This window comes from Geodermatophilus sp. FMUSA9-8, assembly GCF_037034165.1.
In the GTDB taxonomy this organism is placed as follows: Bacteria; Actinomycetota; Actinomycetes; order Mycobacteriales; family Geodermatophilaceae; genus Geodermatophilus; species Geodermatophilus nigrescens.
Map to the genome: position 1 here is coordinate 115344 of NZ_JBAGKE010000010.1, position 54850 is coordinate 170193.

At 75.5% G+C, this 54850-nt stretch carries 60 protein-coding genes and 1 tRNA gene (2 of these 61 only partly in view); 38 read left to right on the forward strand and 23 right to left on the reverse strand.

All coding sequences use genetic code 11. The annotated features are described in order from the left end of the window. From WA616_RS19510 to WA616_RS19525, 4 genes are all read right to left on the reverse strand, one after another. A protein-coding gene (locus WA616_RS19510; RefSeq protein WP_336032511.1) for an FtsW/RodA/SpoVE family cell cycle protein crosses the window boundary here: on the reverse strand, window positions 1-676 show its beginning. The gene continues 737 nt to the left of window position 1, outside the view; the window shows 676 of its 1413 coding nt (coding positions 1-676); the start codon lies at window positions 674-676; its stop codon lies off the left edge, out of view. Further along, window positions 676-2085, reverse strand: a complete 1410-nt coding sequence (locus tag WA616_RS19515) for a PP2C family protein-serine/threonine phosphatase (RefSeq protein WP_336032512.1) — start codon at window positions 2083-2085, stop codon at window positions 676-678. The genes WA616_RS19510 and WA616_RS19515 overlap by 1 nt, the downstream gene beginning before the upstream one ends. Window positions 2086-2158: 73 nt before the next feature. Then, on the reverse strand, window positions 2159-2617 hold the full coding sequence (locus WA616_RS19520; RefSeq protein WP_336032513.1) for an FHA domain-containing protein FhaB/FipA: 459 nt from the start codon (window positions 2615-2617) through the stop codon (window positions 2159-2161). 43 nt (window positions 2618-2660) lie between these two features. After that, entirely contained in the window at window positions 2661-3473 is an 813-nt protein-coding gene (locus tag WA616_RS19525) for a DUF3662 and FHA domain-containing protein (RefSeq protein ID WP_336032515.1), read from the reverse strand. Between the two features lie 210 nt (window positions 3474-3683). Between WA616_RS19525 and WA616_RS19530 the strand changes: the two genes are divergently transcribed. The 3 genes from WA616_RS19530 (at window position 3684) to WA616_RS19540 (ending at window position 6107) form a co-directional block, all read left to right on the forward strand. Further along, a tRNA-Leu gene (locus WA616_RS19530) sits at window positions 3684-3766 on the forward strand. Between the two features lie 176 nt (window positions 3767-3942). Next, the gene (locus WA616_RS19535) at window positions 3943-4578 is read left to right on the forward strand and encodes a hypothetical protein (protein WP_336032516.1); all 636 of its coding nucleotides are present in this window, start codon (window positions 3943-3945) and stop codon (window positions 4576-4578) included. A 335-nt stretch (window positions 4579-4913) separates the two neighbouring features. After that, a complete protein-coding gene (locus WA616_RS19540; RefSeq protein WP_336032517.1) occupies window positions 4914-6107 on the forward strand; it encodes a hypothetical protein in 1194 nt (397 codons plus the stop codon). Between the two features lie 375 nt (window positions 6108-6482). Here the strand turns inward: WA616_RS19540 and WA616_RS19545 are convergent, their stop codons facing one another. Further along, entirely contained in the window at window positions 6483-6752 is a 270-nt protein-coding gene (locus WA616_RS19545; RefSeq protein WP_336032518.1) for a hypothetical protein, read from the reverse strand. A gap of 6 nt (window positions 6753-6758) precedes the next feature. Here WA616_RS19545 and WA616_RS19550 point away from each other — a divergent pair, with 6 nt between their 5' ends. The 4 genes from WA616_RS19550 to WA616_RS19565 all read left to right on the forward strand — a co-directional run bounded on the left by WA616_RS19550 (window position 6759) and on the right by WA616_RS19565 (window position 11045). Beyond that, a complete protein-coding gene (locus WA616_RS19550; protein WP_336032660.1) occupies window positions 6759-8780 on the forward strand; it encodes a heavy metal translocating P-type ATPase in 2022 nt (673 codons plus the stop codon). A gap of 78 nt (window positions 8781-8858) precedes the next feature. Further along, window positions 8859-9353: a hypothetical protein gene (locus WA616_RS19555; protein WP_139206243.1), complete on the forward strand. Its 495-nt coding sequence runs from the start codon at window positions 8859-8861 to the stop codon at window positions 9351-9353. 103 nt (window positions 9354-9456) lie between these two features. After that, on the forward strand, window positions 9457-10098 hold the full coding sequence (locus WA616_RS19560) for a DUF305 domain-containing protein (protein WP_091930903.1): 642 nt from the start codon (window positions 9457-9459) through the stop codon (window positions 10096-10098). Window positions 10099-10181: 83 nt separating this feature from the next. Next, window positions 10182-11045 (forward strand): F510_1955 family glycosylhydrolase, encoded by an 864-nt coding sequence (locus WA616_RS19565; protein ID WP_336032521.1) that lies wholly within the window; start codon window positions 10182-10184, stop codon window positions 11043-11045. A gap of 39 nt (window positions 11046-11084) precedes the next feature. Here the strand turns inward: WA616_RS19565 and WA616_RS19570 are convergent, their stop codons facing one another. Then, window positions 11085-11723 carry a DUF305 domain-containing protein gene (locus WA616_RS19570; protein WP_236831308.1) on the reverse strand — a complete coding sequence of 213 codons (639 nt, stop codon included), beginning with the start codon at window positions 11721-11723 and terminating at the stop codon, window positions 11085-11087. Window positions 11724-11852: 129 nt separating this feature from the next. Continuing rightward, window positions 11853-12260, reverse strand: a complete 408-nt coding sequence (locus tag WA616_RS19575; protein WP_336032523.1) for a four-helix bundle copper-binding protein — start codon at window positions 12258-12260, stop codon at window positions 11853-11855. 117 nt (window positions 12261-12377) lie between these two features. Here WA616_RS19575 and WA616_RS19580 point away from each other — a divergent pair, with 117 nt between their 5' ends. Together WA616_RS19580 and WA616_RS19585 are read left to right on the forward strand one after the other, a co-directional pair. After that, on the forward strand, window positions 12378-12758 hold the full coding sequence (locus tag WA616_RS19580; RefSeq protein WP_336032524.1) for an ArsR/SmtB family transcription factor: 381 nt from the start codon (window positions 12378-12380) through the stop codon (window positions 12756-12758). Between the two features lie 37 nt (window positions 12759-12795). Further along, window positions 12796-12951, forward strand: coding sequence for a hypothetical protein (locus tag WA616_RS19585; protein ID WP_336032525.1), 156 nt, complete (start codon window positions 12796-12798; stop codon window positions 12949-12951). Window positions 12952-13527: 576 nt separating this feature from the next. Here WA616_RS19585 and WA616_RS19590 read toward each other — a convergent pair. The 3 genes from WA616_RS19590 to WA616_RS19600 form a co-directional block, all read right to left on the reverse strand. Continuing rightward, window positions 13528-14841 carry a hypothetical protein gene (locus tag WA616_RS19590; protein ID WP_091930909.1) on the reverse strand — a complete coding sequence of 438 codons (1314 nt, stop codon included), beginning with the start codon at window positions 14839-14841 and terminating at the stop codon, window positions 13528-13530. Further along, window positions 14838-15215, reverse strand: a complete 378-nt coding sequence (locus tag WA616_RS19595; RefSeq protein WP_091930910.1) for a hypothetical protein — start codon at window positions 15213-15215, stop codon at window positions 14838-14840. The genes WA616_RS19590 and WA616_RS19595 overlap by 4 nt, the downstream gene beginning before the upstream one ends. Window positions 15216-15337: 122 nt before the next feature. Then, on the reverse strand, window positions 15338-15727 hold the full coding sequence (locus tag WA616_RS19600) for a hypothetical protein (RefSeq protein WP_091930911.1): 390 nt from the start codon (window positions 15725-15727) through the stop codon (window positions 15338-15340). Between the two features lie 153 nt (window positions 15728-15880). Between WA616_RS19600 and WA616_RS19605 the strand changes: the two genes are divergently transcribed. The 3 genes from WA616_RS19605 (at window position 15881) to WA616_RS19615 (ending at window position 20206) form a co-directional block, all read left to right on the forward strand. Next, a complete protein-coding gene (locus WA616_RS19605; RefSeq protein WP_091930912.1) occupies window positions 15881-16084 on the forward strand; it encodes a hypothetical protein in 204 nt (67 codons plus the stop codon). A 110-nt stretch (window positions 16085-16194) separates the two neighbouring features. Further along, the gene (locus WA616_RS19610) at window positions 16195-19257 is read left to right on the forward strand and encodes a hypothetical protein (protein ID WP_336032527.1); all 3063 of its coding nucleotides are present in this window, start codon (window positions 16195-16197) and stop codon (window positions 19255-19257) included. Window positions 19258-19396: 139 nt separating this feature from the next. Then, a complete protein-coding gene (locus WA616_RS19615; RefSeq protein ID WP_091930914.1) occupies window positions 19397-20206 on the forward strand; it encodes a hypothetical protein in 810 nt (269 codons plus the stop codon). Window positions 20207-20219: 13 nt separating this feature from the next. Here the strand turns inward: WA616_RS19615 and WA616_RS19620 are convergent, their stop codons facing one another. From WA616_RS19620 to WA616_RS19635, 4 genes are all read right to left on the reverse strand, one after another. Continuing rightward, a complete protein-coding gene (locus WA616_RS19620; RefSeq protein ID WP_091930915.1) occupies window positions 20220-21689 on the reverse strand; it encodes a hypothetical protein in 1470 nt (489 codons plus the stop codon). Then, window positions 21689-22567, reverse strand: a complete 879-nt coding sequence (locus WA616_RS19625; RefSeq protein WP_170852333.1) for a serine/threonine-protein kinase — start codon at window positions 22565-22567, stop codon at window positions 21689-21691. The genes WA616_RS19620 and WA616_RS19625 overlap by 1 nt, the downstream gene beginning before the upstream one ends. A gap of 443 nt (window positions 22568-23010) precedes the next feature. Further along, window positions 23011-23406, reverse strand: a complete 396-nt coding sequence (locus tag WA616_RS19630; protein WP_336032528.1) for a nuclear transport factor 2 family protein — start codon at window positions 23404-23406, stop codon at window positions 23011-23013. A gap of 73 nt (window positions 23407-23479) precedes the next feature. Further along, window positions 23480-23956 carry a DUF1707 SHOCT-like domain-containing protein gene (locus WA616_RS19635; protein WP_336032529.1) on the reverse strand — a complete coding sequence of 159 codons (477 nt, stop codon included), beginning with the start codon at window positions 23954-23956 and terminating at the stop codon, window positions 23480-23482. 129 nt (window positions 23957-24085) lie between these two features. Here WA616_RS19635 and WA616_RS19640 point away from each other — a divergent pair, with 129 nt between their 5' ends. Next, entirely contained in the window at window positions 24086-24571 is a 486-nt protein-coding gene (locus tag WA616_RS19640; protein ID WP_336032530.1) for a GNAT family N-acetyltransferase, read from the forward strand. 13 nt (window positions 24572-24584) lie between these two features. Here WA616_RS19640 and WA616_RS19645 read toward each other — a convergent pair whose 3' ends face one another. Together WA616_RS19645 and WA616_RS19650 are read right to left on the reverse strand one after the other, a co-directional pair. Continuing rightward, entirely contained in the window at window positions 24585-25106 is a 522-nt protein-coding gene (locus WA616_RS19645; RefSeq protein ID WP_336032531.1) for a hypothetical protein, read from the reverse strand. Beyond that, the gene (locus WA616_RS19650; RefSeq protein WP_336032533.1) at window positions 25103-25369 is read right to left on the reverse strand and encodes a helix-turn-helix transcriptional regulator; all 267 of its coding nucleotides are present in this window, start codon (window positions 25367-25369) and stop codon (window positions 25103-25105) included. Before WA616_RS19650 ends, WA616_RS19645 begins: the two co-directional genes overlap by 4 nt. A gap of 127 nt (window positions 25370-25496) precedes the next feature. Here WA616_RS19650 and WA616_RS19655 point away from each other — a divergent pair, with 127 nt between their 5' ends. Continuing rightward, entirely contained in the window at window positions 25497-26066 is a 570-nt protein-coding gene (locus tag WA616_RS19655; RefSeq protein WP_336032662.1) for an RNA polymerase sigma factor, read from the forward strand. Beyond that, complete coding sequence (locus WA616_RS19660) at window positions 26056-27219, forward strand: hypothetical protein (protein WP_336032535.1); 1164 nt, start codon at window positions 26056-26058, stop codon at window positions 27217-27219. The genes WA616_RS19655 and WA616_RS19660 overlap by 11 nt, the downstream gene beginning before the upstream one ends. Before the next feature lie 46 nt (window positions 27220-27265). Here WA616_RS19660 and WA616_RS19665 read toward each other — a convergent pair whose 3' ends face one another. After that, window positions 27266-28441: an HNH endonuclease signature motif containing protein gene (locus WA616_RS19665; protein ID WP_336032537.1), complete on the reverse strand. Its 1176-nt coding sequence runs from the start codon at window positions 28439-28441 to the stop codon at window positions 27266-27268. 108 nt (window positions 28442-28549) lie between these two features. Between WA616_RS19665 and WA616_RS19670 the strand changes: the two genes are divergently transcribed. From WA616_RS19670 to WA616_RS19705, 8 genes are read left to right on the forward strand one after another with little or no spacing between them, the layout of a single operon-like run. Further along, entirely contained in the window at window positions 28550-29182 is a 633-nt protein-coding gene (locus WA616_RS19670; RefSeq protein WP_336032539.1) for an endonuclease, read from the forward strand. A 60-nt stretch (window positions 29183-29242) separates the two neighbouring features. Continuing rightward, on the forward strand, window positions 29243-29665 hold the full coding sequence (locus WA616_RS19675) for a DUF3224 domain-containing protein (RefSeq protein WP_336032540.1): 423 nt from the start codon (window positions 29243-29245) through the stop codon (window positions 29663-29665). 19 nt (window positions 29666-29684) lie between these two features. Continuing rightward, window positions 29685-30590, forward strand: coding sequence for an aldose 1-epimerase family protein (locus WA616_RS19680; RefSeq protein ID WP_336032542.1), 906 nt, complete (start codon window positions 29685-29687; stop codon window positions 30588-30590). Window position 30591: 1 nt separating this feature from the next. Then, window positions 30592-31296 carry an MOSC domain-containing protein gene (locus tag WA616_RS19685; RefSeq protein WP_336032543.1) on the forward strand — a complete coding sequence of 235 codons (705 nt, stop codon included), beginning with the start codon at window positions 30592-30594 and terminating at the stop codon, window positions 31294-31296. Between the two features lie 2 nt (window positions 31297-31298). After that, on the forward strand, window positions 31299-31523 hold the full coding sequence (locus WA616_RS19690) for an RNA-binding S4 domain-containing protein (RefSeq protein WP_336032664.1): 225 nt from the start codon (window positions 31299-31301) through the stop codon (window positions 31521-31523). Further along, window positions 31520-32950, forward strand: coding sequence for an RNB domain-containing ribonuclease (locus WA616_RS19695; RefSeq protein WP_336032544.1), 1431 nt, complete (start codon window positions 31520-31522; stop codon window positions 32948-32950). Before WA616_RS19690 ends, WA616_RS19695 begins: the two co-directional genes overlap by 4 nt. Next, on the forward strand, window positions 32947-34137 hold the full coding sequence (locus WA616_RS19700; RefSeq protein WP_336032546.1) for a pyridoxal phosphate-dependent aminotransferase: 1191 nt from the start codon (window positions 32947-32949) through the stop codon (window positions 34135-34137). The genes WA616_RS19695 and WA616_RS19700 overlap by 4 nt, the downstream gene beginning before the upstream one ends. Next, the gene (locus tag WA616_RS19705; RefSeq protein WP_073422112.1) at window positions 34134-34895 is read left to right on the forward strand and encodes a nitrilase-related carbon-nitrogen hydrolase; all 762 of its coding nucleotides are present in this window, start codon (window positions 34134-34136) and stop codon (window positions 34893-34895) included. Before WA616_RS19700 ends, WA616_RS19705 begins: the two co-directional genes overlap by 4 nt. Here WA616_RS19705 and WA616_RS19710 read toward each other — a convergent pair. Continuing rightward, the gene (locus WA616_RS19710; protein WP_336032549.1) at window positions 34892-36067 is read right to left on the reverse strand and encodes a PRC-barrel domain-containing protein; all 1176 of its coding nucleotides are present in this window, start codon (window positions 36065-36067) and stop codon (window positions 34892-34894) included. The two genes, WA616_RS19705 and WA616_RS19710, sit on opposite strands and share 4 nt — an antisense overlap. A 125-nt stretch (window positions 36068-36192) precedes the next feature. Between WA616_RS19710 and WA616_RS19715 the strand changes: the two genes are divergently transcribed. From WA616_RS19715 to WA616_RS19725, 3 genes are all read left to right on the forward strand, one after another. After that, a complete protein-coding gene (locus WA616_RS19715; RefSeq protein WP_336032551.1) occupies window positions 36193-37842 on the forward strand; it encodes a CYTH and CHAD domain-containing protein in 1650 nt (549 codons plus the stop codon). Between the two features lie 151 nt (window positions 37843-37993). Next, window positions 37994-39196, forward strand: coding sequence for a metallophosphoesterase (locus tag WA616_RS19720; protein ID WP_336032665.1), 1203 nt, complete (start codon window positions 37994-37996; stop codon window positions 39194-39196). Between the two features lie 82 nt (window positions 39197-39278). Then, complete coding sequence (locus WA616_RS19725; protein ID WP_336032553.1) at window positions 39279-40019, forward strand: GntR family transcriptional regulator; 741 nt, start codon at window positions 39279-39281, stop codon at window positions 40017-40019. Here WA616_RS19725 and WA616_RS19730 read toward each other — a convergent pair. Further along, window positions 40006-41172 carry a hypothetical protein gene (locus WA616_RS19730; protein WP_336032555.1) on the reverse strand — a complete coding sequence of 389 codons (1167 nt, stop codon included), beginning with the start codon at window positions 41170-41172 and terminating at the stop codon, window positions 40006-40008. The genes WA616_RS19725 and WA616_RS19730 overlap by 14 nt on opposite strands. A 139-nt stretch (window positions 41173-41311) precedes the next feature. Between WA616_RS19730 and WA616_RS19735 the strand changes: the two genes are divergently transcribed. The 3 genes from WA616_RS19735 to WA616_RS19745 all read left to right on the forward strand — a co-directional run bounded on the left by WA616_RS19735 (window position 41312) and on the right by WA616_RS19745 (window position 42599). After that, window positions 41312-41752, forward strand: a complete 441-nt coding sequence (locus tag WA616_RS19735; protein ID WP_336032556.1) for a MarR family winged helix-turn-helix transcriptional regulator — start codon at window positions 41312-41314, stop codon at window positions 41750-41752. A gap of 19 nt (window positions 41753-41771) precedes the next feature. Next, the gene (locus WA616_RS19740) at window positions 41772-42233 is read left to right on the forward strand and encodes an SRPBCC family protein (RefSeq protein WP_336032557.1); all 462 of its coding nucleotides are present in this window, start codon (window positions 41772-41774) and stop codon (window positions 42231-42233) included. Window positions 42234-42329: 96 nt separating this feature from the next. Further along, window positions 42330-42599: a GlsB/YeaQ/YmgE family stress response membrane protein gene (locus tag WA616_RS19745; RefSeq protein WP_336032559.1), complete on the forward strand. Its 270-nt coding sequence runs from the start codon at window positions 42330-42332 to the stop codon at window positions 42597-42599. 28 nt (window positions 42600-42627) lie between these two features. Here WA616_RS19745 and WA616_RS19750 read toward each other — a convergent pair whose 3' ends face one another. Further along, the gene (locus WA616_RS19750; protein ID WP_336032560.1) at window positions 42628-43266 is read right to left on the reverse strand and encodes an MBL fold metallo-hydrolase; all 639 of its coding nucleotides are present in this window, start codon (window positions 43264-43266) and stop codon (window positions 42628-42630) included. Between the two features lie 84 nt (window positions 43267-43350). Here WA616_RS19750 and WA616_RS19755 point away from each other — a divergent pair, with 84 nt between their 5' ends. Then, window positions 43351-43626 carry a hypothetical protein gene (locus WA616_RS19755; RefSeq protein ID WP_073422120.1) on the forward strand — a complete coding sequence of 92 codons (276 nt, stop codon included), beginning with the start codon at window positions 43351-43353 and terminating at the stop codon, window positions 43624-43626. Between the two features lie 48 nt (window positions 43627-43674). On the opposite strand, the gene WA616_RS19760 is transcribed toward WA616_RS19755, so the two are convergent. Then, window positions 43675-44469: an enoyl-CoA hydratase/isomerase family protein gene (locus WA616_RS19760; RefSeq protein ID WP_336032561.1), complete on the reverse strand. Its 795-nt coding sequence runs from the start codon at window positions 44467-44469 to the stop codon at window positions 43675-43677. A 141-nt stretch (window positions 44470-44610) separates the two neighbouring features. Between WA616_RS19760 and efeU the strand changes: the two genes are divergently transcribed. The 5 genes from efeU (at window position 44611) to WA616_RS19785 (ending at window position 51536) form a co-directional block, all read left to right on the forward strand. Beyond that, window positions 44611-45513, forward strand: coding sequence for an iron uptake transporter permease EfeU (gene efeU, locus WA616_RS19765; protein ID WP_336032563.1), 903 nt, complete (start codon window positions 44611-44613; stop codon window positions 45511-45513). Then, on the forward strand, window positions 45500-46654 hold the full coding sequence (efeO, locus tag WA616_RS19770) for an iron uptake system protein EfeO (RefSeq protein WP_336032564.1): 1155 nt from the start codon (window positions 45500-45502) through the stop codon (window positions 46652-46654). The genes efeU and efeO overlap by 14 nt, the downstream gene beginning before the upstream one ends. Window positions 46655-46735: 81 nt before the next feature. Further along, the gene (gene efeB, locus WA616_RS19775) at window positions 46736-48046 is read left to right on the forward strand and encodes an iron uptake transporter deferrochelatase/peroxidase subunit (protein ID WP_336032565.1); all 1311 of its coding nucleotides are present in this window, start codon (window positions 46736-46738) and stop codon (window positions 48044-48046) included. Between the two features lie 208 nt (window positions 48047-48254). Further along, entirely contained in the window at window positions 48255-49979 is a 1725-nt protein-coding gene (locus WA616_RS19780) for a serine/threonine-protein kinase (RefSeq protein WP_336032567.1), read from the forward strand. Between the two features lie 15 nt (window positions 49980-49994). Next, window positions 49995-51536, forward strand: a complete 1542-nt coding sequence (locus WA616_RS19785) for a serine/threonine-protein kinase (RefSeq protein ID WP_336032568.1) — start codon at window positions 49995-49997, stop codon at window positions 51534-51536. A gap of 33 nt (window positions 51537-51569) precedes the next feature. Here WA616_RS19785 and WA616_RS19790 read toward each other — a convergent pair whose 3' ends face one another. Continuing rightward, window positions 51570-52439 carry a hypothetical protein gene (locus WA616_RS19790; RefSeq protein WP_336032570.1) on the reverse strand — a complete coding sequence of 290 codons (870 nt, stop codon included), beginning with the start codon at window positions 52437-52439 and terminating at the stop codon, window positions 51570-51572. Window positions 52440-52591: 152 nt separating this feature from the next. Between WA616_RS19790 and WA616_RS19795 the strand changes: the two genes are divergently transcribed. Further along, window positions 52592-53875 carry a competence/damage-inducible protein A gene (locus WA616_RS19795; protein WP_336032572.1) on the forward strand — a complete coding sequence of 428 codons (1284 nt, stop codon included), beginning with the start codon at window positions 52592-52594 and terminating at the stop codon, window positions 53873-53875. A gap of 16 nt (window positions 53876-53891) precedes the next feature. Then, a complete protein-coding gene (locus WA616_RS19800) occupies window positions 53892-54287 on the forward strand; it encodes an SRPBCC family protein (RefSeq protein ID WP_336032573.1) in 396 nt (131 codons plus the stop codon). Between the two features lie 171 nt (window positions 54288-54458). On the opposite strand, the gene WA616_RS19805 is transcribed toward WA616_RS19800, so the two are convergent. Continuing rightward, window positions 54459-54629, reverse strand: a complete 171-nt coding sequence (locus WA616_RS19805; RefSeq protein WP_336032574.1) for a hypothetical protein — start codon at window positions 54627-54629, stop codon at window positions 54459-54461. A 141-nt stretch (window positions 54630-54770) separates the two neighbouring features. On the opposite strand from WA616_RS19805, the gene WA616_RS19810 reads away from it, so the two are divergent. Continuing rightward, window positions 54771-54850, forward strand: the start of a protein-coding gene (locus WA616_RS19810) for an acyl-CoA dehydrogenase family protein (RefSeq protein WP_336032575.1). The gene runs 1549 nt beyond the window's last position; 80 of the gene's 1629 nt are visible here — the first part of the coding sequence; the start codon lies at window positions 54771-54773; the stop codon falls past the right edge of the window.

The following is a 54850-nucleotide window of genomic DNA, read 5'->3' on the forward strand; positions in this document are numbered from 1 at the left end:
GGGCCCGCGGGATCTCCAGGCCGGCCACCCGGCGGCTGGCCAGCGCCAGCACGTCGCGCTTGTCGACGAGGTAGGCGGCGAAGAAGACGATCAGGCAGATCTTGGCGAACTCGCCGGGCTGGATGCTGAAGCCCGCGACCCGGATCCAGATCTTGGCGCCGTACACCTCGGAGATCGACGCGGGCAGCACGGCGGGCAGCGCGAGCAGCACCAGGCCGACCAGGCCCAGGGTGTAGGCGAAGCGGGACAGCACCCGGTGGTCGCGCAGCACCACGACGACGGCCACGAACAGGGCGACGCCGATCGTCGCCCACAGCAGCTGCACCGGGGCGTCCTCGCGGGTGGTCTCGCCGTCCTGCAGTCCGGCCAGGTCGAGCCGGTGGATCATCGTCAGGCCGAGGCCGGTGAGCACCGCGACGGCGGGCAGCAGCAGCGGGTCGGCGTAGGGCGCGAAGCGGCGCACGACCAGGTGCACCACGACCCACAGGGCGGCGAACCAGCCGCCGAAGGTCGCCAGCTCCGCGCGCAGCGACCCGGTGATCGTGATGTCGACGATGCTCTGCGCGGCGAGCGTGATGAGGACGGCGAAGCCCAGCAGCGCCAGCTCGGTGTTGCGCCGCTTGGGGGGGACCGTGCCCGGGGCCGCGGCCCGGGGATCGGTGGTGGGCCCGGCCATCACTCCGCCTCCCGGCAGTCCACCCCCGGCTCGGGTGCCGCCGTCGAGGAGCCCGTCGCGGACGGGGACGCCGACGAGGAGCTGCCGGGCGCGGAGGGCACCGGGGCGGGCGCGCCGTCGGTGGGCTGCGGAGTGGGGACGACGGCGGACGGGGAGGCGCTCGCGTCGGTGGCGGGCCGGTCCTCGTCGTCGGCCGGGCACTCGGGGAGCGTGCCCTGCTGCAGGTCGTCGACGATCCGCCGGGCGTCGTCGGAGCCACTGGCCTCGATGCCCTGGCGGACGCTGTTCTGCTGGTAGGAGGAGAGGTCCTCGAGCGGGATGCCGGTGACGTCGTCGACGCGGAAGAGGTCCAGCCCGAGCAACTCGGTGTTGAAGCCGCGGTAGACCGCGACGTGGTCGGTGCCGTCGGCGGCCGCGACCCCGACGAACCAGTGCGTGAGCACCCACAGCCAGGTGGCGATGCCCGCGCCGACGAGGAGCAGCACCGTGCCCCCAGCGACGAACAACCGCCGCCGGGAGCGGCGGCGGTCGGGGAGGGCGGAGGCTGAGGCGGACGTCGGCGCCGGTGGGGGCGCCGGTGGCGGGTCGGCGAGCGCGGCCCGCCCGGCCGCGGAGCGGGGGTCGACGGCGCGCTGGCCGCGGTTGTCGCCCGCGGCGCCGTCGACGACGGGCTCCATGGACGTGCCGGTGCCGGAGTCCTCGACGACGTCGGCGACGATCACGGTGATGTTGTCCGGGCCGCCGCTGCGCAGCGCCAGCTCGACGAGCCGGTCGGCCGTGGACTGCGGGTCCGGGTCCTCCAGCGCGTGGGCGAGGGTCTCCTCGCTCACCACGCCGGACAGGCCGTCGGAGCAGAGCAGGTAGCGGTCGCCGGCGCGCGCCTCGCGCATCGACAGGTCGGGGTCGACGTCCTGGCCGTTGAGGGCCCGCAGCAGCAGCGAGCGCTGCGGGTGGTGGTTGGCCTCCTCGGGTGTGATCCGGCCGTCGTCGATGAGGGTCTGCACGAACGTGTCGTCGTGGGTGATCTGCGTGAAGACGCCGTCGCGGAGCAGGTAGGCGCGGGAGTCGCCCACGTGGCACAGGGCCAGCCGGCCGCCGGCGAACAGGACGGCGGTGAGCGTCGTGCCCATGCCCTCCAGCTGCGGCGACTCGCGGATGACCTCGCGCAGGTGCTCGCTGCCGTCGAAGACCGCCTCGCGCAGCGCCTGCAGCATGTCGCCGCTGGGCGCGTCCTCGTCGAGGTGCTCGAGCGCGGCGATCACGACCTTGCTGGCGACGTCGCCGGCCGCGTGGCCGCCCATCCCGTCGGCGACGGCGAGCAACCGCGGCCCGGCGTACACCGAGTCCTGGTTGTTGCCGCGGACGAGACCGCGGTCGGAGCGGGCGGCGTAGCGCAGCGCGAGACTCATCGGACCCTGCTCACGTCTGCTCTGTCGCTCCCCGTCGTCGTGGGCGTGCTGCTGCCCATCAGCGTGTTGCCCATCAGCGCAGCTCCAGGGCGGTCTGGCCGATGCGGATCGGCTGGCCGGGAGCCACGAGCAGCGGGCCCTGGACCCGCTGCTGGTCGAGGTAGGTGCCGTTGGTCGACCCCAGGTCCTCGACGTACCACTGTCCACCACGGTTGGTCAGCCGCGCGTGCCGGCTGCTGGCGAAGTCGTCGGTGAGGACGAGCGTGGAGTCGTCGGCGCGGCCGATGAGGATCGGCTGCTCGCCGAGGGTGATCTTGGTACCGCTGAGCGGGCCGGCGGTGACGACCAGCGTGCGGGGCCCTCGGCCGCGGCGGCGGCCGGCGACCGCGGCGCGCGGCGGGACCGAGGCGACCCGGCCGGTGCGCCCGCCGAACAGGTCGGCCCGCACCACGCGGAAGGCGGCGAAGATGAACAGCCAGAGCAGCAGCAGGAACCCGAAGCGGAAGACCTGCAGGACGATCTCGGCGGTCACGACCGGCCCCCGGTGCCCCGCCTCGTCGAGCGCACGACGTCGGTCACGCGCCGTCCTGCCGGTACACCAGGACGGAGTGGCCGATGCGGATGACGTCGCCGTCGGCGAGCGCCTGCCGGCTGATCCGGCGGCCGTTGACCAGCGTGCCGTTGGTGGAACCGAGGTCCTCGGCGAAGGCGGTGCCCTCGTCCAGGACGACGTCGACGTGCTTGCGGCTCACCCCGGTGTCGGGGAGCCGGATGTCGGCGTCAGTGCCGCGGCCGATGACGTTGCGGCCGGTCGTCAGCTCGTGCCGGGTGCCGGGCCCGTCGACGACGAGCACGTGCGTGACGCCGGGCCGGGAGCCGGCGCGGCCGACGACGGAGGGGTGCTGGCGGCCGGTGTCGGTGGGCACCCGCCCGCCCAGCGGCGGCAGCGGCGGGACCGCGCCGGAGCCCATCGGCGCGGCGGCCGGGGCGGCGTCGGCCCGCGTGCCCGGCCGGGCCGGGTCGGCGACGTGCGAGCTCACCTCGAACACGCCGGTGGGCAGGTCCTCGTCGCGCTCGAGGCGGACCTGCACGGCGCCGAAGGTCTGCCAGCCCTCGTCGTCGATGTGCTCGGCCACCATGTCGGCGAGCTGCGCGGCCAGCTGGTCGGACCACTCGGCGAGGTTCTCGTAGTCGGTGGGACCGAGCCGCACGTCGTAGACGTTGGGCGCCAGGACCCGGCCCTCGCCGAGCACCGAGCGCTGCTCGTCGGCCTCCCGCTGGAGGGCCTTGGCGATCTCGGCGGGGTGCACCTTGCCCTTGAACAGGCGGGCGAACGTGACGCCGACGATGCCCTCGAGTCGTCGCTCGAAGCGCTGCAGCACGCCCACAGTCGCTCCTCCACGCTCGCTCGGATGGGTGGTCCTCGGTTGATCGTAGCCGGGCGGTCGGCCGCCGACCGGCCAGGAACGCGCAGCGTCACAGCGCGCCGCGCGCCCGGGTCACGGCGCGCCGTGCGGGCGGGCTGCGGCGCGCCGTGTGGGCGGCCCCGACCCCTCCGCCGTCGCCCCGCGCGCGGCTGCTAGTGTCCTTCCTCGCCAGGGCAAGTGGCGGAATGGCAGACGCGCACGGTTCAGGTCCGTGTGTCCGAGAGGACGTGGGGGTTCAACTCCCCCCTTGCCCACTCCGGACTGGGGAATCCCCCAGTCCATCCAGAAGGCCGGGACCCAGTCCCGTGCCGCGGACGGAAGGCCACACCGGCCACCGTCCGCAGCCGGCGGAGACCGGCAAGCATCCGCGGGTGGAGATCCAGCCGCCGGGGCGACTGACAGCGCCGGGCCTCCCGGCACCAGTCCGTCCATGCCTGCTGGACTGGACACCGCTCATCGCACCGCTGCCCGCGTCGCCGCCATCCGCGCGCCGTACCCGGGCACCGACGCGCTGCCCGTGAGGACCGAGCGGCACGGTGCCGACGGCGGTGCCGCCGCCGAGGTCCTGGCCCCGGTGGTGCACATCTCCGACCGCGCTCCGCGGCCGCCGCGCGACGGCGCCGTCCGGCACGCGCACGCGCCGCGCATCGACGCGCAGAACCGGGTCAGCCTCGGCAAGGCGCTCGGCGCACTGGGCTGGACCCCGCAGACCCTGCTCGTCGCCGCCCGGGAGAACGGGCACGTCGTCATCCGCGCCGCCGCCGACAGCCCGCTGCTGACCCGGGTGCCCGTCGACGCCGACCGCCGGCTGACCCTGCCGCCGGCCGTGCTCGTCGCCCTCGACGTCCGCCCCGGTGACCAGGTGCTGGCGAGCGTCGTCGTCGACACCGCCGAGCTGCACCTGTTCGCGGTCGCCGACGCGCTGCAGCTGCTCACCGGCGCGCTGCCCACCGCCGCGCCGAGGTCCGCACCCGTACCGGCACAGCGCACTCCGGGCAGCCGCGTCCGGGGCCGGTGGCAGCCGGCGGACGGCGGCGCGGGCGGGGTGGACGCGAGGCCCAGCTGATCGGCGACCGTGCCGAGCCCCTTCGAAGGCCCCCGCCCGCGCCCGGGAGCTCGTGGGGGCCCTCTGTCGTCCCGAACCGCTCCGAGCCACTCTGAGGCCGCCAGGCCGACGCGGCGCGGGCGGCCGGCCACGGCAGTCCCCGCCCCGGGTGCCGCCGCCAAGTTCCCGTTGTCGTCGGCGTCCGATGACCTCGCGGTCCGGCGCCAAGGCGGAAGGCAGCGCCGATCCTCCCGGCCGAAGTCAGTTCTCCCGGTGACTGCGCAACGGCCGATCGCCCGCACCGTCCGGCTCGCCAACACCCGAGCCGGCGCCGCCGGCCGCACCGAGGAGAACCCATGTCCCACCCCGAGCCGACCTCCGCGACCAACCCCGACACCACCGCTCTGGCCGGCCCCCTCGCCGAGTACGCCGCGGCGATGGCGAAGGTCCGGCAGCTCGTCGACGCCGGACTCGTCACCCCCGAGGCCCTCGGCTTCCAGCCCCCGGTCGCCGACGCAGGTCCGGCCGCGACCCTCGTCCCCGGCGAGCGCATCACCATCGCCGACCTGGCCACCAAGACCCTCGACGGGCTCAAGGGTGGCACCAAGCGGACCTACCGCTCCTACATCCGCTTCCTCGCCGAGGGCTGGCCGCTGGACGTGCCGCCGGAGGAGAAGGTGTACCCGGGACTGGGGGACAAGTGGGCCGACGAGGTCCTGCCCAGCCACCTCGAGGAGGCCCTCCGCCACATCGAGTCCCGCGCGCTGGACAGCGCCGCCACCCGCGCGGCCAACCGTGAGGCCGCCGGGCGGGAGGTCCGCACCAGCACCGCCAGCGGCGCGAAGTACAACGCAGTCGGCGCCTGGCGGCGCATGTTCAAGGTCGCCGTCAAGGACCGCCACCTCGCGAAGGCCTTCGACCCCTCCCAGGAAATCGCCAAGCCCAAGCGCAGCGACGGCACCCGCATGGCCTTCGAGCGGTTCCAGCTCGACGACGTGTGGGCCGTGGCCACCGGGACCGGCGACGACCCGGTGCTCGACGAGCACGTCCTGGAGACCATCCTCATCGCCGGGGCCCGCCAGGAGGGCATCCTCAACCTGACCCTCGGCGGGCTGGACCACGTCGAATGCACCATCCGGCTCGACGAGAAGTTCGGCAAGGTCGTCCACCAGCCGGTGCCCGACTGGTTCGTCGCCAAGCTGCACGCCTTCGCGGTCGGCCGGGGTGCGACCCGGCCCGGCGACGCCGTCTTCCGCTACCACCCGGGCGGCCGCCGCTTCGACTACCTCTTCGAGGACCGCATCCAGGCCCGCCTGCCCTGGGCGGACAAGGAGCAGGTCACCGGCCACACCGTGCGGCACCACGCCATAACGGTGGTCGAGCGCGAGTTCAGCCACGCGGTGTCGGTGGCCTTCGCCAGGCACGAGCCCGAGGGCGTCAACGGCCGGTACACGGTGGCCCGGCCGAAGGAGGTCGCCGCGGCCGTCGTCGCGCTCTACGGCGGCGACCACCCCTGGCTGCACCGCGAGCCGCGGCCGCGCACCGACTGACGCCGTCGCCGCCCGCAGGGGCCCCACCGCCGGGTGGGGCACCTGCGGCGTTTCGGCGGGGGTCTCCGCACCGCCGTCCGGCCGTGTGGAACCCCGGGGTGCTCATCACCCAAGGGCGGTCGGCGGCTGCACCCGGGCGGGTGGGGAGGTCTCGGTGGGGCCCGTCCTCGCCCTCCAGGCGCCGCCGCGTCGGCGCGCGATCGGCTCGCCGGCCGGCGTCACCGGCTGAACCGCAAGCCGAGCAGGGCTGTGGAAATACCCCAGGGGGGTATAAGGTTAGCGTCGGTGCAGGTCCCCCGGCGCTGCCACTCACCCGTCTCCGGCGGGTCCGGCGGCCGGCCGGTGGAGCAGTGCGAGGCAGAGGGGAAGGTCATGTCAGATCCGACGAACGGCCCGGGCCGCCACGCGGGGCAGCCGGACGCGGCGGCGCCCGGCCACCACCACGGCCACGGGCCGACGCACGGACAGGGACTGCCGGTCGCCGCCGGCGACGACCGCGTGGGCGTGGAGGACCCGCTGCGCGCCGCCGCCGGCTCCACCCCCGACGGCCACGCAGTGCACGGCGGGCACGAGGACCACGGTGGCCAGGGAGACCACGGCGGTCACGCGGCGCACGGCGGGCACGCCGGCCACGGCGGTGATCACGTGGCGATGTTCCGTCGGCTGTTCTGGCTGATGCTGACGCTGGCGGTGCCGACGGTGCTGCTCAGCGGCATGTTCGCCGACATCGTCGGCTACACGCTGCCCGACGTCCCCGGCCTGGAGTGGGTGTCCCCGGTGCTGGGGACGGTGATCTACGTCTGGGGTGGGTGGCCGTTCCTCACCGGCGCGATCGGGGAGATCCGGGCCCGCAAGCCCGGGATGATGCTGCTCATCGGCATGGCCATCACCGTGGCCTTCCTCTCCTCCTGGGGCTCGACAGTGGGCCTGCTCTCCCACGAGCTGGACTTCTGGTGGGAGCTCGCGCTGCTGATCGTGATCATGCTGCTCGGCCACTGGCTGGAGATGCGATCGCTGGCCCAGACCTCCTCGGCGCTGGACTCGCTGGCCGCGCTGCTGCCCGATGAGGCGGAGAAGGTCGTCGGCGACCAGGTGGTCACGGTGCCCCCGGCCGAACTCGTCCTCGGCGACGTGGTCATCGTCCGCCCCGGCGGCCGGGTGCCGGCCGACGGCGAGGTCGTCGACGGCACCGCCGACGTGGACGAGTCGATGATCACCGGCGAGTCCAAGCCGGTGCGCCGCGGGGTCGGCGACACCGTGGTGGCCGGCACCGTGGCCACCGACACCGCGATCCGGGTGCGGGTGGCCGCGGTCGGGGAGGACACCGCGCTGGCCGGCATCCAGCGGCTGGTTGCCGAGGCGCAGTCCTCCACCACGCGGGCGCAACTGCTCGCCGACCGGGCCGCCGGCTGGCTGTTCTGGTTCGCCGTGACCGCCGCGGCGATCACCGCCGTCGTGTGGAGCCTCTACGGCGCGCCGGACAGCGCGCTGGTCCGGGTGATCACGGTGCTGGTCATCGCCTGCCCGCACGCCCTGGGGCTGGCGATCCCGCTGGTGGTGTCGATCTCCACCGAGCGGGCGGCCCGCGGCGGGGTGCTGGTCAAGGACCGCGGGGCGATGGAGCGGATGCGCACCGTCGACACCGTGCTGTTCGACAAGACCGGCACACTCACCAAGGGTGAGCCGGCGGTCAACCACATCGCCGGCGTCGACCGCACCGAGGACGAGGTGCTGGCGCTGGCCGCGGCGGCGGAGGCCGACAGCGAGCACCCGCTGGCGCGTGCGATCGTCGCCGCCGCCCGCCAGCGGAACCTGCCCGTGTCCCCGGCGGCGGAGTTCCGTGCGTCGGCCGCGGTCGGGGTGACTGCCACCGTCGACGGGCACACCGTCGCCGTCGGCGGCCCGAACCTGCTGACCGAGCACGGCCTGGCGCCACTGGCCGACACCCGGCCGTGGGCAGCCGAGGGCGCGACGGTGCTGCACGTCCTAGTGGACGGGGACGTCGCCGGAGCGCTGGCCCTGGCCGACGAGATCCGGCCGGAGTCCCGGCAGGCGATCGACGCCCTGCACGCCTTCGGCGTCGACGTCGTCATGATCACCGGCGACGCCGAGCCGGTCGCCCGCGCGGTGGCCGCCGAGCTCGGCATCGACCAGGTGTTCGCTGGGGTCCGTCCGGAGGACAAGGCCGAGAAGGTCGCCGTCCTGCAGTCCCAGGGCCGGGCCGTGGCCTTCACCGGCGATGGCGTCAACGACGCACCAGCCCTCGCCCAGGCCGATGTGGGCATCGCGATCGGCGCCGGCACCGACGTGGCGATCGGCTCCGCCGGGATCATCCTGGCCTCCTCCGACCCGCGCGCGGTGGTGTCGGTGATCCGGCTGTCGAGGGCCAGCTACCGCAAGATGCAGCAGAACCTGTGGGCCGGCGCCGGCTACAACCTGGTCGCGGTGCCGCTGGCCGCCGGGGTGCTGGCCCCGGTCGGGTTCGTCCTGCCGATGGAGGTCGGCGCGCTGCTGATGAGCCTGTCCACCGTCGTCGTGGCGTCCAACGCCCAGCTGCTGCGGCGGCTGGACCTGCGCCCGGAGGCCAGCGTCGCCGAGGTCACCGCCGGCCGGCTGGCTCCGGAACGGCGGTCCGCGGCGGCCGCCGAGCCGACCGCGGCCGGGCGGCGCTGACCGGCTCCGGCCGCCGGGCACCGTCCCGGCGGCCGGGACTGCGGGCGTCGTAGCCTCGCTGAGGAAAGGGGGGTGGGCATGGCGGCACGAGGATGGGCCGCGCTGCTGCTGCTGGCCGCCGTCTTCGCCATGCACGGCCTGCAGTGCACCGCCGTCGGCACCGATCACACGGCCGGACACGGCACTGCAGGGATCGCTGTGGCCCCCGCCGAGCAGCTCGAGGGTGGTCTGCACGCAGGGGCGGTGAGCCCCGGCCCCGACGCGCACAGTGCCGTCCACGACAGGAACCCCGGCAGCGTGCACGCCGCCGCCGCGATGGCTGCCGCCGCCCCTCTGGCCGGCCTGCTGACCGCCGGCCACGACAGCACGGCGCCGGCCGGAGCGGCCGGGCACCTGTGGACGCTGTGCCTGGCGGTGCTCGCCGCCGGGCTGGCGGTGCTGGTCGCCCTGCTGCTGCCCCGCCTGCTGACGCTGCTGCCGGCGGCGTGGGCGCGGCTGCGCGCGCACGCCTCCACCGGCCTGGCGCCCCTGCGCCCGCCGGACCTGCACGCCCTCTGCCTGCTGCGGATCTAGGCCGACCGCCTCCACCGCCCCCGCCTCAGCGCCCGTGCTGGCCCGGCGGCGGTGTACGCGCACGTCCACCGGCCAACTTCTGCAGCTTCAGGAGACATCCACCATGACCCGCACCACCGCACGCCTGACCAGCCTCACCGTTGCCCTGCTCGCCGGCGCACTCGTCCTCGCCGGCTGCGCCGACGACGACAACGACGCCGCCGGGCACGGCTCGATGATGAACGACACCGGCTCCTCGGCCAGCTCCTCGGCCGAGCAGGCCGAGTTCAACGACGCCGACGTCACCTTCGCCCAAGGCATGATCCCGCACCACCGGCAGGCGATCGTCATGGCCGAGCTCGCCGAAGGACGCGCCGCCGACCCGCGCGTGCTCGACCTGGCCGCCCGCATCCAGGCCGCGCAGGACCCCGAGATCGAGACGATGTCCGGCTGGCTGCAGGACTGGGACGCCGACGGCGGCCACATGGACGGCATGGACGACGGCATGGGTGCCATGGATCACGGCGAGGGCGGGATGATGTCCGAGGGCGACATGCACGCGTTGATGTCCGCCACCGGCCCGCAGTTCGACCGCCTCTTCCTCGAGCAGATGATCGTGCACCACCAGGGCGCGGTGGAGATGGCGGCCGAGCACTCCGCGAACGGCCGCAACGCCGAGGCGCTCGCGCTGGCCCAGTCCATCCGCGACAACCAGAACGCCGAGATCGCCGAGATGCAGCAGCTGCTCACCGAGCTGGGCGGCTGACCCGGCCGCGGCGGGGCCGGCGCTCAGGCCCGCCCCGCCGCGCACCGGCCCGGTCCGCCCTCGCACCGCCCTGGAGCATTCGCATGCCCACGAACCGCACCGCTCGCGCCGCCGTCGCCGGCGGCGTCCTGCTCACCCTGCTGACCGGTTGCGCGGCCACCGACGAGTTCGCCACACCCGCGCCGGGCGACACCCCCGGCACGCTGCCGGCCGCGCACGTGCACGCCGTCGCCGTCGATCCCGGTGACGGTGCGCTGCTGCTGGCCACCCACGAGGGGCTGATCACCGTCGCCGACGACGGCCGGCCGGCAGCCGTCGGCCCGGTCATCGACCTCATGGGATTCACCGTCGCCGGGCCCGACCACTACCTGGCGTCGGGGCACCCCGGGCTGCGCACGGACCTGCCCAACCCGGTCGGGCTCATCGAGAGCACCGACGGCGGGGAAACTTGGGCGCCGCTGTCCCGCGCCGGCGAGTCCGACTTCCACGCCCTCACCGCCCTGCCCGGTGGGGGTGCGCTGGGCTACGACGGGGCGGTGCGCCGCACCGCCGACGGCACCACCTGGGAGCAGCTGGCCATCCCGGCCGAGCCGCACACCCTCACCGCCACCCCCGACGGCCACGTGCTGGCCACCACCGGCGCCGGGCTGCTGCGCTCCACCGACGCCGGGGCTACGTGGGCGCCGGTGGAGGACGTGCCGCTGCTGCAGGTGGTGACCTGGTCCGGCGACGGCACCGCCGCGGTCGGCATCACACCGGACGGGGCGGTGTGGACTAGCACCGACGCCGCGGCCAGCTGGACCCAGCGGGGGCAGCTGGACGGGGCGCCGCAGGCGGTGGCCGCGACCACCGCCGACGGCGAGCTTCGCGTCCTCGTGGCGACCGACCACGGCCTGCTGGAGTCCACCGACGGCGGCGCCACGTTCACCACGCTGTTGAGCACCTGAGCCGACGCCGCGACCTGCCCCCGTGGGCTCTGGTGCTGGTCAGCCGGTCGGGCAGTCGCGCAGCGCCGAGCCCTCGAACTCGGGGACGGGTCGGGCCTGCGCCTCCTCGGGCGTCTCGGCCTCCCCGTTCTCCTCGATGTCCTGGATCAGCCACTCCATCTCGGCGATCTCGCGCTCCTGGGCGCGGATGATCTCGACGGCGAGCTCGCAGACGCGGACGTCGGTGATGTCGGCGCGCTCGGAGCGGGTGATGGCCAGCGAGTGGTGCGGGATCATCGCGCTCATCCAGGCGGAGTCCTGCACTGTGGCCTGGGTGCGGTCCAGCGCGATCCCTCCGCCCAGCAGCAGCAGGCTCACGGCCACGATGGCGATGTTGCCCTTCATGTTCTTGTACATGTTGAGCATCCAGGCCAGCATGACCAGCCCCATGGTGCCGCCCATGGTGATCGCCATGAACACGCGGCTCTGGCTGAACTGGACGTGGCTCCACTCCCAGGTGCCGGCGAACATCGTCCAGTACATGACCACCATGGACGTGGTGATCATCGCCGCGAAGCGCAGGTACATCTTCCGCTGCATCTTCTTCTGCATCCCACCGTCGTCGGAGGCGTCGTGGTGGCCGGACTCCTCGCCGCCGTGCCCGCGCGAGTGGTCCTCGTTGCTGCTCTTGGTCGCCATGGGTTGGTGTTCCGTTCTCTCGCCGACCGGTCTCCGGGGGCCGGGCGTGGGTGGTCGTGCCCTGCCGACGTCCCGGCGCCTGGTAGGGGCCTGGTGCGCCGGGACGCCTGCTGGTTCGGGCCAAGTCGGTCAGCCCAGCGAGCTGATGAGGTCGCGGCACGCCTGCTCGCAGCGCCGGCATGCCTCGGCGCAAATGCGGCAGTGCTCCTGCATCTCGGCGTGCTCGGCGCACTCGTCACCGCATGCCTTGCACGCCGCAGCGCAGGCCTCGAGCACCGCCCGGGTCAGGTTGGCGTCGTAGCCGGTGTGCCGGGACAGCACCCGGCCGGTGCTGTCGCACACGTCGGCGCAGTCGAGGTTGGTGCGGATGCACTTGGTGAGTTCGGCGACGGTGTCCTCGGACAGGCACGCGTCGGCGCAGGCGGTGCAGGCCTGGGCACATTCGACGCATGCCTCTACGCACTCGCGGAGCTTGTCCTTGTCCACTCTGCCGAGGTCCTTGGGGTAGGTGTCGAGCATCTGCGCGGCCACGGTCATGGCTACCTCCTCGGATCTCCGGCGCCGGAGGGCTCGGATGCCGCCCGGGGCTGTCGCCGGCGGATCCGTGCTACCCGTAGATCCGTACGGGTATGAGCGCACCGGAGGTGTTTCTCGATGTCCGAACCCACCCACGCCCATCCGGTCGATCCCGAACGGGTCGCCCACGCCCGCAGCCGGCTGCCCAGCCGTGACGAGGCGGCCCAGCTGACCAGCGTGCTGAGCCTGATGGCGGACCCCACGCGTGCCCGCGTGTTGTTCGCCCTGGACATGGTGGAGGAACTGTGCGTCGGCGACCTGGCACTGGCGCTGGAGGTCAATGAGGACGCCGTGGGATACGCGCTACGCCTACTGCGCACTGCTGGGCTGGTGATCAACCGCAAGCAGGGCCGCGTCGTGTACTACCGCCTCGCCGACGGCTTCCCCGAGCCGCTGCGTGAACACTGCCTGCGCCAGTTGATCGCCCTGTCCCAGGCGCCGGCCCCCGAGGAGGGCTGAGGGTCGCGCGGCCCCGGCTCGTCGACTGGTCGCACAAGTGGAGACCGAGCCGGACAACACGAGCGAGGTCGAGGTCCGGTTCGTCGCCGAAGGCTCCGGGTGCACCCGGGTCGAGCTGGAGCACCACCACCTCGACCGGCTCGGCTCCGGCTGGCGTTCCGTAGCAGAGGATGTCGGCCACGACCAGGGCTGACCGCTGTACCTGGACCGGTACGCGGCCCTGTTCGGCGATAGCGGTTGAGGGCCAGCGGCTGCACCGATCCTGCGGGTTCGCGGTTGTGTTCAGCGATCGCCGGTGTCCACCTGACACACCGGGGGCCGCGGTGGCGACGGGCGGCCGCAGCCCGTGGTCGGCCAGGACGGCGAGCATCGCGGCCGGAGGGTGGGCGAAGGTGCGGAAGTCCTGCCGTCGCAGCCGGAACACCGTGATCTGGGTGGCGACGATCGCGCGGGAGACCCGGTTGCGCGGTGGGAAGCTGAACACGAACCGGCGGCGGGTGCGCTCGGCGACCGCACCGAGCAGGCCGGGGTGGTCGGCCGCCACGGCCTCTGCCGGGACGCGCGAGAAGTGACCCGCCGGGCACGGGCGCTGATCCGGACGGTCACTCGACCACGGGCCGCAGCCATCGTGGGCCCTCCACGGCGGCGGCCACGCCTGGATGCGCCACCTGGTGCGGCCGATCGCCCCTGATCGGGTCGACCACGTTCAGCAGGGGCCCACCGGTTCGGTGGGCCCCTGCTGCCGTTCATGCTTCGCCGCGTCGACGTACTAGCCGGCGTGCGATCCGGGTCGGAGCGCGCGTGCTGCCTCCTGCAGGTGTCCGGTCAGGACCCGGCGCAGGGTCTCAGCTGACGTGCGAATGCTCGCCAGCGACTTCTCCCCGCTGGAGATGTGACGAGTCAGTTCGTCCCATCGGGGGAGGAGTTCCAGGGCGTGACCCACTGCAGTCTGCGCTTGACCGACGTCGACGGACGCGCCCGGCTGCTGCCCGGCGGCGATGACCAGACTCAGCTCCCTGAGCACCGACAGCACGAGGGTGAACGCAGTCGGATCGTCCGCCGCGACGACGAAGTCGACAGCACCGACCCGGCAGAACCGGCTCGGACCCGGGACGTGGGTCTCGTCCGGAACCACGAGCAGGCCCACCGTGGCGCGGCGAACACGCCTGGCGTCGGAGAGCGCTTGCTGAGCTTCGCGGACGCTGAGCGCCCTGGAGCGGTTCTTGCACTCCACTGCGATGGTGGGACGCGCCCCGCTGCTGAGGACGCACAGGACCACGTCCCCCGCCTTGCGGCTGTTGCTGCCCGGCGCCGGCGTCGAGCCCACGTGCTCGACCACATCGCCGGTTGCCGCCGCGAAGGACGCGAGGTGGTCGGCGACCAGGGTCTCCCAGGCGGTGCCGGCCACGTTGGGGTTGCGCCGGCCGGCTGCCTGCCCGGCCTGCTGAGCCTGGATCATGCCGCGCACGGCGGCTATCCCCTCGGCCAGTTCCCGACGTGCGCCGTCGACGCTGGCGGTGATCTCCCTCTTGGCGGCCGACAGCGGTGACATCGGATTGTCCGTCGAGAGGGTGCTCCGCACCTGCTCCGTGTGGGACGACACGACCCTGGCCAGCTGGCTCAGTGCCTCCGCCTGGACGGTGGTCGCGGCCTGCCGGACCGCCTCCTGGACGTTCGCGGCTTCGCCGCCGAGCACGGCCGAGAGCCGTGCCGGTAGATCGGCCAGCGCAGTGGCGGCGGCCTGGCGGGTGGCCTGCTCGGTGTCGGCGAGGCGAGCGGTGAGCTCGTCCAGCTGCGCGACGGTGGCCGTCGCCCGGGTCGCGAGGGCATCCTCGAAGCCACTCAGGGCTCGCTGGACGACCGCCTCGACGTCGGTGCCGCGCTGCAGCTCGCCGGCCATCAGGCCGACCGCGACGGCACGGGCCACGGTCTCCTCGAGGGAGGCCGGGCCGTGTGCGGCCAGTTCCCGCTGGGCGATCGCGACCACCTCACGGTGCGTCACCCGCAGGTGGCGGATCTCCAGGGCGTCACCGGAGACGGTGACGTTCCCGCTGCGGCCCCGCTGGGCCGGGAGGGCGGTCATCGCGGCAGCTCCGCCTGGAGCAGCTGCGCGACCGTGACCGGTGGCCCGTCGCCGAGGCGGCGGCAGGTCAGGCAGTCCGCGGCCCGGGTCAGCGGGTCGCCGGTGTGCTCGGCTTGGAGCAGGAGGAGGTGCAGGCCGGTCTCGATCACCCGGAAGTCGTCCGGGTGCCGCCTGCGCAGTGCCTCCTCGATCGCCACGACGGCGTCGAGCAGCTCCTGCTCGTCGGCGCCGCCGTGGGCCTGGGCCGAGATCAGCCGGGCCGACGCGGCCAGCCAGCTCGAGAGGAGCCGGCGGAGATCCCGGTCACGGTGCGCGGCCTCGGCCGCGGGGGACGCCGGTCCGGAGACCGGGAGGGGACGGATGGATTGGGACACGGTGGGCCCTTCGGGTTGCTGGGCGCCGTGGTGCGGGGGACGGACGTCCCCCGCACCACGGGGGTGGCGTTCGTCCACCGCCGGACACCATCGGGGCGGCGCGGCCGGGGACAAGGTGCGGATCACCGCCGCTCGTTCCGATGGCGCTCCCGGGTCCACAGCAGGCCGACCAGGCCGCCGATGTGGACCACCTCCCCCTGCTCCTGGAGGTAGTCCCAGTCGCTGTCGCTGAGCAGCGTCGGCCCGCAGACCTGGACGATGACGTCGACCGCAGCGGGTGCTTCCCCGCTGAGCAGCCAGCTCAGGCGACTGCAGCTGAGGTCGTGCTCCTCGCACCAGCAGCGGTGCCCCGGGACCGTCAGCTCACAGTTGAAGCAGGTCGTGCAGGTCTCGCTGGCGTCGTACTCGACGGGGTCGACAGCAGGCAGGCGGTTGGTGACGGTGACCGCCGCGAGGCACACCTCGTTGCACAGCATGACGCTGGCGCCGCGGTCGATGGGCAAGAACAACATGAGGGAGCTCCCGGAGGGCTCGGCCGGCGCCCCGCCGGCGGGGACGGCGCCGGAAGGCGACCGCGGCCGGACCGTGCTGCGAGTCCGAGCCGCTGCATTCGCCTCGGCCGGGCTCATTGCGCCGAGGGGCACTCGCGCCGACAGGTCACCGGCATGGACACCGACCTGCCCGCCCACCCCGACCACGAGCCCGCCGCGCTGCGCCGCTACCGCGAGCTGGTCGCTCGCCTCAGCGACCCGTCGGCCCTGACCGACGAGGCGTTCGACCTGCTCGCGCCGCCCGGCGGTGACACCGCAGGTGACGAGGGCGTCTGGGTGCCCCTCATCGTCACCAGCGGGGTTGTTCCCGAGGTGTAGAACCCCAGGTCCATTTCGCTGGTTCGGGGGCCTTGTATCGCTGCGATTGCCGCCGACGGTGCCCTCGGCACGGTGCGAACCGTTCGCGCCCCGCCGAGAGGACCACCCCCATGTCGATGTACACGCCGCAGAAGGTCTACCGCCTGCTGGCTCCGCTGCTGCCCCCTGGTGCCCCGACGTGCGTGAACCTGCCGCGCTTCTCCGAGGAGAAGCACTGGCCGGGACTGGCGGCACAGATCGCCGCGCTGTTCGAGGCCTACGCGCCGGGCAGCCCCGCGCTGCAGACCATGCAGAGCTGGCCGGAGGAGGTGTGGAACCCCGAACACGCGGCGCTCGGTGCGCAGTACGGCGTCCAGTGGCTGCGGCTGGCGGATCTGCACCACCTCGCCGAGGGGGAGGACCCGCTCATCTGCGTTGTTCTCGTCGGCGACCAGCTGCTGGTCGGCGCCACGCTGTCCACGACGAAGCGGCACATCGCCCGTGAGGACGGCGAGGACGAGAACGCGTACCTGGTCCTGCTGATGGCGCTGATGAACCACTACCGCTCCCTGCGGGCGCTGCGGTGGGTCGAGGATGTCACCCGGGCCGCTCGGGACGACTTCGGCTGGTCTTCGATCAAGCGCAAGTGCAAGGACCGCGGAATCCGCATCGTGCTCGCTGGCCGGTCCTACGACCTCCACGACCAGGGCGACGAGCTGGCGCTGAAGGCGCTGGGCATCCCGGCCACCCAGGACGACGACAAGCGGCGCAAGGCCCTCACCGGCAAGCGCCTGCTCAAGTACATGTCCGGGGGCGCCGCCATCGCCGAGGACCAGATGCCCCACGGCTGGCGCTTCGCTCGCGACGACCACGGCCGGGCCCGGTGGGAGGGCATGCGCGGCTACATCCCGGAGGGCGAGTTCGCGACCGCTGCTGCCCTCCAGGACCTGTACCGGCGCGTCGCCGCCGGTGAGACGTGGACGCGCATCGCCGACCAGCTGATCGACTGGGAGGCGAAGGGCAACATCACGCGTCGGGCCCACGCCAGCATCGGCAGGACCTACGCCGACGTCGACGGGGACCCCCAGGCCCGGTACGGCGCTGCGAAGGGCGTCTTCGTGCGGGGCAACGGCCGCCCGAAGGTCGCGCCCACCGAGGCTGCGATCGCCGACTACGAGGGCGGCGGCGACCCCGCCGTGCTGTTCAGCCCCGAGATCCGGCTGTTCCTCGGCAAGGTCGAGCTCGTGCGCACCGGCCGGTACTTCCGCCGGCTCACCAACGACATCCGCGGCCGCAACGTCGTCCTCCACGGCCTGGCCGCCACCTACCAGGACGAGGACGACGAGTTCGGCTGGTTCGACGTGCTCAGCGAGCCGTGGGCGTGGCCGGTCGACCCGGTCAGCGGAGAGCCGCTGGCCCGGTTCGGCATCTCCGACGAGACCTGCCGCAAGGTCGGCGCCCGCCTGCTGCGGGAGCTGCGGCAGCCGCCGGCGGAGTCCGGCGGCCGAGTCCACCACTCGCGGCTGGTGCGCCGAGTGCTGCAGAACTTCAACCTCTGGACCGTGAAGCCGGGGAAGCCCGGCGCCCAGTACGACGACGAGCCCACCGAGTACGGCATCGAGGCGCGCCAGAACAACAGCGGCAAGGACAACTTCGTCGTCCTGTTCCGCCGGTACAGCGTCGGCGGCAAGCCCAACGGTGACCGTCGTGGCCTGTCCTGGCTCGGCCCGAAGGAGAGGAAGCCCGAGCACATCGCCGCGACCGGCAGCCTGGACGACCTCACCGGCTCGGTCGCCGCGGCGCTCGACGACGCGCTCACCGCGCTCGCCGGCAGCACGGAGCTGGCCACGTTCGACGGGACCGCGCCGGCTGGCGAGGACCTCCACCGGCGACGCGTCTCCCTCGAATCACAGCTCGGCCGACTGACCGAGGAGGCCGCGGCGCTGCGCCGCGACGCCGACAACCAGCGTCTGATGGCCGGGCGCAAGGTGGATGCGGGTGATCTCGAGGGCGCGGACCGCTACGACCAGCTCGCCACACGGAAGACCGCCGAGGCGGTGGCGAAGGACCAGGACCACGAGCGCGTGCGCCAGGAGCTCGCGGCGCTCGAAGATGCGCTGAGGGCGGCCACCCGCAGCCGCGAGGCAGAGGTGGACGTCTCCGTCGGCGCCTGGCTGGTCGCTGGCCTGCGTCGTGCCGTCTACACCGGCGGCCGCGGCTCGGCGGTGCTCGGCAAGCTGGCCGACAAGACGTTCACGCACTGGACCTTCCGGGCCGACGACGAGGACCTGCACTGGGGCTGCGTCGCGGAGCTGCCCCTCCGCGACGGCGGCAAGCTGCGCCTGCCGTTGGCCAGCTGCATCCGCAACGTCCGGACCCGGCCCGGCAAGGGCCTCGCCTCGGCCGACGTCGTCGCCCGCTACGTCCTCGACGAGGGTCGCGACATCAAGGAGGTGGCCACCATCCTCGCTGCCACTCGCCGGACCCTCATCGTCAAGATCCTCATGCCCTGGCTGGTCGCCAACCGGGTGAAGGCCCGTGGCGCCAAGAGCTCCCTGCTCGACCACCCGCTCCCCGCGGTGCGGCGCATCGTGTACGCGGCGGTCACCGGCACGGACAACGGCGTCGCCGCTCGCTGGCCGGAGGCCGTCTCGAACCTCGTCGTCTCGACCTACACCGACCCCGACCTGCCGTGGGGCGACGCCGCCGTCCCCGACGACGTCCGGCCGGTGATGCGGCTGGCGGCCACCCTGGACCAGCCGGGGCCGCGCGAGCACGGCCTGCTGGTCTCTGAGGTCTCCCTGCTGCTCGGCGTCTCCGAGGACGAGGTGCGCAGCTGGGTCGTACCGGTGCCCCCGTCGTCCGGCGGGTTCAAGCGCCCGCAGTACCTGCAGTACGTCCCGGGCAGCAACAAGCAACGGGTCGAGCTGATCCCGTGTCCGCACCGGCGGTGCGGAGGCCGCGCCAGCCACGTGGTGATGCTCGCGGAGGTCGCGCGCAGCGGGTTCGGTGTGCTGTGCCCGGCCTGCCGCCGCGCCCCCCGCAAGGACGACACGTGGGCCTGGATCGCCTTCCCGCCCGTCTACCTCGGCACCTGGAGCCGCACCGAGAAGGTCGCCTTCCGCCAGGCGCCCGTCACCGTCGCGGTGCCCGCACCGGTGCCGTACGCCATCGACCCCGCCGATGCGGCGTGAACGAGGGCGGGCACGCGGTGCGAACGTCGAGGCCGCGCAGACCTAGCACTCACCGGCAGTCGATCGTTGGCAGATGTGGCGAGGCGCGGACAGCGGGACTCGCCGCCGGAAAGTCCTTCGGTGTGTCTACGGTGGAGAGGTGTCCGTGATGCTCGATCGCCTTGCCGCTGGCGATGAGGCGGTGGCGGTGCCCGAGTCTCGCGTTCTGGCGTTTCGGTGGGAGCGCGACATGCTTCCGCCGCTCATGGCGGTTGTCGATGACGTCGTCCCACACCAGGGACGGGGACCAGTGCATGTTCTGACCGAGGTCGCTTCGGCGTCCGGCGTTCCGGACCTCGTGGCCGTGCGCTTCGACGAGCGGATGACCTCCGAGCGGCTCGCTGCAGGACTCGGACCCATCGGGGACCTCACGCAGGTGCGGGCGTTGGTCGCCGCGGCCGACGGCGGCCGAACCGTCGCGCAGCTCGCCGCTGCGGCCCAGGTCACCCGGGCCTACCTGCGAGGCAGCGTCCTGCCTGCACTCGTCGACGCCGGCTGGCTGGAACCGACAACGGGCCGTGGTTCTTCGGCGGTCGTCACTCCTCGCCATCTGCTCCGTCCGGTGGCGGCCGACTTGGTCACCATCGAGGCGAAGAAGGCCGCATGGCAGCGCGCCGTCAACCAGGCGATGCGCCACGCCCCGAGCACCGACGCCTGCTACGTCGCGCTGGACGCCATCCGCGCAGCCCCGGCGATCGCACAGCGGGCCGCCATCCGCCGGCTGGGCGTGGGGCTGCTCACCGTCGACCCGGTGACGTGTCGTGTGACGGTCATCGCGCGTCCACGCCGTCGTCCCCACGATCCCGCGATGAGGACGCTCCTTGCGGAGCGGTCCTGGCAGCTCGTGCTGTCCGGTCAGACGACCGGTCCGACGTTCCCCGTCTTCGGGCGAGACCTCACCGCGGTTTGACCGACCCGACCGCTCAGATCAGCAGGTTCTCCCACTCGGCGAGGTGAGCGGGTGCGTTGTTCCCCGTAGGCGCAGCGGGCGTGCCGGCCGTTGCCCGCAGGAACGCCTGGGCGCGGCGCACCTCACGGAGCGCCTCCATCCGGCGGTTCGGCGACGCGAGCAGCGCGGTCAACCTCGCGCACCGCAGCAGGTAGTGCATCGACGCCGTCTCCTTGTCCCACCGCGCCGTGCTCGGCGTTGCAGCCCCCAGCGCCGTGCAGTACCGGCACTGGCAGAGTTGGTAGTCGGTCTCCCCCAGCATCGCGACGTGCGAGGCGTGGTCGACGGTGTGCAGGACGGTCCGCTCGAACAGCCGCAGCGTCGGTGGTGGTCTGCGCTGCCCGGGCCGGTTGGCGACGATCTGCGGTGCCGCGTAGGCCTGCTCCCCCCACGACGGTCCTGTGGAGAAGCCCGTCGCGCCGAGCGCCGTGGCAACCCACCCGGTGAGACCGCTGTTGGGCAGGACGAGGACCTTGTCCTCGAGCGCAGCGGTGACGGCGAGCTGCCGGTAGCCCTCGAGCAGGGAGCGCTGCCGGAGCTGGCCGTACCGGGGCTGCACGACCGGCCAGCGGAAGCGGAGGTACCACAGCCGCTCGCCCGACTCGACGATCTCGTGGAGCAGGACCCCTCGCAGGACCGGGTCGGTCAGCCAGCTGCCGTCCAGGGTGAGGTTGACGAACATGGGGGTCGTGCCGGCCGCCCGCCGACTCTCGGCCACCCAGCGGAGCGCGTGGGCGAACTCCCGCGCGCCGTTGGCCGCGCTCACCCATCCCGTTGCGGACAGCAAGACGGTGGCGCCGACGTCCGTCTGGCGCTCGAGCACCTCGCGGACCCAGGCCGGGTTGGTGGGGGCCGAGGCCGGCACCGCGTTGACGAGCCACGGATGACGGCCGGCCTTCTGATCGCTGACGTTCGCGTCCGGGCCGCCGTACGCCGGCGCCGTGTACAGATCCGGGTCGGCGATGCGGATGGGTGAGCCGGGGAACCGGTCGAGAAACGTCTCCGCGGCCGCGGGCGTGTGCGCCGGGAGTCGCACGACGACGCCGATCCCCACCCTGCCTCGCGTCACGCGGGTCGCGACCCTCGCCACCGACGGCATCTGGCTCGACTGCTGGTAGCTCTTGGCTAGCAGGAGCAGGGGCATGGTGCCTGACAGCTGCACCTCGAGCGCCGACTGCACCGGGGTCGTGACGCGCGGACGATCGCGGACCTCCCCGGTCGAGACGTCGACCGTGAACGCGGACACGTCCGGGGCGAGCGATCCCGTCGGCAGGTCCTCGGCGTCGTCCTCGGCGGTGCTCAGATCACCGGCTGCGGCGGCCTCGTCCAGCTGGACGAGGTCCAGATCGGGGGAGTCGACGTCCTCGACATCGCCCTGTTCCTCCTCGACATCGTCCCCCGCCTGGTCGAGATCGCCCGGGAGCTCGTCGTCCGGCTCAGCCATCACCGCGTGCCCCCGCCCAGGTCGCGGTACGCCCGCGCGGCGGAACCACGTTCGTGCGGCTCGAACGACAGCAGTCGTCGCACCACCGCTGCCGTCGCCTCGGGTACGCCATCCGGCAACGGGCGCGGGCCCTTGCGCATGCGCTCGAGTGCCTCATCGGCGAGCACGGCGCGACCCCGGTCGTCGAAGAACGGGTGCTCCCGCGCGAGCAGGATGTGCGCGACGACGCCGACCGCCCAGACGTCCGCCGCCTTCCGCGCCTCCTGCTGCTGGACCTGCTCGGGGGCCATGAAGGGCAACGTGCCCATGAGCGCGGGGTACTGCGTGAACGACTCGGCGTTGAGCAGCTTGGCCAGCCCCAGATCGAGCAGGACTGGGGCAGCCCAGGATGCGCCGCGGAGGGCGACGTTCTCCGGCTTGATGTCGCGATGGACTGTCTCCACCGCGTGCAGTTCGGTGACGGCGCCGAGGAGCTCCCGCAGGAAGGCCTGGGTCTCCTCGAAGGTCGGCAACGACTGGGACTCGATCCGTCCTGCGACGTCGCCGCCGTCCACGAACTCGAACACGAGGACCGGGCGTGAGCCCATCGGAAGACCGACGGTGAGGACGTCCTGGAGCGCGACGACGCGCGGATCGTCGACCCGTCGCAGACCCCCGACCTCCCGTTTCAGGTAGGCCTCGGGGTAGTTCTCGTCGAGGACGACCTTGACCGCACGAACGGCTCCATCCGGGTCCACGATCCGCCAGGTTTCGCCGAAGGCACCGCGACCGAGGAAGGACGCTGTCGTCGCGCCGAAGGCCGCCTGGACGTCGTCGGTGCCCAGCGTCGGCCCGAGCCTCACGCCCGGCGTCGGCTCCCACCAGAAGAGCGCGTTCACACAACCTCCCCCGTACATGGCGTAGAGCTACAGACCCACCCGGAAGCAGGGGCGCCGGCGCCGCATCACCCGCGTCGGCCAGAGCGGACGTCCGGGGGACCGCATCCGCACAAGACGGGCGGCTCTGTGGTGTGACGAGTCTAACAGGCCGTAGTCAGCACAGGTCGGTGTGCACATGAGCGTGGTGACGCCCCGCACCAGCACGGGTGGGTGCGGCGCCGGCCGCAGCCACCAGCCCGGGATCCGGGCGCGGTGATCGCGGGGCGGCACTGTCCGTAGGCGGACGTACCCTTCCGGCCATGATCACCAGGGCGTCGGATGTGAGCCGCGAGCGCTCCGCTGGGGAATCGCCCAGTGACGCACCGTCAACTCCCCCCTTGCCCACCCAGGCGAGAAGGCCCCCGGGGACTCCCCGGGGGCCTTCTCGCGTCTCGCCGCCCCGATCAGGCGGTGCCGGCGGTCTCCTGCAGGAAGGCGGCCGAGTCGTAGTAGGTCCGCACGCCGGTGAGCAGGCCGTCGTCGGAGCCGTCGCCCTCGATCACCGTGACGCCGCGGTAGGTGAAGGGCCGGCCGCTGCGCAGGGTGCCGCGCGACTCCCACTCCAGCGCCGCCGTCTTCTCCCCGACGGTGCTCGAGGTGAACGTCGTCTCCAGTTCGCCGAAGACGTCGCGGTAGTCCTCCCAGAAGCGGCGGGCGCCGTCGGGGCCCTGGGCCTCGTGGTCGGAGTTCAGCTTGACCAGCGTGGCGGACTCGCCGGTGAGGTCGACCATCGGCTGCGGGTCGGACTCGGCGTCGAGGTGGTGCAGGGCTGCGGTGAAGCGCTCGGTGAGCGTGTGCACGGGGTCCTCCCGGTACGGCGACTGCGGTCGCGGGAGGGCCTACCCGGCCGGTCGCGGGCGCACCCGCGCCGGTTCAGGCCGGCAGCTGCCGGTCGTCGCGCGAGCGGCGCTCGCCGAGCGTGCGGGCCAGCAGGACGAAACCCCACGGGCCGACGACCCACACCGGCCACGGGTAGACCAGGTCGCCGCTGCCGAGCATCGAGACCAGCCAGATGCCGGTGACGATGACGCCGGTGACCAGCCAGCTGGTCCAGGCGGCGCGCAGGTCGTTGCCCCACGCGCCGTGCCCCCACGCGCCGTGCCAGGCGCCGCCGTACACCGCCCGGGCCACCGGCGACTGGCCGGCAGCGGCCGGCGTGGCCGGGGCCGCGGGCCGGGGGAGGTCGGTGGTCAGCTCGGCGAGCTCGCCGTAGGTGCGGGCGCCGTGTGCCCGGGTGCTGCGGTCCTCGTACTCGGCGAGGGTGAGCCGGCCGTCGGCCAGGGACTCGTCGAGGCGGGTGACGACGGCGGCGCGGTCGGCGTCGGCGGCGAGCTGGTGCGGCTCGGGCATCTCGGGCTCCTCATCGGCGGGGTGGTCCGAGTCTTTCCTGCCCCCGCGCCCGCCACCATTGACAGACGTCACCCATCGCCGGTGCGTCCTGCACGGTGGGGTGCCGGTCCGCCCGGCCAGGATGGCGGGGTGACGACCACCGACGCCGGGGCGACGCTGTCGCCCGCCGCCTGGGACGACGACGAGGTGCAGCGGCTGACGGCCGCCCAGCAGGCCGAGCTGCGGGAGCGCTACGACGGCGACCTGGAACCGGGCGCGAAGCCGTCGGCGGCCGACGTCGCCGTCGTGCTGCTGGCCCGGGACGCCGCCGGGACCGCGATCGGCTGCGGCGCGCTGCGCCCCCTCGGCGACGGCGCCGCGGAGGTCAAGCGGATGTACGTGGTCCCGGAGGCCCGCGGGCGGGGCGTCTCCAGGGTGCTGCTCGCCGGACTGGAGGCGGCGGCCGCCGAGCGCGGGTGGACGACGCTGCGGCTGGAGACCGGCCCGCGCCAGCCGGAGGCGATCCGGCTGTACGAGGGCGCGGGCTACCGGCCGATCCCCGCGTTCGGCGCCTACGTGGACGACCCGGACGCCGGCTGCTCGCTGTACTACGAGCGGGTGCTGGGCGGGGCCTGAGCCGCGCTGCCGGTCAGGCGGGGAGCGCCTCGTCCGCTTCGGCGTCCTCCTCGTCGGGCAGCGTCCAGGCCAGGTGCCAGGACGGCAGCAGGCAGGACGCGAACCAGAGCAGGAAGGCCAGGCACAGCGCGAGCTCGACGTGCCCGGTCCAGGCCACGAGGCCGATGCCGGCGGCCCACGCGACCAGCGACAGGAGGGTGACCGGCGCCCCGACGGCGGTGTGCGAGCGCTCGCGGACCTCCCGCTGGTGCTCGTCGAGGGAGGACCGACGGCGGTCGTAGAGGCCGCGGATGCCCAGGTTGAGCAGCGAGTGCAGCGGGATGAACAGCAGCAGGCCCGCCGTCCAGACGACGACGTAGGCGAGGTCCCAGCCGGCGTCGGTGGCCGACCACACGAGGGTGGCGACGACGAGGACGGTCAGCAGCGCTGCCTCGCCGAGCACCGCGAGGGTGCGGACGCGGTGCGTGCGGGTCCAGGCGTGGCGGTGGTCCTCGAACGTGCGGGTCAGGTACGTCTGCTCGGACGGGGTGGTCATGGCGTCCTCCGGGTGAGCTCGGAACCGATCGGGGGCAGCGGGTCGAGGGAGAAGACCGCCTCGACGGGGAGGTCGAAGAAGCGGGCGATCCGCAGGGCCAGCGCCAGCGACGGGCTGTACTCGCCGCGCTCGAGGTAGCCGATCGTCTGCGGGTGGACGCCCACTCCGTCGGCCAGTTCCCTCCGGCTGACGCGGCGCTCCGCCCGGAGCACCGCGATGCGGTCGTGGACGCGGTCGGCGTCCGTCCGTGGCTGACGACCCATGCCCCCATTCGTAGCATTACTGCTACGGGATAAACAAGGGATCCGACGGATCGGCGTCCTGCGGTCGAGCGGGCGGGACGCTGCCGTAACGCTCCCGCCGAGCCGGACATGGAGGGGTGTGATCGCGATGCACGGGCCGCCGCCCGCCACGGACGACCCTCCCGCGACGGCGGAGGAGCGGCTGGAGGCGGCCTACCGGGCGTGCGGCACCACCGTCCTCGGCTACGCGCTGCGGCGCGCGGCCACGCGGGAGGACGCCTACGACGTCGTGGCCGAGACCTTCGCGACGGCGTGGCGCCGCCGGGCGGACCTGCCGGCCGACGCGGAGGAGCTCCGGCCGTGGCTGTTCGGTGTCGCCCGGCTGTGCCTGGCCAACGCCGCGCGCAGCAGCCGGCGGGCCGGCCGGCTGGGGGAGCGGCTGGCCGGCGCGCTCGCGGACGCCGACGTCCCGGACCCCGCCGGGCTGCACGAGGACGGGGTGCTGCGGCGCTCGGTGCGCGCGGCGCTCGACCGGCTCTCCCCGGAGGACCGGGAGCTCGTGACGCTGGTCGCCTGGGAGGGCCTGAGCCCCACCCAGGCGGCCGCCGCCCTCGGCATCGCGCCCGGCACCGCCCGGGTCCGGCTGCACCGGGCGCGCGCCCGCCTCCGCGTCCTGCTCGACCCCACCGACCCCGAGGAGGCCTGCGATGCTCGCTGACCGCGACCTGGACGCCCTGCTCGACGGCGCCGCCGGCGTGCGCGACGCCGACCTGCCGGCCCTGCCCGAGGAGCTGCTGGCCGCGGTCACGGCCGACGCCGGCCTGTCGCTGGTCGTCCCGGAGCCGGAGCCCGCCTCGGTGGTGGCCGCCCGGCAGCTCGTGGCCGACGCGCACGAGGCCCGCACCGCGCCGCGGCGGCGCCCGCGGCGGAGGACGGTCGTCCGCGTGGCCACGGCCCTGGTGGCGCTCGCCGCGGCGTGGGCGGCGGCCGTGGTCCTCGGAGCGCCACCGGAGCGCGGGGCGCCGGCCGTGCCGTCGGCGAGCGGGCCCGTCGCTCCCGGCACGCTGGCGCTCGTGGCGGCCGAGGCGGTCACCTTCCCGGTGACCGTCGAGGCGCCGCCGGAGGGGCTGGCGCCCTTCTACAGCCGGTACGGCGGCATGCCGCAGTACGGGGACGCGCCGCCCTGGTACGTGGCGGCCTACCTGCCCGTCGACCCGCAGTCCGGCGCGATCGGCCCTCCGGGCTCGGGTCAGGTGGTGCTCGGCCTCTATCCCGAGGATCCCCGCTCCTCCGACGAGTACGGATTCTCGGCCGAGGGCGAGCCGACCGGGACGGCGACCGTCGACGGCGCCGAGGCCGCGGTCTGGCGGCAGGACGGCGTCGTCGGACTGCTCTGGGAGCGCACCGACGGACGCTGGGTCTCGCTGACCGGCGAGGGCACCCGCTTCGACGTCGCCGCGCTGGTGGCGGTGGGGGAGTCGGTCGTCGACCGGCCACAGCCGGTGGGCCTGCAGTTCGGGCTGGCGCCGGCCGGCTGGTCGGTGGGTGGCTACGAGGAGAGCCGCAGCCTCGACCTGGTGAGCGACGCGGACCCCCTGCTGGCGCTGCGGCTGAGCACGGTGGGCGCGCAGTACACCGGGACGATCGACGAGCTCCTCGAGGGGATGCCGACGGCCGCGCCGACGGAGACGGTTCCCGTGCAGGGCCGCGACGGCCGGCTGGCGCTGTTCGCCGGCGACGAGGGTCAGCCACCGTTCTGGACGCTGGTCGGCCGGCTCGCGGACGGCCGCTTCTTCCGCCTGCTCGCGCCCTCCGCGCTCACCCGCGACCAGGTGCTGCAGATCGGCGAGCAGGTGACCGCCGCACCCTGACGGCGCGCAGCCCGGCACGGCCGTCCGCTCGCGGCGGACGGCCGGCTCAGGCGGGGACGAGGGGCGGTGCCCGCAACGGCGCCGGGATGGTGATCTCGGTGCCGTCGGGCCGCCAGGTGTGCCATCGCCCGTCAGCCAGGCGTTGCACGCGGAAGCCGTGATGGACCTTCGCGTGGTGGCGCTCGCACAGCAGCGCCGAGTTCTCCAGCGACGTCGGTCCGCCGTCGAGCCAGTGGACCAGGTGGTGGACGTCGCACCACCAGGTCGGGGCGCCGCAGCCGGTGAACACGCACCCACCGTCACGGACCTCCGCGGCCGTCCGGATGCCGCGGGTGGCCAGCCGGTGGTCGCGGCCGACGTCGAGGGGGACGCCGTCGGGGCCCATGACCACCCGGGCGATCGCGCCGTCGCAGGCCAGCCAGCGGGCCCGGGCGGCGGAGACCAGCGCTCCGGAGCCGAGCTGGGCGCTGCCCCGCCCGGTGGCGAGGTCCTCCGCGTCGACCTTCACCACGACCTGCGGCTTGACCCCGCGCAGCCGCGGGGTGGCACCGGTGGCCAGCGCGGTGTCGGCGAGCTGGACAGCGCCGTCGGCCAGCCGCTGCGCGCGGCTGCGGTCGTCGCCGGCGGGCCGGTCGGCCTGCACGTGCGCCTCCACCGCGGTGGAGAACCGCTCGGCACCCACGGCGTCGAGGTGCAGGTGGAAGGAGACGGTGCCGTCGGCGTGGCGGACCACCGACATGCGCCGCCCCTCGGTCGGGTCCGGCTCGGGACCGTCGGGGTCGAGGGCGTTGCAGTAGCGCTTGACGACCATCACGAGGGCGTCGTGCTCCTGCTCGATCGCCACACCGGTGAGCACCGCGTCGATCTCGCCCAAGTCCACGCCCTGCGCGGCGGCGGCGGTCAGCCGGTCCGGAGTGGTCACCTCCGCGGCCACAGCCACCTGGGCGGCGGTCACCAGCCCGGCGTCGTGCGCCTCGGCCAGCACCGGCAGGTGCGCCAGCGCGCGGCCGTTGCCGACCAGCCGGGACGCCTCCCGCCCGGACAGCCGGCAGTGCCCCCGCAACCACGACGCCATGCTCTTCAGCCCGTCCCGCTCAGCGGCGGAGGACGCCTCGGCGGCCCGCACCGCGCGGGCCAGGCGGGCGTCGATCCGGTTGCGCTCGGCGACCAGCGCGGCGACGTCGTCGAGGACGTCCCCGCCGCCGATCCCGCTCGAACACATGTACGGAGTCTAGCCGCTGCGGACGAGTCTGGCGACCCGTATCCGCAGGTCAGAGCCCTGTCCACAGATGTGCAGGAGTCCTTGACGAGGCCAGGGTGGGGAGGGGTCGTGAGCACCCGGGACACCGTCCGCGCCGTCCTCGACCAGTACGGCGCCACCTACGCCGAGGAGGCCGGCATCCGCCTCACCGACACCCCCGCGCCGCTGTGGCAGCTGCTCGTCCTCACCGAGCTGCTGTCGGCACGGATCGACGCCGGCATCGCGGTCGCCGCGGCGGCCGAGCTGCGGGAGGCCGGCCACACCACCCCCGAGCGGACCCGCGGCACCACGTGGCAGGAACGCGTCGACGCGCTGGTCCGCGGCCGCAACACCCGCTACGACGAGCGCACCGCCACCCAGCTCGGCGACGCGGCCGACCTCGTCGTCGAGCGGTACGGCGGCGACCTGCGGCGGCTCGCCCGCGAGGCCGACGGCGACCCCCGCGAGGCCGCCCGCCTGCTGCAGGAGTTCCCCGGCATCGGCGCCACCGGGGCCTCGGTCTTCCTCCGCGAGGCGCAGGCCGTCTGGCCGTGGTTGCGCCCGTACCTCGACGACCGGGTCCTCGACGGCACCCGCCGCGCGGGCCTGCCGACCGACGCGGAGGAGCCGGCCGGCCTGGTCGGCGGCGACGACCTCGCCCGCCTGGCCGCCGGTCTCGTGCGGATCACCCTGCTCCGCGACGACGAGGACCTACTGGGCTGAGGCGGCGACCGTCGGTGGCGTGCTGCAGGCTGCGCCCGACCGCACACGTCAGGAGGCCGCATGGGCACCGTCGTCCGCATCCCGTTCGAGGTCACCGGCTGGGAGCCGGAACCGCTGGACCTCGGTGGCGGGGGGCCGGTCACGTCGTCGCGGGTGACCCTGCGCAAGTCCTTCTCCGGTCCGCTGACCGGCACCAGCGTCGTGGCGATGACCGCGGTGGCCATGGGGGAGGCACCCGCCGGCTACGTGGCGGTCGAACAGGTGACGGGCACCCTCGAGGGCCGGTCCGGCAGTTTCGTCCTTCAGCACAGCGGCGTGGTCGACGGTGACCCGCAGCCCGCGACGGGGGTGGTCCTCCCCGGGACGGCGGCCGGCGACCTGGCCGGGCTGCGCGGCACCGTCGAGCTCCGGCACGACGCGGACGGCGCGGTCCTCGTCCTGGACTACGAGCTGGGCCGGGACCCTGCGGCTGTGGTGGGGTGAGCCGGTGACGATCCCGCCGATGACCGCGTGGCCCGCGACCGAGCCGGCGGAGGTGGAGCTGGTCAGCGGCGACGCCCGCCTCGCCGTCGACCTGCGCGGCGGCGGCCTGCGCGCGCTGACGGTGGGGGACCGGGCGGTCCTCGACGGCTACCCCGCCGGCGCGGTGCCGGCCGGGCGGCGCGGCGGCGTCCTGCTGCCCTGGCCCAACCGGCTGCGCGACGGGCAGTGGACGTGGGAGGGGCAGCAGCTCCAGCTCGACGTCGCCGGGCCGGGCAAGCCCGCCGCGCACGGCCTGGTCACCTGGCTGCGGTGGGAGGTGCTGGCCCGGCACTCCGACGCCGTCACGGTGGGCACCGTCGTCGAGGCGCGGCCCGGCTACCCGTTCCGGCTGGCCGCCGCCGTCGACCACGTCCTCGCCCCTGACCGGCTCACCATCACCGTCCGGGTGCGCAACGCCGGCGACCGCCCCGCGCCGTTCGGCACCGGCATGCACCCCTACCTCGCGGTCGGCGCCACGGCCGACGGCGGCATCGGCGACGCCGAGCTGACCGTCCCCGCCCGCACCGCGCTCGACCTCGACGGCGGCCTGCCCACCGGCACCCGCCGTCCCTTCGACGGCGCGATCGGCCGGATCGGCGACCGCGCCCTCGACGACGCCGTCACCGACCTCGTCCGCGACGACGACGGCTGGGCGCGGGTGCACCTGCGCGGGCCGGCCGGGACGCTGGAGCTCGCCGTCGACGGGTCGTGGCCGTGGCTGCAGGTCTACAGCGGCGACACGCTGCCCGAGGGCCAGCGCCGGCGCAGCCTCGCCGTCGAGCCGATGACCTGCCCGCCCAACGCGCTCGCCGACGGCGCGGACCTCGTCGTCCTCGCGCCGGGAGAGTCCTGGTCCGGCACCTGGACCCTCGCGTGGGGGGCCTGACGTGCGGGTGCTGGAGCTGTGGCGCTACCCGGTCAAGTCGCTGCAGGGGGAGCGGCTGGACGCCGTCGACGTCGGGACGCAGGGGCTGGCCGGTGACCGGCAGTGGGCGCTGTTCGACCGCTCGACCGGCTACGGGCTGACCGCCCGCCGCGTCCCCGACCTGCTCTTCGCCGCCGCCCGCCTGCGCGCGGACGGCGGGGTGGAGGTGGTGCTGCCCGACGGGACGGCGACCACCGACGACGACGTCCTGTCCGACTGGCTGGGCCGGCCGGTGACGCTGCGCGCGGCCGACGTCGAGCGCGGGCCCCGGCACTACGAGGCGCCCGACGACGACGAGGACGTGTGGGACGCCTTCGAGGGGGCGTCCGGCGCCTTCCACGACAGCTCGCGCATCCGCGTCTCGCTGGTCTCCACCGGCACGCTCGGCACCTGGGACCGCCGCCGGTTCCGCGCCAACGTGCTGCTCGACGGCTCCGGCGAGGACGACCTGGTGGGCAGCACCGTGCGGCTCGGCGGCGCCGTCCTCGACGTCCTCAAGCCGGTCAGCCGCTGCGTGATGGTCACCCGCCCGCAGCCCGGCGGCATCGCCCGCGACAACGGCGTCCTCAAGACCATCCACCGCGAGCGCGGCAGCATCCTCGCCGTCGGCGCGCTGGTGCCGGTGCCCGGCCGGGTGGCGGTCGGCGACGCGCTCACCCCCGCGTGAGGATGGGGGACGTGCGCACCGTCGAGCTCCGTCCCGGTGAGGACTCCATCCGCCTCGGCCAGCTGCTCAAGCTCGTCGACGCCGTGCCCACCGGCGCCCAGGTGAAGGACGTGCTGGTCACCGGCACGGTCCGGGTCAACGGCGAGCCCGAGGACCGCCGCGGCCGGCAGGTCCGGCGGGGCGACGTCGTCAGCATCGAGGGCGCCGAGGACGTCCGGGTCGCGTGAGTTCCACGTGGAACGCGGTCGTGCCGCGTTGGCCGGCCGCCGTCCCGGGCCCCGACTTCGCCGCGATCCGCGCCGAGTTCGACGTCCCGGAGGACTTCCCGCCCGCGGTGCTCGCCGAGGCCGAGCGCCTCGCCGCCGACCCGCCGATGCCGGGCGACGACGCCACCGACCTGCCGCTGGTCACCCTCGACCCGCCCGGCAGCCGCGACCTCGACCAGGCCGTCCACCTCGCGCGGGAGGACGGCGGCTACCGGGTCAGCTACGCGATCGCCGACGTCGGCGCCGTCGTCGCGCCGGGCAGCGCGCTCGACGCCGAGGCCCGCCGCCGCGGCCAGACCGTCTACGCGCCCGACCGGCGCACGCCGCTGCACCCGCCGGTGCTCAGCGAGGGCGCCGCCAGCCTGCTGCCCGGCGAGGACCGTGCCGCCGCCCTGTGGACCGTCCGGCTCGACGCCGACGGCGGGGTGCGCTCGGTCGACCTGCGCCGCGCCCGCGTGCGCAGCCGCGCCCGGCTCGCCTACCCCGACGTCCAGGCGCAGGCCGACGCGGGCACCCTGTCCGGCGCGCTGGAGCTGCTGCCCGAGCTCGGCCGGCTGCTGCGGGCGCGCGCCGCCGACCGCGGCGCCATCGAGCTCGGCTCCCCCGACCAGGAGGTCGTGCGCACCGACGGCGGCGGCTGGACGCTCGTCGCCCGCGCGCCGCTGCCCGTCGAGGGCTGGAACGCGGAGATCTCGCTGCTCACCGGCCGCGCCGCCGCCCGGCTGATGCTCGACGGCGGCGTCGGCGTCCTGCGCACGCTGCCGCAGGCGCGCCCCGAGGACGTCGAGCGGCTGCGCCGCCTCGCGCCCGCGCTCGGCGTCGACTGGCCCGCGGGCGCCGGCCCCGGCGCGGTGCTCGCCGGTCTCGACCTCGCCGACCCGCGGCACCTCGCCTTCCTCGAGGAGGCCACCGCCCTGCTGCGCGGCGCCGCCTACACGCCCTTCGACGGCGACCCGCCCGCCGATCCCGGGCACGCCGGCGTCGCCGCGCCCTACGCCCACGTCACCGCGCCGCTGCGCCGGCTGGTGGACCGCTTCGGCACCGAGGTGTGCCTGGCGCTGGCCGCCGGGCGCGAGCCGGACCCGGCCGTCCGCGCGGCGCTGCCCGAGCTGCCCGCGCTCATGACCGCCTCCGACCGGCGCACCCGGGCGGTCGAGCGGGCCGTCGTCGACGCGACCGAGGCCTGGCTGCTCGCCGGCCGCGAGGGGGAGGAGTTCGACGCCGTGGTGGTCGACGCCGACGACGACCGGGGCACCGTGGTGCTCGCCGACCCCGCGATCCGGGCGCGCTGCGCCGGCGCGGGCCTCACGGCCGGCGCGCGGGTGCGGGTGCGGCTGGCCGAGGCCGACGTCGCCCGCCGGACCGTGCGCTTCACGGTGGCGGCATGAGCGCCCCGTACCTGGCGGAGCGCCTGCAGGGCTTCGGGACGACGGTCTTCGCCGAGATGAGCGCCCTGGCGGTGGCCACCGGCTCGATCAACCTGGGCCAGGGCTTCCCCGACACCCCGGGCCCGGCGGAGGTCCTCGACGTCGCCCGCTCGGCCATCGGCACCGCGCACGACCAGTACCCGCCCGGACCCGGCACCCCGGAGCTGCGGGCGGCGATCGCGGCCCACGTCGCGCGCTTCCGCGGCCTGGCGTACGACCCCGACACCGAGGTGCTGGTCACCGCGGGCGCCACCGAGGCGCTCACCGCCGCGATGCTCGCGCTGGTCGAGCCCGGCGACGAGGTCGTGGTCTTCGAGCCGGTCTACGACAGCTACGCCGCGGCGGTCGCCATGGCCGGCGGCGTGCTGCGCCCGGTGCCGCTCACCCCGCCCCCGGCCGACACCGACGGCGCGGTGTGGACGTTCGACCCCGCCGACCTGCGCGCCGCCGTCACCCCGCGGGCGAGGCTCCTGCTGCTCAACACCCCGCACAACCCCACCGGCAAGGTGTTCCGCCGCGAGGAGCTCGACGCCGTCGCCGAGGTCGTCCTCACCGCCGGCCTGCTCCTGGTCACCGACGAGGTCTACGAGCACCTCGTCTTCGCCGGCGCGGAGCACGTCTCGCCGGCGACCCTCCCGGGCCTGCGCGAGCGGACGCTGGTGGTCGGCAGCGGCGGCAAGACGTTCAGCACCACCGGCTGGAAGGTGGGCTGGACCTGCGGGCCGGCGCCGCTGGTGGCCGCCGTCCGCACCGCCAAGCAGTTCCTCACCTACGTCAACGCCGGGCCGTTCCAGCCGGCGATCGCCGCGGGGCTCGTCCTGCCCGACGCCTACTTCACCGGGATCGCCGCCGACCTGCAGCGGCGCCGGGACGTCCTGGTGGGCGGGCTCCGGGAGGCGGGGCTGCCGACCATCAGCCCGGAGGCCACCTACTTCGCCACGGTCGACGTCCGCGGGATCGCCGACGACGACGGCCTGGCCTTCTGCCGGGAGCTGCCGCACCGGGCGGGGGTGGTCGCCGTGCCGGCCGGGGTGTTCTGGACGGCGGAGCACGCGGACCTCGGCCGGCACCTGGTCCGGTTCGCCTTCTGCAAGCGCGACGAGGTGCTCACCGAGGCCGTGCACCGACTGACCAGGATGGGTCCATGAGGTTCGGGGTGGTCCAGCACGACATCGTCTGGGAGGACCGGGAGGCGAACTACGCCCGGCTCGCCCCCCAGGTCGCCCGCGCGGCCGCCGCCGGCGCGGAGTTCGTGCTGCTCAGCGAGACGTTCTCCACCGGCTTCTCCATGACACCGGGCATCGGCGAGCCCGAGGACGGCCCGTCGGCGTCGTTCCTGCGGGCGCAGGCCGCCGAGCACGGCGTCTGGGTGGCCGGCAGCTGCCCGGAGATCGCCCCGGGCGGTGACCTGCCGTTCAACTCCCTCGTCCTGGCCGGTCCGGACGGGCAGGTGCACCGCTACCGCAAGCTGCACCCGTTCACCCACGGCGGGGAGGCCGAGCGGTTCCGCGCCGGGGAGGCGCCGGTGACGGTGGACGTCGGCGGTCTGCGGGTCACGCCGTTCATCTGCTACGACCTGCGCTTCGCCGACGTCTTCTGGGCCGCCGCCGAGCAGACCGACGTCTACCTCGTGACGGCGAACTGGCCCGCCCCGCGCCGTCACCACTGGACGACGCTGCTGCGGGCCCGGGCCATCGAGAACCAGGCCTACGTGGTGGCCTGCAACCGCGTGGGCACCGGCGGCGACGGGCTCGAGCACGCCGGCGACAGCCAGGTGGTCAGCCCGATGGGCGACCTCCTGGCCACCGCCGCGGGTGGGGAGACGCTCGTGCTCGCCGACGTCGACGCCGCCGAGGTCGCCGCCACCCGCGCGCGGTTCGCCTTCCTGGCCGACCGCCGCGGCTAGCGCGGCGGGGCCTGGCCGGCCTGCGGGACCGGGCTGATCTGCTGGGTCCGGTCGGCCGGCGGGACGGAGCCGATCTGCTGGGTCCGGTCCGCGGGGGCCGGGCCTGGCTGCGCGGTCCCGGTCTGCGCCGTCCCGGTCTGCGCGGTCCCGGTCTGCGCCGTGCCCGCGTGCCGTGCCGGCGTCTCGTCGACGACGATCTGCTCGCGCTGCACCTGCTCGGTGATGCGCTCGTGGCCCTGCACGAGCTCGGTGCGCAGCCGCACCCGCTCGACCGGCACGACCTCGACGGTGACGACCGGCCGCTCGGCGTGCAGCACGATCTCGTCGGGCACGCCGGCGAGTCCGCCGCCGACCTGACCGCCGCTGCCGACCCCGCCACCCGTGGCGCCCCCGGTCACCCCGTCCCCCGTGCCGGTACCGCCCGGGACCCCGGCCGGGACGAGCGACTCGCCGGGCCCCGTGTCGGGCGCGTCGAACGGCACCTCCTCGATCCGGATCTCCTCGCGCCGGATCGGGACGGTCACCTGCACCTCCTCGGTGACCACGTACTTCACGACGCGCACGCGCGTGGCGGCGACCTGCTCGGTGCCCACCCGCACCTGCTCCTCGCTGCGGGTCATCGCCCCGTCGGAGTGCTGCGGGACCGGCGGCGCGGCCTGCTCGGTGGTGGTGCGGACGTCGGACGCCGGCGGCGGCACCGGGCGGGTGCCCGGGTCGGTCGCGGGTCCGGGGACCAGGCCCGCGGCCCCGGCGCTCGCCCCCGAGGCCGCGGCGGTGCCGGCGGTCCCGGCGACCCCCTGCGCGGGCGCCTGGGCCGTCGTCGTGCCGGTCGTCGTCCCGGCCTCCGTACCCGTCCCGGCGCCCGTCCCGATCCCGTAGTGGCGGCGCAGGTCCGCCTCCTCCTCGGGGCTCAGGTGGTCTCCGTGCACGGCGGGCGCGTGGCGCACCGCCTCCTTGCCCACGGGGACCTGCAGCATCCCGTCGGCGAAGACGGCCTCGGTGGCCGGCACGACCGAGTGGCGGGTCCCGAAGAGGCCGGTGCTCACGGCCACCCAGGTCGGTGCGCCGGTGCGGTCGTCGACGAAGAAGCTCTCGACGGTGCCGATCTTCTCGCCGTCCGGTCCGTGGGCCGTGCTCCCGATCGCCGCCGACAGGTCTCGCTCGCTCAACACGGTGCTCGCCTCCTCCGCACGCCTGCTCTGGCGTCCTCGGGCGGGAGAGTGCCCGGTGCCGTGTGTCCCGACACGCGGCCGACGCCTACGGTCTGTACGGGAGAAGGCCACCTGAGGAGGACGACGTGGGCAGCGGCAAGCTCGAGGTCGAGCGGAAGTTCGAGGCGGGGCCGGACGTCGTGCTGCCGGACCTGACCGGGGTCGGCCGCGGCGTCGTCACCGTGGGTGACCCGGTGACGCACGACCTGGACGCCACCTACTACGACACCCCGGACCTCCGGCTGCTCCGCGCGCGGATCACGCTGCGTCGCCGCACCGGCGGCACCGACGCCGGCTGGCACCTCAAGCTGCCGACCGCCGTCGCCGGGTCGCGCCGCGAGGTGCACGCGCCGCTGGGCACCCGCCGCACGGTCGTGCCGCGCGCCGTCACCGAGCCGGTGACCGCCGTCCTGCGCGGGGCGCGGCCCGAGCCGGTCGCCACCCTGCAGACCACCCGCCAGGTCACCGAGCTGCTCGACGCCGACGGCCGGGTGCTCGCCGAGGTCGCCGTCGACACCGTCACCGGCACCGCGATGGCGCCCGACCCGGGCTCACCTGCCGAGGTGACCACGTGGCGCGAGATCGAGGCGGAGCTCGTCGACGGCGACCCGGAGCTGCTCGACGCCGTCGCCGACGCCCTGGTCGCCGGGGGCATCCGGCCGTCGGACTCGCCGTCGAAGCTCTCGCGCGTCCTGGCGGGCCGGCTGGCGGCCGCCACGCCGGCCGCCGCCCCCGCGCCCGCCCCCGAGGCCCCCGGGGGCAAGGCCAAGGCCAAGGGCAAGGGGAAGAAGGGCAAGAAGGCGAAGGGCAAGGGGGAGGACGACGCCGCGGCCGCGCGTACGGCGGGCGACGTCATCCTCGCCGCGCTGCGCGCCCAGGTCGAGGCGCTGCAGGTCGCCGACATCGGCGTGCGCACCGGCGACCCGGAGGGCGTGCACGACCTGCGGGTGGCCTGCCGGCGGCTGCGCAGCATCCTCGCGGCCTTCCGCACCGTCCTCGACCGCACCGCCACCGACCCGGTCCGCGACGAGCTGCAGTGGATCGGCGGCGCGCTCTCCGGCGCCCGCGACGGCGAGGTGGCGCTGGAGCACCTGCGTGCCGTCGTCGCCGCCCAGCCGGTCGAGCTGGTCCGCGGTCCCGTGTCGGCCCGCCTGCGGTCCACCGAGGTGGCCGACGTCGAGCGCGGCCGCAAGGCCGCGATCCGCGCGCTGTCGGACAAGCGGCACCTCGCCCTGCTCGACGCCCTCGACGGCCTGCTCGCCGACCCGCCGCTGGCCGGGGCCGCGGGCGAGCCGGCCCGCGCGGTGCTCGCCGACGCCGTCGAGCGCACGGGCAAGCGGCTCACCGCCCGCATCGACGAGGCCCGCGACCGCGAGGCCGTGGACCCCGGCGCCCACGAGGAGGAGACCGAGCACGCCCTGCACGAGGCGCGCAAGGCCGCCAAGCGGGTCCGCTACACCGCCGAGGTCGCCGCCCCGGTGCTCGGCGCGCCGGCCGAGGCCCTGGTGCGGTGCATGAAGGACGTGCAGGACGTCCTCGGCGAGGCCCAGGACACCGTGGTCACGCGGATGTGGTGCCTGCGGCTGGCCGCCGCCGCCGTCGGCGCGGGCGAGGACACCTTCACCTACGGCCGGCTGCACGGTCTCGAGGAGGCCCGCGCGGAGCACGCCGACCAGGCCTTCTGGGCGCTGGAGCCGACGCTGCGCGACGCCGTCCGCGCCGCCGCGCGGGCCTGAGCACGATCGGCCGGCCGGCCCGCGCGGGAACGCCGCGGGCCGGCCGGTCGTCTCCCTGGCCGGGCACGTCCGCCCCGCCGTCCCCCGCGAAGCGAGGTCCGTCCTGTCCCTGATCGCCCTGCTCGGGTTCGGCACCGTCGTCCTCGTGGCGATGCTCCTGCTGCACGGCTACCTGTGGTGGCGGCTGGTCCGCAGCACCACGCGGCCGGGCCGGGTGCGCCGGGCGCTCACCTGGGTCACGGTCCTGCTCGCCCTCTTCCCGGCCGCCGCCGTGCTGACCCGCCGCGACCTGTCGCTGTCGGCGCAGGCGCCGCTGGCCTGGGTCGGCTTCACGTGGCTGGGCGTCGCCTTCTACGCCTTCCTCGCGCTGCTGGCGCTGGAACCGGTGCGCTGGCTCCTGGACAGGCGCACGAGGCCGGCCGTTGCTGCGGAACCCGCCCGGGAGCCGGCGACCGTGCCCGCTGCCCCCGCGCCGCCCCCGCCGGCCGCGGAGCCGCAGGCCGGACCCCCCGATCCCTCGCGGCGGTTGTTCCTCGCCCGCTCGCTGGCCGTCACCGCCGGTGCCGTGGCCCTGGGCACCGCCGGCACCGGCGCGTACTTCGCCAACTCCCCGCCGGTCGTGCGCCGGGTGCCGGTGACCCTGCCGCGGCTGGACCCGGCCCTCGACGGGCTGCGCGTCGTCACCTTCTCCGACGGCCACCTGTCGGCCACCTACGGCGGCCGGCGCTTCGAGCGGCTGGTGGAGATCGTCAACGAGCAGCGGCCCGACGTCGTGGCGATCGTCGGCGACCTGGTCGACGGCGAGGTCGACGAGCTGCGCCGGGACGTCGCCCCGCTGGCCGACCTGGTCAGCGAGCAGGGCGTCTTCTTCGTCACCGGCAACCACGAGTACTTCGTCGACACCACCGCCTGGCTGCGGCACCTGCCCACCCTCGGCGTCGAGGTGCTGCGCAACGAGCGGGTGCCGATCACCCGCGGTGGCGCCTCGTTCGACCTGGCCGGCATCGACGACCGCACGGCCGCCGGCTCCGGCGTCCCCGGGCACGGCGCCGACCTCGACGCCGCCCTCGACGGCCGCGACGACGCGACGCCGGTCGTGCTGCTGGCCCACCAGCCGGTGCAGGTGGAGCAGGCGCGGGCGGCGGGCGTCGACCTGCAGCTGTCCGGGCACACCCACGGCGGGCAGCTGTGGCCCTTCGACTACGCGATCCGGCTCGACCAGCCCGCCGTCGAGGGCCTCTCGCGGCACGGCGACACCCAGCTGTACGTGACCTCCGGCGCCGGCTACTGGGGACCGCCGATGCGGGTGGGCGCCCGCCCCGAGGTCACCGTCGTCGAGCTGCGGGCGCCCTGAGCAGCCCGGATCTCACCCGGGCGGGAGACGTCTCATACGACATGACGTCCGCAGACGTCTTCCTCCGCATACCCTGGCGGTCGTGACGGCAGCGGCGGCGGGACCGAAGTACCTCTCGGTCCGGGAGCACCTCCGGCGCCGGGTCGCGGCGATGCCGGAGGGGGCGCTGCTGCCCCCGGAGCCCGCGCTGTGCGCCGAGTACGGGGTCAGCCGGATCACGCTGCGCCGGGCGGTCGACGGGCTGGTGGCCGACGGGCACCTCGTGCGCGAGCAGGGCCGCGGCACCTACGTCACCCGCCCGGCCATCCGGCACGAGTACCGCGAGAGCTTCGTCCACCGGATCGCCGGCTGGAGCTCGCTCATGGCCGAGCAGGGCGCGCAGGTGGGCACCACGGTCCTGCAGCAGCGCGTCGTCCCGGCGCCGCGGACGGTCGCCACCGAGCTCGCCCTCGACGTCGCCGCGGACGTCGTCGAGCTCGAGCGGCTGCGCAGCGTGGACGGCGCCCCGAACCACGTGGCGCACAGCTTCCTGCCCGCCGACCGGTACCCGAAGGTCGCCGTCGAGGACTTCACCGAGGGCTCGCTGTACGAGTTCCTGCGGCGCGAGTACGGCGCCGACCTCGCCCACGCGCGGATCGTCGTCGACGTCGGCACCGCGGCCCCCGACGAGGCCGACCTGCTGCGGATCGCCGCCGGCTCGCCGCTGCTCGTCGTCCGCACCACCGTGCGCGACAGCTCCGGCCACCCGCTGGTGCACTCCTTCTCCCGGCTGCGCCCCGACGTGAGCCAGGTCGAGTTCGAGGTCTCGGTCACCGGCCGCTGAGCGCCGTGAGGCGCGGTTCGAGGTCCAGCACCATCCGCACGAACCGCGCCCGCTGGGCCGCGTACGCCAGCAGCTCGTCGGTCACCGGCCGGTACAGCACGTGCAGCGGCATCCCGGTGCACGGGTAGCGCAGCAGCGCGGCCAGCAGGACGGCGGTCTCGAGCTCCGCGGGGGACACCGTCACGCCCTCGGCGGCCAGGCCGCGGGCGTGGGCGGCGACCGCCGGGCCCAGCAGGCCGGGCACCTCGCCGGGCGCCCCGGCCCCGCACTCGGCCCGCCCGAACAGCAGCGGCACCAGGTCGAAACCGGCGGGCGCCGGGCCGGTCATCGCCCAGTCGACCAGCACGAACGTGTCCGGCGCCGCGGCGGGCCGGAGCAGGTTCATCGGCGTCGCGTCCCCGTGCGCGGGCAGCACCGGCAGCGGGGCGAGGCCGGCGTGCACCTCGGTCACCCGGCGGGCCAGCGCGCAGACCTCCTCCCGGAGCGCCACCACCTCGGCCACCTGCATCACCGGCGCGGCCCAGGTGGCGTCGTCGAGCAGCCACGGCACCGCCCAGCGGCCGAGCTGGTCGTCGCGGTAGCCGGTCAGGAAGTCGCCGGTGGGCATCGGCGGCACGGGGTGGTGCCGACGGCGGGCGGCGAGCCGGCCCAGGAGCTCCGCGGCGCGGAGGGTGTCGGCCTCGGTCCACGGGGCGTCGAGCGGGTCGGCGTCCTCGAGCCACAGGGTCAACCGGTCGCCGGGGTGCTCCTGCACGTGCACCACGGCCGGCGGGCGCAGGCCCGGCGGGGACAGCGCGGCGACGCCGTCGACGAGGACGTCGGCCTCCAGCCGCCAGGGGATGATCCCGTCGAGCCGGGCCCGTTCATGGTCGGGCATCTCCGGCGGGAGGCCGTACCGGGCGGCCTGCAGCTCCTTGGCCACCAGGCGCAGCACCACCGGCCGCCCGTCGCCGCCGCAGCCCGCGACGGCGACCCGGGTGAGCGCCCGCGTGGACGGCGCGGTGATGCGGTGGGCGATCGGGGCACCGCTGACCCGGTCGACGGTCAGCCCCGGGTCACCCACCCAGCGGCGCAGGGCCGGCAGCAGCTCCTCGACGGTCGCGCCGCCGGGCAGCGCGGTCACCGGCAGCCCGGTCACCGGCAGCGCGGTCACCGGGGGCGCCGGGGACCGGGGCGGTGCGGGCGGCGGGGGTGCAGCGGCCGGAACAGGGCCAGCCAGGGGGAGGTCGTCATCGCGGGCTCCGTGGGAGGATGGTCAAGCCGCTTGTCTGACAGGGAGATGGTGAAGCACCTTGACGGAATCCGTCAACGGGGACGACGGCCCCCTCGTGGTCGTCCTGCTCGAGCACGCCATCCACCGGATCCGCGCCGAGCTGTACGCCCTGAGCGACGAGTCCTTCCCCGGCCTGCGCACGCGGCACTACCGCCTGCTGTCCATGGTCCCGCCGGGCGGCGAGCGGCTGAGCCGGATGGCGACCACGAGCGGGCTGACCAAGCAGGCGCTCGCGCAGGCCCTGCAGCCGCTCGAGGACGGTGGCTACGTCGAGGTGGCCCCCGACCCCACCGACGGACGGGCCCGCCTCGTCCGGCTCACCGGCCGCGGCCGGCAGGTCAACGACACCGTCCGCGCGCACCTCGACGCGATCGAGCGCGAGTGGGCCGGCCGGGTGGGGGAGGAGCGCTACGCCGTCGCCCGCGCCGTGCTCGCCGACCTCACGCCGGGGCCCGCGTGAACGCGGCTACCGTCGGGGTGTGACCACGGCGAGCGGGACCCGCGAGGTGGCCGCGCCGCGCAGCCGCGTCTGGCGGGCGCTGGCAGTGCTCGAGCCCTACTGCGCCGTGTGCGACGTCTCCTACGTCGTCGACGGGGAGGGGTCGGGTCGCGGCACCCGGTTCGTCTGCGTGCCCGGGCAGCTCGCCGGCGACCAGCGGCCCCGCGAGGGCGCGCCGCGCGGCGAGATCGTCGAGTGGGAGCCCGAGCGGGTGGTGGCCACCCGGCTGGAGCTCACCCCCGAGACCTGGACGACGCGGATCGAGCTGGCCGACGCCGGCGACGGCGGCACCCGGGTGACCATCACGCTCACCCACGCCCCCCGGCGCGTGCGGCTGGCCGACCGGTTCACCCGCTCGGCCCTGCAGCGCATGGTGCAGCAGACCGTCGACGGCGAGCTGGACAAGCTGCCGGCCCACGTGGAGCAGGTCACCACCGGGTGAACCGGCCGCCCCGTGTGTGTGCGGGGTGATCTTGCGGGTAGTGATCTCCCCGGCCAGGACGCCGTCCGGCGTCCGCAGGACACAAGGGAGACAGACGTGCAGATCCTCGGTCTGATCGTGGTGGGCCTGATCATCGGTGCGCTCGCACGCCTCATCAAGCCCGGCCGTCAGCGGCTGAGCATCGTCGCCACGCTGCTGCTCGGCGTCGTCGGCGCCCTCATCGGCGGCGTCGTCGCGAGCCTGCTCGGCACCGGCGACATCTTCGAGCTCAACGTCATCGGCTTCATCGTCGCGGTGATCGCGGCCGTACTGCTCATCGGCGTCGCCGAGAGCCTCTCGGGCGGCCGCAACCGCGCCGTCCGCTGACCCCGGGCCGGGGGAGCCGGGCGGGCGCTCAGAGCCCGACCGACTCCCCCGGCGCCAGCCGGGCGTACGGCGTGGGCGTGCCCGGTCCCCGCTCGCCGAGGAGCCCGGCCACCACGCCGAGCCCGGTGTCGTTGAGCAGGCCGTCGTGCACGGCGAAGGCCCGCTCCGCCCCCACGGCGCGGACGTAGTCGACCACCTCCGCCGTCTTCGACCAGGGCGCGTGCAGCGGCAGCAGCAGCGCCGGCACCGGGGCGTCGGGCACGGTGAACGCGTCGCCGGGGTGGAAGACCCGGCCCGCCACCAGGAAGCCGACGTTCCGCACCCTGGGCAGCTCCGGGTGGATCACCGCGTGCCACTCGCCGTGCACCTGCACGTCGAAGCCGGCCACGGTCACCGCGTCGCCGTGGCCCACCGCGTGCACCCGCCCGCCGAGGCCCTCCAGCTGCCCGGCGACGGACGGGTTCGTCCACACCTCCAGCGCGGGGTCGGCGTCGAGCGCCGCCCGCAGCCGGTCGCCCACGAAGTGGTCCGGGTGCTCGTGCGTCACCAGCACCGCCGTCGCGCCGTCGAGCGCCGCCGGGTCGGTGAAGGCGCCCGGGTCGACGACGAGCCGCCGGCCGTCGTCCTCCAGCACCACGCAGGCGTGCCCGTGCTTCGTCAGCTGCATGCCGGCATCCTGCACCTCACCCGGAGGGGGGAGGGGAGCGCGCCCCGGCTGGCGCGCGGCCGCGGGGCTGCCGACCTCTCCGGCATGGCCCCCACCACCGCCGCCGGAAGCACCGCCCGCACCGCCGCCGCGACCGCCCCCACGCCGTTCGCGGCCACGACGTACGCCGCCGCCCGCAGCCGGGCGCACGGCCCGACCGCGGCCCTCTGGCACGCCGTCGAGCTGCACCGGCCCGCCGCCGAGGTGGACGGCGCCTGCGAGCTCAGCCTGTGCGGCAGCCTCGCCCGCGTGGCCGTGGACGAGCCGTGGCCGCCCACGACCAGCGACGTCTGCGGCGCCTGCACCACCCTGGCCCGCTGAGCTCCCGAGCCCGCTGAGCCCGCGAGCCCGCGAGGCTCCTGGGCCCGGTCAGCTCCCGGTGAACCGGGGCGCGCGCTTGGCCAGGAAGGCCTCGACCGCCTCGGAGTGGTCCGCCGTCGACCCCAGCGCCGTCTGCAGCCGCGCCTCGTGCGCCAGCGTCTGCTCCAGCGAGTCGGTGGGCGCGGTGGCCAGCACCGTCTTCACCGCCCGGTAGGCCGCCGTCGGGCCGGCAGCCAGCCGCTCGGCCAGCGCCCGCGCCTCCGCGGCGACCTCGCCGGGGTCGACCACCCGGTGCACCAGGCCCCACTGCAGCGCGGTCTCGGCCGTGAACGGGTCGGGCAGCAGCAGCAGCTCGGTGGCCCGCCCGACGCCCACGGTGTGCACCAGCCGGGCGGCCAGCGCCGAGTCGCTGCCCAGGCCCACGCCGGTGAACGCGGTGGTGAACTTCGCGCCGGCGGCGGCGACCCGCAGGTCGCCGGCCATCGCCAGGCCCAGGCCCGCCCCGGCGCACGCGCCGTTGATGCCGACGACGACCGGCACGCGCAGCGCCGACAGCGCCAGCACCAGCGGGTTGTACTCGTCCTCGACCACCCGCAGCGACGACGCGGCGTCCCCGCGCAGGGACTCGACGTGCTCGGCGAGGTCCTGGCCGACGGAGAACGCGCGCCCCGTGCCGGTGAGCAGCACCGCCCGCACCGAATCGTCGCCGGCGATGCCCCGCACCACCTCGAGCAGCTCGCGGCGCAGCGCGCGGGAGATCCCCGACTGCTGGAGCGTCACCGTCGCGACGCCGCCGGCGTCCTCGCGGGTCACGGTCGTGGTGGCGGTCGTCGTCTCTGACATGCCGGTCACCCTGCCACGGGCGCGAGCGGCCGCGGGGGCCTCGCGCACCGAGGGGCTGGATCGGTCGTGCGCGATGAGTAAGGTGTGCCTGCCCTCAGTCCGGTGACGGGGGACACCCGATCCCCGACAGATGGGTCAGCCATGGGCCAGGCGTTCCTCGCCAGCTACCTCATCGGCCTCCGCGAGGGCCTCGAGGCCACGCTCGTCGTCAGCATCCTCGTCGCCTACCTGGTCAAGAGCGGGCGGCGCCGCCAGCTGGTCCCGCTGTGGGCCGGCGTGGCCGCGGCGCTCGCCCTGTCCGTGCTCTTCGGTGCCCTGCTCACCTACACGTCGACGACGCTGCTGGCCGACTACCGCTCCCGGGAGCTGTTCGAGGCGGTCACCTCGGTGCTGGCCGTGGCGCTGGTGACCTGGATGGTCTTCTGGATGCGCCGGACCGCCCGCCGGCTCAAGGGCGAGCTCACCGGCCAGCTCGAGCACGCGCTCGGCATGGGCACGCTCGCCGTCGCCGGCGTCGCCTTCCTGTCCGTCGTCCGCGAGGGCCTGGAGACGACGCTGCTGTTCTACGCGGCCGCCCAGGGCGCGACGACGTCGGCGACGCCGCTGCTGGCGATCAGCGCGGGCGTGCTCACCGCCGTCGTCATCGGCGTCGGTCTCTACGCCGGGGCGATCCGGATCAACCTGTCGCGGTTCTTCACCGTGAGCGGCGTCCTGCTGGTGTTCGTCGCGGCCGGGATCCTCAAGTACGGCGTCCACGACTTCCAGGAGGCGGGCGTCCTGCCGGGCCTCGACGTGCTCGCCTTCGACATCTCCGGCGTCCTCGACCCGGCCAGCTGGTACGGCGCGGCGATCGCCGGGATCTTCAACGTCACCGCGGCCCCCACGGTGCTCGAGACGGTCGCCTACCTCGCCTACCTCGTGCCGGTGCTCGTCGCCTTCCTCTGGCCGGCCCGCACGCCGGCCGGCCCCGCCCAGCCCTCCGGTGCCGCCCCGGCCCGGACCCCCTCCTCGCAGTCGGAGACCCCCTCGCATGTCCGTTCGTGACCGCCGCCTCCCCCTCCTGACCGCGGGCCTCCTGGCCGCGCTCACCACCGCCGCCTGCGGCGGCACCGACGCGGGCTCCGGCGGCGCGTCCGGCGGCGGGGAGGCCGCCGACACCGTGGCCGTCGCCGCCACCGACGACGCCTGCGACGTCGCCAGCAGCGAGCTCGCGGCCGGGACGCACAGCTTCGCGGTGACCAACTCCGGCAACCAGGTGACCGAGTTCTACGTCTATGCCGAGGGCGACCGGGTCATGGGCGAGGTGGAGAACATCGCCCCGGGGCTCACCCGCGAGCTGCTCGTCGAGCTGCCCGCCGGCGACTACGAGACCGCCTGCAAGCCCGGCATGGTCGGCGACGGCATCCGCGGCGACCTCACCGTCACCGGCGAGGCGCAGTCGCTGTCGGAGGACGAGACCCTCGCCCAGGCCAGCACCGACTACCAGCGCTACGTGCAGAGCCAGACCGGTGCGCTGCTCGAGCAGACCACCGCGTTCGTCGACGCCGTGAAGGCCGGCGACGTCGAGGGCGCCAAGGCGCTCTACCCGGTCGCGCGCACCTACTGGGAGCGCATCGAGCCGGTGGCCGAGGTCTTCGGCGACCTCGACCCGCTCATCGACGGCCGCGAGGGCGACCAGGCCGAGGGCGAGGACTTCACCGGCTACCACCGCATCGAGCAGGCCCTGTGGGTCGGCGGCACCACCGAGGGCATGACGCCCTACGCCGACCAGTTGCTCGCGAACGTGCAGCAGATCGTCGACCTGGCCAACGAGACGACGCTGGAGCCCCTGCAGCTGGCCAACGGCGCCAAGGCGCTCCTCGACGAGATCGCCACCGGCAAGATCACCGGCGAGGAGGACCGCTACTCGCACACCGACCTGTGGGACTTCGCCGCCAACCTCGAGGGGTCCGAGGCCGCCGTCCAGGCGCTGCGGCCCTTCCTCGAGGAGGCCGACCCCGACCTGGTCGCCGAGATCGACGAGCGGTTCGCCGCCACCGAGGCCGAGCTCGAGCAGTACCGCACCGAGGGCGGCTGGACGCTGCACGACCAGCTCACCCAGGACCAGCTGCAGGGGCTGTCGGACAGCATCACCGCGCTCTCGGAGTCGGTGAGCCAGGTGGCGGCGGTCGTCGCCGACCGGTGAGCCGGACGACAGCGGTCCCGGGAGTGGGCGGAGCCCCCGGGACGTTCGTCCCGAGGACCTGACCCCCAGCGCGAGAGAGCCATGACCGAGCCGAGCCCGACCGAGGCGGCCGCGGACCCGCGGCCGGCCGGACTGTCCCGTCGCCGACTCCTGGGCGCCCTCGGCGCCGGCACGGCGGGGGTGCTCGCCGCCGGTGCGGCCGGCGGCGTCATCGGCCGGGCCACCGCCGACGACGCCCCGGCGGCCGCGGGGCCCGCGCCCACCGACGCGGTGCCCTTCCACGGCGAGCACCAGGCGGGCATCGTCACGCCGGCGCAGGACCGGCTGCACTTCGTCGCGCTCGACGTCACCACCGACGACCGCGAGGAGCTCGCGCAGCTGCTGCGGGACTGGACCGCCGCCGCCCGCCGGATGACCGCCGGGCAGGACGCCGGCCCCGACGGCGCGGTCGGCGGCTCGGAGTGGGCGCCGCCCGACGACACCGGCGAGGCGATCGGCCTGCCGGCGTCGGGGCTCACCCTCACCGTCGGGTTCGGCCCGACGCTGTTCACCACCGCCGACGGGCGCGACCGCTTCGGCCTGGCCGCCCGCCGCCCGGCGCCGCTGGTCGAGCTGCCGGCGTTCCCCGGCGACCAGATCGACCCGGCCATCAGCGGCGGCGACCTGTGCATCCAGGCCTGCGCGAACGACCCGCAGGTGGCGGTGCACGCCGTGCGCAACCTGGTCCGGATCGGCGCGGGCGTGGTGAGCGTGCGCTGGTCGCAGCTCGGGTTCGGCCGGACGTCGTCGACCAGCACCGCGCAGGCCACCCCGCGCAACCTCTTCGGGTTCAAGGACGGCACCGACAACCTCAAGGCCGAGAACGGCAGCGCGCTCGACCGGTTCGTCTGGGTGGGCGACGGTGACGCCGACTGGCTGCGCGGCGGCTCCTACCTGGTGACCCGGCGCATCCGGATGCTCGTCGAGCCCTGGGACAGCTCCCCGCTGCGCGAGCAGGAGCTGACCATCGGCCGGGCCAAGGGCAGCGGCGCCCCGCTCGGGCAGCGCGCCGAGTTCGACCCCGTCGACTTCACGAAGCAGGTCGACGGCGAGTTCGCGGTCCCCGAGACCAGCCACGTCTTCCTCGCCCACCCGACCAACGCCGGGACGGCGATCCTGCGGCGCGGCTACAGCTTCGTCGACGGCACCGACGGCCTCGGCCGCCTCGACGCGGGCCTGTTCTTCATCGCGTTCCAGCGGGACCCGGAGACCGGCTTCGTGCAGGTGCAGCGCAACCTGCGGCTCGACGCGATGAACGAGTACGTCCGGCACACCTCCTCGGCCGTCTTCGCCTGCCCGCCGGGCGTGCGCGACGACGCCGACTGGTGGGGGCGCGCCCTCCTCGAGGGCTGACCCGCACCCCGCCGTCCACCGGCGCGTCGCCCGCGCGTCGTCCCCGTGTCGGCGGGTCGATGCGGAGACGTGACCGGTGGGACTCCCCGGACGGGTGGGACTGCTGGGAAGATGTGTGGCTCCGGACGGCGCGGGCACCTCGACGGGGGGTGCGGCGTCCCGGGGGGACGGCGCCGGCCCGACGACCGGCAGGGATGGGAGAGCTCCCGTGGTGGAACCGGGTCGCCGGATGCTCGGTGACCGCTACGAGCTCGCCCAGCTCATCGCCGCCGGCGGCATGGGCCAGGTCTGGCGCGCCTCCGACCTGCTGCTGCACCGCGAGGTCGCCGTCAAGGTGCTGCGCAGCGAGTACACCGGTGACCCGACGTTCCTCGCCCGCTTCCGCGCCGAGGCCCAGCACGCCGCGGCGCTGAGCCACCCGAACATCGCCGCCGTCTACGACTACGGCGAGACCACCGCGGGCGACACCGGCGAGACCCTGGCCTACCTGGTCATGGAGCTGGTCGAGGGGCAGCCGCTGTCGGCGCTGCTGCGGCAGGAGGGCCCGCTCGATCCCCCCACCACGCTGTCGGTGCTCTCCCAGACCGCGGCCGCGCTGGCCGAGGCCCACCGCGCCGGGCTGGTGCACCGCGACGTCAAGCCCGGCAACATCCTCGTCCGGCCCGACGGCAGCGTGAAGATCACCGACTTCGGCATCGCCTGGTCGGCCGGCAGCGTGCCGCTCACCCGCACCGGCCAGGTCATCGGCACGCCGCAGTACCTCTCGCCCGAGCAGGCCGAGGGGCACCACGCCACCCCCGCGAGCGACGTCTACGCGCTCGGCCTGGTCGGCTACGAGTGCCTCGCCGGGCACCCCGCCTTCGACGGCGACAACGCCGTCACCATCGCGCTCAAGCAGCTGCGCTCGGACCCCGAGCCGCTGCCGGACACGCTGCCGGTCGACGTCCGCACGCTGATCCGGCGGGCGCTGGCGAAGGACCCGTCGCTGCGGATGCCCGACGGCGCGGCGTTCGTCGAGGCCGTCGAGGACGCCCGCGCGGGCCGGCTGCCCGCCTTCGAGCCGCCGGTCCCCGCCGGGCCGTCCACCGTCGCCGCGGGCTGGGCTGTCGCCCCGGCCGACCCCGGCGTCCCCACCCAGGCGGTCGCCGGTCCCCCCGCGGGCGCCGTTCCCGCCGCCGGCCTCCCCGCCGGTGCCCTGCCCCGCCGCAGCCCGCCGCCGGCGCCGCGCCGGCGGGTGGCCGCGGTGCTCGTGCCGCTGCTCGCGCTGCTGCTCGGCGCCGGGGCGGCGGCCGCGGTGGTCACCGCGCTGACCGATCCCGGCCCGCCGCCCGTCGTCGTCGCCCAGACCGGCGACGAGCAGGAGGGCGTGGTCGTCGAGGCCGGGGACTACGTCGGGCGGCCCATCGAGGACGTCGCCACGCAGCTGTCCGCGCTCGGCCTGTCCGTGGAGCGCCGCGAGCAGGTCACCGGCCGCACCGTGCCGGGCCTGGTCCTGGCCGTCTCGCCCAGCGGCGTCACGCTCGAGCCCGGCGACGACGTCGTCGTCACCTACGCCGTCGCGCCCTCCGGGGGCGGGTCCCGCCCGTCCGACGGCGGGGACGACGACGGCGGCATCTCGCCGGTCACCGGCGCCGGGCCGTCGGCCCCGGCGGTGGAGACCACGACGCCGCCGCCCGGCAGCGCCGGCGGCAGCCCCGCGCCCGGGACGCCCACGGACGGGCAGCCCACGGACGGGCAGCCGACGGGCGAGGAGCCGGCGGAGGAGGTGCCGACGGGGACGACCGAGCCGTCGGACACCGCCACCCCGACGACCACGAGCCCGGTCACGACCACGCCGGGCAGCGGCGGGTCGCCGACCACCACGACCGGGGGACCCGCGTCGTCCACCGCGAGCGGGTCCTCGGCCGCTGCGGGAGGATCCGGCCAGACCTGAGACCAGGGGGGACCCGTGACCGGGAGCGTGGTCAGGCGCGTCGTCGGGGGCCGCTACGAGCTGCTGGGCCTGATCGCCACCGGCGGCATGGGCCAGGTCTGGCACGGCCGCGACACCCTGCTCGACCGGCCGGTCGCGGTGAAGCTGCTGCGCGGTGAGTACAGCGGCGACGCCACCATCCGCAGCCGCTTCCGCACCGAGGCCCGGCTGGCGGGCCGGCTCGCGCACCGCAACATCGCCGCGCTGTTCGACTATGGCGAGGAGGTGTCCGACGCCGGCGAGGTCTGCGCCCACCTGGTGATGGAGCTGGTCGACGGCGAGTCGCTGTCGTCGCTGCTGACCCGCGAGGGGCGGCTGCCGGCCGGGCGGGTGCTCGACCTGGTGGGCCAGACCGCCGCGGGCCTCGGCGCCGCGCACGCCGCCGGGGTGGTGCACCGCGACGTCAAGCCCGGCAACCTGCTCGTCGGCCGCGACGGCGTCGTGCGGATCACCGACTTCGGCGTCGCCTGGTCGGCCGGCAGCGCGCCGCTCACCGGCACCGGCCAGGTGGTCGGCACCGCGCACTACCTGGCGCCCGAGCAGGCCGCCGGCGGCAAGGCGGGACCGGCCAGCGACGTCTATGCGCTGGGCATGGTGGCCTGGGAGTGCCTGGCCGGGCACCGCGCCTTCGAGGGCGACAACCCGGTGCAGATCGCGCTCCGGCAGCTGCGCGAGGACCCGGCGCCGCTGCCCGCCGACGTGCCCGCGCCGGTGCGCGACCTGGTGGCGCGGATGCTGGCCAAGGACCCCGCCGGGCGGCCCGCCGACGGCGCGGAGCTGGCCGCGGTGGTGGAGGCCGTGCGCGCCGGGCGTCCGCTGCCGCCGGCCCCGCCGCCCGGGACGGCGCCGCTGCCCCTGCCGCTGGGCGCCGTCGCGCCGGCGCCCCCGCCTCCTCCGCCCCGCCGCCGGGCGGTGCGCGCGCTCGCGGTGGCCGGCACGCTCGCCGCGGGCGCCGTCCTCGGGATCGGCGCCCTGCAGCTGACCGCCCCGGGCGCCGGCACGCCCCCGGCCGCGGTCGCGGACGCCGCGCCGGCCGGGGTCGACGTCCGCCGCGACGCCCTGGCCGGCCGGCCCGCCGACGAGGTCGAGGACGAGCTGGTCGCCGCCGGGCTGCGGGTCACCCGGGTGACGCAGGACGACGCCGCGACGGCGGCCGGCACCGTGCTGGCGGTGACGCCGGTCGGCGCGCTCGCGGCGGGCGACCTGGTGACCCTCACCGTGGCGGTCGCGCCGCCCGTGCCGTCGTCGGCCCCCGCCCCGGTGCCCGCTCCCGCGCCGTCGCCGGTGACGGTGACCGTCCCGGTGCCGGTGGAGGTACCCGCCCCCGGCTGGGAGGCCCCGCCGGTCGCGGAGCAGCCGCAGCCGCCGGCGGAGGTCCCCCCGGCCCCCGAGGGGCCGGGCGACGGCCCCGGGAACGGTCAGGGCAACGGCAACGGCAACGGCAACGGCAGCGGCAGCGGCAACGGCAACGCGGGCGGGAACGGCGGCGGCAACGGCAACGGCCGCGGCCGGGGGTGACCCGGCCGCGGCCGCGAGGAGCGGATCAGGCGCTCAGCGCGCCCGGCGGTGCGGCGCCAGCCAGACCCCGACGGCGAGGGCCCCGAGCGCGGCGGTGAGCAGGAAGCCGCGGTCGGAGTCGACGCGGGGCAGGGCGATGAGCACCCAGAACACCGCCAGCCCGGCGAGGCCGCCGAGCGCCAGCCTGTCGGCGACGGCGGGGGAGAGCCGGCCGCCGGGGAGCAGGCTCGCGGCCAGGCCGACGACGCCGACCAGCGCGGCGAGCGTCGCGAAGCCCGACCACAGCGGCAGGTCGGCCCACAGCACCTGACCGCCCAGGCGCAGCGCCAGGCCGAGCTCGAGCAGGACGAGGCCGAGCAGGCCGAGCCCGGCGGTGACCAGGACGGCGCGGTCGCGCGGGGTGCGCGGCGCCCTGGGGGCCTTCAGCTGCTGCTGGACGGGCGCGGGGGCCGGGGCCGCCGCCGGCGGGGGCGGGGGCGGCGGCGTGCCGAAGAAGGAGTCCAGCGGCCCGGTGGGCAGCGGGCCGTCGGCGGCCGGGGCCGGGGTCACCGGCGGGACGACGGCGGTCGGCGCGTCGCCGGCCAGGGGCTGGGCCACCGGCTGCGGCGCGGTGGTCGGGTAGGCCGGCGGCGGCAGCGGCATCGAGGACGGCATCGAGGACGGCATCGAGGACGGCATCGAGGACGGCATCGAGGACGGCATCGAGGACGGCATCGAGGGCGGCACGGGGGCCGCGTGTGCCGGGGCGCCGGCGTGGGCGGGGACGTGGGCGGCGGCGGGGGCGGCGTGGGCCGGTGCGGCGTCGGGAGCGCCCGCGGCGGTGGCGCCGTGCGGGGCGTCGGCCTCCGTCGGTACGGCGATCTCCTGCGTGCGCGGGCCGGCCGGCGGCGTCGAGGCGGTCACGGTCGTTCCTTCCTGCGGGGGGCGGGCGGTCGGCGGCGGACCGGGTCGGGCCCTCCCCGCACGCTAACCGCGGCGGCGGGCGGGACCGCGCAGGTGCGGCGGCGGGTCCGGCCGTCGCGCCCCGGGTCCGCGTCACACCTAGGGTCGGGCGGGTGGGCACGCGCGCGGGCATCGTCGTCACCGGCACCGAGGTCCTCACCGGCCGCGTCGCCGACCGCAACGGGCCGTGGCTCGCCGAGCAGCTGCGGCAGGCGGGCGTCGACGTCGGCGCCGTCCTGGTGGTCGGCGACCGGCCCGACGACATGCGCGGCGCGCTCTCCTACCTCGCCTCGGCCGGGGTCGACCTGGTGGTCACCTCCGGCGGGCTCGGGCCCACCGCCGACGACCTGACCGCCGCCGTCGTCGGCGAGGTGCAGGGCCGCCCGCTCGACGTCGACCCCGAGCTCGAGCAGCGGGTGGGCGCGATCGTGGAGAAGCTGATGAGCCGCCGGGGCTGGCGCGCGGACCCCGGGGCGACGGCGGCCGGCGTCCGCAAGCAGGCGCTGGTGCCGGCCGGCGCCACGGTGCTCGAGCCGGTGGGCACCGCGCCCGGCCTGGTCGTCCCGCCGGCCGACGGCCGCGGCGGTCCCGTCGTCGTCGTGCTGCCCGGGCCGCCGTCGGAGCTGCAGGGCATGTGGCCCGCGGCACTGGACGCCGCGCCGGTGCGCGCGGCCCTGGCCGGGGCCACCGAGCTGCGGCAGGAGACCGTGCGGCTGTGGGGCACGCTCGAGGCGCAACTGGCGGCCACCCTGCGCGAGCACGACGACGAGCTGGCCGGCCTGGAGATCACCACCTGCCTGCGCGACGGCGAACTGGAGATCGTGACCCGGTACGCGCCCGCGGCCCAGCCCGCCTACGACCGGCTGGCCGCGGTGCTCGCCGAGGAGTACGCGGCGACGCTGTTCTCGACGGGGCCGACGCTCGACGAGCTGGTCGCCGACGCGCTCCGGTCCCAGGGGCTGACGATCGCCACCGCCGAGTCGTGCACCGGCGGGCTGCTGGTGGCGCGGCTGATCGAGCGGGCCGGCTCGTCGGCGTGGGTGCTCGGCGGGATCACCTCGTACGCGAACTCGGCGAAGGAGCACCTGGTCGGGGTGCCGGCCGGGATGCTGGCGGAGTTCGGCGCGGTGAGCCCGCAGGTGGCGCTGGCCCTGGCCGAGGGGGCCCGCGACCGGTTCGGTGCCGACGTCGGCGTCGGCATCACCGGCATCGCGGGACCGGGCGGCGGGTCGCCGGACAAGCCGGTGGGCACGGTGCACCTGTGCGCGGTCGGCCCGTCGGGGCAGCAGGCGCGCTCGGTGCGGCTGCCCGGCTCCCGGACGGCGGTGCGCGAGCGGTCGGTGGTGCTCGCCCTGCACCTGCTGCGGCAGCTGCTGCTCGGCGGCCCGCCCGCCTGACGTCCGGGAGGACCACGTGACCACGCTGACCCTGCACGCGAGCGGGCCGGTCGCCCCGGCCGAGGCCTGGGAGCGCTACGCGGAGCCGGCCCGCTGGCCCACGTGGGCGCCGCAGATCCTCGGCGTCCAGGTGCCGGAGCCGCGGCTGCGGGCCGGGCTCGAGGGGCGGGTGCGCGGGCCGCTCGGGCTCACGCTGCCGTTCGTCGTCGAGGCGGTGGACGAGGCGGCGCGGCGGTGGGCGTGGACGGTGTCGGCCGGGCCGGTGCGGCTGCACCTGCTGCACTGGGTGTCCGACGGTCCCGACGGCGGCAGCACCACCGGCCTGCGGGTCACCGGCCCGGCGCCCGTGGTGGTCGGCTACGCGCCGCTGGCCCAGCTGGCGATCGGCCGCCTGGTCCGCCCGCTGTCCTGACCCCGCCACCCCGCCCCCGCGCGTCCCCGGCCGCGCCCCCTGACCGCCCCCTGACCGCGCTGGGTGCACACGGCGCGGTGCGGCGGCCCTCCGGGCCGCGGTCCGTGCACACGGCGCGAGCCCGATCGGGGCAGGTCCGGCGCGCTCGACCCGCTCGTCACCGCGCCTGGATCAGTCGCCGTCCGCGTCGCCGGAGCCGCCGTCGAGCCACGGCAGCGGGTCGCCTCGCCAGTCGGCAGGTGGGGGCACCGGCTCGGACCGCACCTCGACCTGCTCCTCCAGCGGCACCCGGACGCCGGCGTACAGCTCGGCCTCGGGGAGGCGGTACCTGTCGTCCGGCACGGGCCCAGCGTGCCAGCAGGAGCACCCCGGGGGAAGCGCCGCCGTCCACCGTCGCCTGACGACGTCCGACCCGTTCCCCTGCCGTTCCACGTGGAACGGCCCTGTGTGAGCGGGGCGACACCGGGACGTACGGTGCCCGCCGTGGGCGCCACGCACGAGGTCACCAACCAGGTCCCGCCGCTCGCCGGGTACGACCCGGTCGCCGGGGACGCGGCCCTCGC

Coding starts and splice junctions, on each gene's coding strand:
- WA616_RS19720 (WP_336032665.1), top strand. CDS start 37,994: ATGCTCCTGCTGCACGGCTACCTGTGGTGGCGGCTGGTCCGCAGCACC.
- WA616_RS19550 (WP_336032660.1), top strand. CDS start 6,759: ATGTTCCGTCGGCTGTTCTGGCTGATGCTGACGCTGGCGGTGCCGACG.
- WA616_RS19590 (WP_091930909.1), bottom strand. CDS start 14,841: ATGACCGCCCTCCCGGCCCAGCGGGGCCGCAGCGGGAACGTCACCGTC.
- WA616_RS19705 (WP_073422112.1), top strand. CDS start 34,134: ATGAGGTTCGGGGTGGTCCAGCACGACATCGTCTGGGAGGACCGGGAG.
- efeU (WP_336032563.1), top strand. CDS start 44,611: ATGGGCCAGGCGTTCCTCGCCAGCTACCTCATCGGCCTCCGCGAGGGC.
- WA616_RS19580 (WP_336032524.1), top strand. CDS start 12,378: ATGTCCGAACCCACCCACGCCCATCCGGTCGATCCCGAACGGGTCGCC.
- WA616_RS19540 (WP_336032517.1), top strand. CDS start 4,914: ATGTCCCACCCCGAGCCGACCTCCGCGACCAACCCCGACACCACCGCT.
- WA616_RS19690 (WP_336032664.1), top strand. CDS start 31,299: ATGGGGGACGTGCGCACCGTCGAGCTCCGTCCCGGTGAGGACTCCATC.
- WA616_RS19515 (WP_336032512.1), bottom strand. CDS start 2,085: ATGAGTCTCGCGCTGCGCTACGCCGCCCGCTCCGACCGCGGTCTCGTC.
- WA616_RS19600 (WP_091930911.1), bottom strand. CDS start 15,727: ATGTTGTTCTTGCCCATCGACCGCGGCGCCAGCGTCATGCTGTGCAAC.
- WA616_RS19675 (WP_336032540.1), top strand. CDS start 29,243: ATGGGCACCGTCGTCCGCATCCCGTTCGAGGTCACCGGCTGGGAGCCG.
- WA616_RS19575 (WP_336032523.1), bottom strand. CDS start 12,260: ATGACCGTGGCCGCGCAGATGCTCGACACCTACCCCAAGGACCTCGGC.
- WA616_RS19620 (WP_091930915.1), bottom strand. CDS start 21,689: ATGGCTGAGCCGGACGACGAGCTCCCGGGCGATCTCGACCAGGCGGGG.
- WA616_RS19535 (WP_336032516.1), top strand. CDS start 3,943: ATGCCTGCTGGACTGGACACCGCTCATCGCACCGCTGCCCGCGTCGCC.
- WA616_RS19560 (WP_091930903.1), top strand. CDS start 9,457: ATGACCCGCACCACCGCACGCCTGACCAGCCTCACCGTTGCCCTGCTC.
- WA616_RS19660 (WP_336032535.1), top strand. CDS start 26,056: ATGCTCGCTGACCGCGACCTGGACGCCCTGCTCGACGGCGCCGCCGGC.
- WA616_RS19650 (WP_336032533.1), bottom strand. CDS start 25,369: ATGGGTCGTCAGCCACGGACGGACGCCGACCGCGTCCACGACCGCATC.
- efeB (WP_336032565.1), top strand. CDS start 46,736: ATGACCGAGCCGAGCCCGACCGAGGCGGCCGCGGACCCGCGGCCGGCC.
- WA616_RS19570 (WP_236831308.1), bottom strand. CDS start 11,723: ATGGCGACCAAGAGCAGCAACGAGGACCACTCGCGCGGGCACGGCGGC.
- WA616_RS19750 (WP_336032560.1), bottom strand. CDS start 43,266: ATGCAGCTGACGAAGCACGGGCACGCCTGCGTGGTGCTGGAGGACGAC.
- WA616_RS19665 (WP_336032537.1), bottom strand. CDS start 28,441: ATGTGTTCGAGCGGGATCGGCGGCGGGGACGTCCTCGACGACGTCGCC.
- WA616_RS19755 (WP_073422120.1), top strand. CDS start 43,351: ATGGCCCCCACCACCGCCGCCGGAAGCACCGCCCGCACCGCCGCCGCG.
- WA616_RS19565 (WP_336032521.1), top strand. CDS start 10,182: ATGCCCACGAACCGCACCGCTCGCGCCGCCGTCGCCGGCGGCGTCCTG.
- WA616_RS19610 (WP_336032527.1), top strand. CDS start 16,195: ATGTCGATGTACACGCCGCAGAAGGTCTACCGCCTGCTGGCTCCGCTG.
- WA616_RS19645 (WP_336032531.1), bottom strand. CDS start 25,106: ATGACCACCCCGTCCGAGCAGACGTACCTGACCCGCACGTTCGAGGAC.
- WA616_RS19655 (WP_336032662.1), top strand. CDS start 25,497: ATGCACGGGCCGCCGCCCGCCACGGACGACCCTCCCGCGACGGCGGAG.
- WA616_RS19555 (WP_139206243.1), top strand. CDS start 8,859: ATGGCGGCACGAGGATGGGCCGCGCTGCTGCTGCTGGCCGCCGTCTTC.
- WA616_RS19680 (WP_336032542.1), top strand. CDS start 29,685: ATGACCGCGTGGCCCGCGACCGAGCCGGCGGAGGTGGAGCTGGTCAGC.
- efeO (WP_336032564.1), top strand. CDS start 45,500: ATGTCCGTTCGTGACCGCCGCCTCCCCCTCCTGACCGCGGGCCTCCTG.
- WA616_RS19605 (WP_091930912.1), top strand. CDS start 15,881: ATGGACACCGACCTGCCCGCCCACCCCGACCACGAGCCCGCCGCGCTG.
- WA616_RS19760 (WP_336032561.1), bottom strand. CDS start 44,469: ATGTCAGAGACGACGACCGCCACCACGACCGTGACCCGCGAGGACGCC.
- WA616_RS19700 (WP_336032546.1), top strand. CDS start 32,947: ATGAGCGCCCCGTACCTGGCGGAGCGCCTGCAGGGCTTCGGGACGACG.
- WA616_RS19635 (WP_336032529.1), bottom strand. CDS start 23,956: ATGCCCGAGCCGCACCAGCTCGCCGCCGACGCCGACCGCGCCGCCGTC.